The organism is Enterococcus silesiacus, assembly GCF_001886225.1.
GTDB lineage: Bacteria > Bacillota > Bacilli > Lactobacillales > Enterococcaceae > Enterococcus_L > Enterococcus_L silesiacus.
This window is the reverse complement of sequence record NZ_JXLC01000034.1, coordinates 1-42877: the sequence shown is the minus strand read 5'-3', so window position 1 is coordinate 42877 and position 42877 is coordinate 1. Positions and strand designations below refer to the sequence as shown.

General features: G+C 37.1%; 37 protein-coding genes. 25 read left to right on the top strand and 12 right to left on the bottom strand.

Going from position 1 to position 42877, the window contains the following annotated elements:
* Window positions 1-173: 173 nt before the first annotated feature.
* Together RV15_RS16975 and trhA are read right to left on the bottom strand one after the other, a co-directional pair.
* Window positions 174-374 carry a hypothetical protein gene (locus RV15_RS16975; protein WP_025868924.1) on the bottom strand — a complete coding sequence of 67 codons (201 nt, stop codon included), beginning with the start codon at window positions 372-374 and terminating at the stop codon, window positions 174-176.
* A gap of 160 nt (window positions 375-534) precedes the next feature.
* Complete coding sequence (gene trhA, locus RV15_RS16970; RefSeq protein ID WP_071879186.1) at window positions 535-1188, bottom strand: PAQR family membrane homeostasis protein TrhA; 654 nt, start codon at window positions 1186-1188, stop codon at window positions 535-537.
* A 130-nt stretch (window positions 1189-1318) separates the two neighbouring features.
* On the opposite strand from trhA, the gene RV15_RS16965 reads away from it, so the two are divergent.
* The 17 genes from RV15_RS16965 (at window position 1319) to RV15_RS16885 (ending at window position 18291) form a co-directional block, all read left to right on the top strand.
* Complete coding sequence (locus tag RV15_RS16965) at window positions 1319-2161, top strand: DegV family protein (RefSeq protein ID WP_071879185.1); 843 nt, start codon at window positions 1319-1321, stop codon at window positions 2159-2161.
* A gap of 247 nt (window positions 2162-2408) precedes the next feature.
* Window positions 2409-3296: an SGNH/GDSL hydrolase family protein gene (locus RV15_RS16960; RefSeq protein WP_071879184.1), complete on the top strand. Its 888-nt coding sequence runs from the start codon at window positions 2409-2411 to the stop codon at window positions 3294-3296.
* 5 nt (window positions 3297-3301) lie between these two features.
* On the top strand, window positions 3302-4000 hold the full coding sequence (locus RV15_RS16955; RefSeq protein WP_083429230.1) for a YpmS family protein: 699 nt from the start codon (window positions 3302-3304) through the stop codon (window positions 3998-4000).
* A complete protein-coding gene (msrA, locus tag RV15_RS16950; RefSeq protein ID WP_071879183.1) occupies window positions 3997-4506 on the top strand; it encodes a peptide-methionine (S)-S-oxide reductase MsrA in 510 nt (169 codons plus the stop codon). Before RV15_RS16955 ends, msrA begins: the two co-directional genes overlap by 4 nt.
* Before the next feature lie 5 nt (window positions 4507-4511).
* Window positions 4512-4730 (top strand): YozE family protein, encoded by a 219-nt coding sequence (locus RV15_RS16945; RefSeq protein WP_035010730.1) that lies wholly within the window; start codon window positions 4512-4514, stop codon window positions 4728-4730.
* 95 nt (window positions 4731-4825) lie between these two features.
* Window positions 4826-6280 (top strand): S41 family peptidase, encoded by a 1455-nt coding sequence (locus RV15_RS16940; protein WP_071879182.1) that lies wholly within the window; start codon window positions 4826-4828, stop codon window positions 6278-6280.
* A gap of 153 nt (window positions 6281-6433) precedes the next feature.
* Window positions 6434-6988 carry a signal peptidase I gene (lepB, locus tag RV15_RS16935; protein ID WP_071879181.1) on the top strand — a complete coding sequence of 185 codons (555 nt, stop codon included), beginning with the start codon at window positions 6434-6436 and terminating at the stop codon, window positions 6986-6988.
* A gap of 8 nt (window positions 6989-6996) precedes the next feature.
* Complete coding sequence (gene ylqF, locus RV15_RS16930) at window positions 6997-7860, top strand: ribosome biogenesis GTPase YlqF (protein WP_071879180.1); 864 nt, start codon at window positions 6997-6999, stop codon at window positions 7858-7860.
* A complete protein-coding gene (locus RV15_RS16925; RefSeq protein ID WP_071879179.1) occupies window positions 7850-8617 on the top strand; it encodes a ribonuclease HII in 768 nt (255 codons plus the stop codon). The genes ylqF and RV15_RS16925 overlap by 11 nt, the downstream gene beginning before the upstream one ends.
* 67 nt (window positions 8618-8684) lie before the next feature.
* Complete coding sequence (dprA, locus tag RV15_RS16920; RefSeq protein WP_071879178.1) at window positions 8685-9566, top strand: DNA-processing protein DprA; 882 nt, start codon at window positions 8685-8687, stop codon at window positions 9564-9566.
* Between the two features lie 120 nt (window positions 9567-9686).
* Window positions 9687-11765, top strand: coding sequence for a type I DNA topoisomerase (topA, locus tag RV15_RS16915; protein WP_071879177.1), 2079 nt, complete (start codon window positions 9687-9689; stop codon window positions 11763-11765).
* A 67-nt stretch (window positions 11766-11832) separates the two neighbouring features.
* The gene (gene trmFO / locus RV15_RS16910; protein ID WP_071879176.1) at window positions 11833-13158 is read left to right on the top strand and encodes an FADH(2)-oxidizing methylenetetrahydrofolate--tRNA-(uracil(54)-C(5))-methyltransferase TrmFO; all 1326 of its coding nucleotides are present in this window, start codon (window positions 11833-11835) and stop codon (window positions 13156-13158) included.
* A 256-nt stretch (window positions 13159-13414) separates the two neighbouring features.
* The gene (gene xerC / locus RV15_RS16905; RefSeq protein ID WP_071879175.1) at window positions 13415-14314 is read left to right on the top strand and encodes a tyrosine recombinase XerC; all 900 of its coding nucleotides are present in this window, start codon (window positions 13415-13417) and stop codon (window positions 14312-14314) included.
* A 146-nt stretch (window positions 14315-14460) separates the two neighbouring features.
* The gene (gene hslV / locus RV15_RS16900; protein ID WP_071879174.1) at window positions 14461-15009 is read left to right on the top strand and encodes an HslVU peptidase proteolytic subunit; all 549 of its coding nucleotides are present in this window, start codon (window positions 14461-14463) and stop codon (window positions 15007-15009) included.
* Between the two features lie 15 nt (window positions 15010-15024).
* Window positions 15025-16428, top strand: coding sequence for an ATP-dependent protease ATPase subunit HslU (hslU, locus tag RV15_RS16895; RefSeq protein WP_071879173.1), 1404 nt, complete (start codon window positions 15025-15027; stop codon window positions 16426-16428).
* A gap of 183 nt (window positions 16429-16611) precedes the next feature.
* The gene (gene codY / locus RV15_RS16890; RefSeq protein ID WP_071879172.1) at window positions 16612-17403 is read left to right on the top strand and encodes a GTP-sensing pleiotropic transcriptional regulator CodY; all 792 of its coding nucleotides are present in this window, start codon (window positions 16612-16614) and stop codon (window positions 17401-17403) included.
* A gap of 12 nt (window positions 17404-17415) precedes the next feature.
* Window positions 17416-18291, top strand: coding sequence for an aldose 1-epimerase family protein (locus tag RV15_RS16885; RefSeq protein ID WP_071879171.1), 876 nt, complete (start codon window positions 17416-17418; stop codon window positions 18289-18291).
* A 42-nt stretch (window positions 18292-18333) separates the two neighbouring features.
* On the opposite strand, the gene plsY is transcribed toward RV15_RS16885, so the two are convergent.
* A complete protein-coding gene (gene plsY / locus RV15_RS16880) occupies window positions 18334-18966 on the bottom strand; it encodes a glycerol-3-phosphate 1-O-acyltransferase PlsY (protein WP_071879170.1) in 633 nt (210 codons plus the stop codon).
* A 116-nt stretch (window positions 18967-19082) separates the two neighbouring features.
* On the opposite strand from plsY, the gene RV15_RS16875 reads away from it, so the two are divergent.
* The 7 genes from RV15_RS16875 (at window position 19083) to RV15_RS16845 (ending at window position 29620) form a co-directional block, all read left to right on the top strand.
* Window positions 19083-19508: a CoA-binding protein gene (locus RV15_RS16875; RefSeq protein WP_071879169.1), complete on the top strand. Its 426-nt coding sequence runs from the start codon at window positions 19083-19085 to the stop codon at window positions 19506-19508.
* Between the two features lie 122 nt (window positions 19509-19630).
* Window positions 19631-21709: a DNA topoisomerase IV subunit B gene (gene parE, locus RV15_RS16870; RefSeq protein ID WP_071879168.1), complete on the top strand. Its 2079-nt coding sequence runs from the start codon at window positions 19631-19633 to the stop codon at window positions 21707-21709.
* A gap of 12 nt (window positions 21710-21721) precedes the next feature.
* Window positions 21722-24187 carry a DNA topoisomerase IV subunit A gene (parC, locus tag RV15_RS16865; protein WP_071879167.1) on the top strand — a complete coding sequence of 822 codons (2466 nt, stop codon included), beginning with the start codon at window positions 21722-21724 and terminating at the stop codon, window positions 24185-24187.
* Between the two features lie 293 nt (window positions 24188-24480).
* A complete protein-coding gene (gene pflB / locus RV15_RS16860; RefSeq protein WP_010764931.1) occupies window positions 24481-26727 on the top strand; it encodes a formate C-acetyltransferase in 2247 nt (748 codons plus the stop codon).
* A gap of 65 nt (window positions 26728-26792) precedes the next feature.
* The gene (pflA, locus tag RV15_RS16855; protein WP_071879166.1) at window positions 26793-27557 is read left to right on the top strand and encodes a pyruvate formate-lyase-activating protein; all 765 of its coding nucleotides are present in this window, start codon (window positions 26793-26795) and stop codon (window positions 27555-27557) included.
* A 96-nt stretch (window positions 27558-27653) separates the two neighbouring features.
* Window positions 27654-28580: a manganese-dependent inorganic pyrophosphatase gene (locus RV15_RS16850; RefSeq protein ID WP_071879165.1), complete on the top strand. Its 927-nt coding sequence runs from the start codon at window positions 27654-27656 to the stop codon at window positions 28578-28580.
* 104 nt (window positions 28581-28684) lie between these two features.
* Window positions 28685-29620: a DUF1803 domain-containing protein gene (locus tag RV15_RS16845; RefSeq protein ID WP_071879164.1), complete on the top strand. Its 936-nt coding sequence runs from the start codon at window positions 28685-28687 to the stop codon at window positions 29618-29620.
* 122 nt (window positions 29621-29742) lie between these two features.
* Here the strand turns inward: RV15_RS16845 and RV15_RS16840 are convergent, their stop codons facing one another.
* Entirely contained in the window at window positions 29743-30276 is a 534-nt protein-coding gene (locus RV15_RS16840; RefSeq protein ID WP_025868944.1) for a DUF2179 domain-containing protein, read from the bottom strand.
* 210 nt (window positions 30277-30486) lie between these two features.
* Here RV15_RS16840 and cls point away from each other — a divergent pair, with 210 nt between their 5' ends.
* Window positions 30487-31947 (top strand): cardiolipin synthase, encoded by a 1461-nt coding sequence (gene cls, locus RV15_RS16835; protein ID WP_071879163.1) that lies wholly within the window; start codon window positions 30487-30489, stop codon window positions 31945-31947.
* A 402-nt stretch (window positions 31948-32349) separates the two neighbouring features.
* Here the strand turns inward: cls and RV15_RS16830 are convergent, their stop codons facing one another.
* The 8 genes from RV15_RS16830 to RV15_RS16795 all read right to left on the bottom strand — a co-directional run.
* Window positions 32350-33144, bottom strand: a complete 795-nt coding sequence (locus tag RV15_RS16830; RefSeq protein WP_071879162.1) for an alpha/beta fold hydrolase — start codon at window positions 33142-33144, stop codon at window positions 32350-32352.
* 51 nt (window positions 33145-33195) lie between these two features.
* Window positions 33196-33648: a nucleoside deaminase gene (locus tag RV15_RS16825; RefSeq protein WP_245791425.1), complete on the bottom strand. Its 453-nt coding sequence runs from the start codon at window positions 33646-33648 to the stop codon at window positions 33196-33198.
* Window positions 33649-33676: 28 nt separating this feature from the next.
* Window positions 33677-34153 carry a GNAT family N-acetyltransferase gene (locus RV15_RS16820; RefSeq protein ID WP_083429229.1) on the bottom strand — a complete coding sequence of 159 codons (477 nt, stop codon included), beginning with the start codon at window positions 34151-34153 and terminating at the stop codon, window positions 33677-33679.
* Between the two features lie 100 nt (window positions 34154-34253).
* Window positions 34254-35597 carry an FAD-dependent oxidoreductase gene (locus RV15_RS16815; RefSeq protein WP_071879161.1) on the bottom strand — a complete coding sequence of 448 codons (1344 nt, stop codon included), beginning with the start codon at window positions 35595-35597 and terminating at the stop codon, window positions 34254-34256.
* A 221-nt stretch (window positions 35598-35818) separates the two neighbouring features.
* On the bottom strand, window positions 35819-37042 hold the full coding sequence (locus RV15_RS16810; RefSeq protein WP_071879160.1) for an amidohydrolase family protein: 1224 nt from the start codon (window positions 37040-37042) through the stop codon (window positions 35819-35821).
* Between the two features lie 23 nt (window positions 37043-37065).
* A complete protein-coding gene (locus tag RV15_RS16805) occupies window positions 37066-38421 on the bottom strand; it encodes a citrate transporter (RefSeq protein ID WP_071879159.1) in 1356 nt (451 codons plus the stop codon).
* Between the two features lie 283 nt (window positions 38422-38704).
* Entirely contained in the window at window positions 38705-39634 is a 930-nt protein-coding gene (gene metA, locus RV15_RS16800; protein WP_071879158.1) for a homoserine O-acetyltransferase MetA, read from the bottom strand.
* A gap of 190 nt (window positions 39635-39824) precedes the next feature.
* Window positions 39825-42877 (bottom strand): Ig-like domain-containing protein (locus RV15_RS16795; RefSeq protein WP_245791423.1); only part of this gene is annotated, 3053 nt, incomplete at its 5' end.

The window sequence follows — 42877 nt, the reverse complement described above, 5'->3', positions numbered from 1 at the left end:
TTCTCACCAACATCAGAAAGTATAGAGCCAATTTAAAAGCCTGTAGCTCCAGAAATCCAAGGAACTACAGGCTTTTTATCGTTTTTTTCGTTTAGAATAAGGGTGTGCAGTAAAGCTGAACTTCAATTTTATTGCACATCTATTTTGTTGCTATAAATCAATCACACTTTAATCTACGGATATTTACGGTAAATATAGTGTTGATGTTCATTCTTTTTTCTTGTATGAGAATACCGTTTCTCATCCCATAACATAAACCATATAATAAACAGAGGGCTAACAATAAGCAAAGCTGAGCGTAACCCTAATGTACCTAAGAAAATACCAATAATCAATACTACAAATAATAACCCGCCACGACGAACTGCTTTCATTCTTAATCACCTCATAATTTTTATCGAACAAACGTTTGTATAGTTATTATACGAATGTTTGTTCGCTTTGTAAAGAGATAAATACAAAAAAAGGCATTTCTTTTTTTGATTAATCAAAAAGAAATGCCATAAACCTTTTAAACAAAGGAATCTATAAAATTTAAGTATAAAGTAAAATCGAAAAGAACATGAAACCGGCACCTAACATAACGAACAAGTGCCAAACTACGTGCATGAAACGAACACTTTTTAAGCTATAAAATGCAGCACCTAATGTATAAGAGACACCGCCGGCTACCAGCAGCGCAACCCCTGTGAAGCCCAAAGAATCATACAATGGTTTGGCAGCAACAACGCAAAGCCAGCCCATAATAATATAGATTACAGTAGAAATATTTTTTACCGTCTCTTGTTTATGCAAGGTTAAAGATTTATAGACAACACCACTAAGGGCCATGAGCCAAATAAGAACGAACAATAGCCAACCCAGCCAACCATCAATACTCAATAAACAAAATGGCGTATAGCTACCGGCTATCAATAAAAAGATCGAACTATGGTCAAAAACTTGAAATACTTTTTTAGCTTTAGTAAAAATTAAGCTATGAAATAGGGTGGAAGATAAAAATAAAAGTATCAGCGTAGAACCATAAATGGCGTAAGAAACTATATGAACAGGAGAACCCATCCGTGTCCCTTTGACTAACAAGATGATCAATCCTACAATACTCAAGCCAACCCCAATCCCATGAGTGACGGCATTAAGTACTTCATTTAAAATCATATATTTTCTGGAGAATTTTACTTTTTCCAAGAAATCAACTTCCTTCATTTTAATTTGGTGAAAAATAATTCTTTGTCTGTTATAATAAAAACAGACATTCAAGCCTCAAAAGTATTTTACCACGAATTGAGGTTTTTTTTAAAGAAAGAGTGATAAAATTATGACAAATGTTAAAATTGTGACGGATTCTTCTTGTACTATGCTTAAAAGTGTACGCGACGAGTTAGCTATTCACATGATTCCTTTATCAGTGATGATCGATGGTGTAGTATATGCCGATGATGACCATTTAGAAGGTGAACACTTTATGGAACTAATGAGCACCTCAAAAGCATTGCCTAAAACAAGTCAACCGCCGATTGGTGAGTTTGTCGAGTTGTATGATCGTTTAGGTGCTGACGGCAGTGAGGTTGTTTCAATCCATATGACAAAAGGGCTAAGCGGTACAGTAGAAGCGGCTAGACAAGCTGGGAATCTTAGTTCTGCGAATGTAACTGTGATTGATAGTGATTTTACAGATCAAGGCTTATCCTTTCAAGTAATTCAAGCTGCTAAACTTGCTAAAAATGGAGCAAGTGTTCCAGAAATTTTAGCAGAAATCAATCATGTTAAAGAAAATACGAAGCTTTTCATTGGAATCTCTACATTGGATAATTTAGTTAAAGGCGGCCGTATCAGTCGCGCGACAGGGCTTTTATCCAGTATTTTTAATATGAAAGTAGTAATGGATTTTGATCATACCGAACTGATTCCAGTTGCCAAAGGTAGGGGATTAAAAACATTCAATAAATGGTTTGAAGAGCTTAAAACTGAGTTGAGCACTTTGTCAAATGTACGACAAATCGGAATTTCTTATGCAGATGGATTAGAGCTTGCGAACGGTTTTAAAGAAGGATTACAAGCGTTGTTTCCAGACATGGATATTCCTGTATTGCATACAAATCCTGTAATTGCTACGCATACAGGCAAAGGTGCATTTGCAATTATGTACTACACAGACTAAGTTTTGACTATTGGAAGAGACATGTTTGATTCCAAAGCAGTTACTTCTGATCTTACCGTTTATACGGATTTTTCAAGAGTGGGATATGACTCGTAGAGTTATGACCCCACTCTATTTTTATAAATTTCACTGTACAAATCGACCAAAAATAGAGATAATTTAATGTGTAAGACTAAAAAATATAATTATCGTAAATTAGTAAAATCACCATGTTTTTTTTACGATTTACAGCAAAGAAAGGGATAGAATGAAGAATTTTTTCAAAAATAATTGGGCAAGTTTTGCACTTTTTTTTACGACGATCATCAGTATTTTTTTACTTTTGATTCTAATTGCACCAAAAGCAAAACCAATTTTAGGAACCGGAGCGCAACAAATAGCCAAAAGCGAAACAAAAGAAGTTATCCACTACGTTGCAATTGGCGACTCTTTAACAGAAGGAATCGGCGATTTAACAAACTCAGGAGGTTTTGTACCGCTAGTTGCCAAAGATTTACAAGAGCAGTATCAGTTAAACGGTGTTCAAACTGATAATTTTGGGAAAAATGGCGATCGTAGCGACCAAATCCTTAAACGGATCAAAAAAAATGAAGCGATTCAAGATGGTCTAGCCACAGCAGATGTCATCACCTTGACTGTAGGCGGAAATGATTTAATGAAAGTCATAAAAGGCGATATTTTCCGCTTAACAAAAGAGTCATTCAAAAGGCCACTGAAAAATTATCAAAAAGAAGTAGATAAGCTACTGACAGAAATTCGCAAATACAATACCGATGCACCAATTTATGTCTTAGGAATATATAATCCGTTTTATTTGTATTTTCCTGATATCACTGAAATGCAGGAAATTGTTGATAATTGGAATGCTGGGACAGAGGAAATCGTCCAAGCAGAAAAAAATGCCTATTTTATTCCTATTAATGACTTGCTTTATAAAGGTGTTGGGGATGAAGTCGGAATCGTTAGCAGTGAAAATACAATGACCTCAAGTGGAGAGGTCGATATCAAAAATAATGCACTGTACGAAGAAGACCATTTCCATCCTAATAATCTAGGGTATCAAATCATGGCAAGTACTGTTCGTGATAAAATGGTAAAAACACAAGATAAATGGCTCAAAAAGGGAAGTGAGTGATACAAATGTCAAATGAACCAGAAGATAAGAAAGTTGCACCAAAAACATCTAAACGAAGAAAAAACATGCCGCAAGTCAAAAAGACGATCAATCGCTGGAAAGTAGCTTTTATAATTTTGATTGGTATTATCATTGGGAGTCTTGCTTTTATTTTTGTAAGAGTTACCCAAGTTCGGGAGCCTAATTATAAGCCTGTTCCTGAATTAGTAGAAAAAGACGGCACACCCGTTATTGCGATTCAATCAAATAAAAAACAAGTAAATGCGTTGATCGATTTTTATCTGAAAGATTTCCAAAAAGGCTCTGATATTACCTATAAATTTTATTTAGAGAATGAAGCAATGTTGAATGGTACATTTGAAGTGTTGGGACACCCAATCCAGTTTTACCTTTATTTTGATCCTTACGTGATGGATAATGGTAACGTTCAATTAAAAGCAAAAAGTTTATCTATCGGAACACTGGGATTACCAATGAAAGAAATTTTGAAATTTGTGCAAAGAGATTATAAATTGCCAAATTGGGTAGAAGTAAACCCAGAAGATAGTACAGTGTTATTACGTTTGGATCAATTCAGAATGCAAAATGGCTTGTTTATCCGTGCAGAAAAAATAAACTTAGTGGATGATGATATTCGCATGAATATTTACTTGCCAAAAGATAGTGCTGATACAACTAAAGAGGAGAAGGAGGGAACCAATTGAGTGAAAAAGCCATTTTTGCCGGAGGCTGTTTTTGGTGTATGATCCAGCCTTTTGATACCCAACCTGGCATCCATTCTGTAACGTCTGGATATACGGGAGGGCACGTTGAAAACCCAACATATGAACAAGTGTTGAGCCATACCACGGGCCATACTGAAGCAGTTGAGATTGAATTTGATCCGACCATCATGCCTTATGAAAAATTAGTAGAAATTTACTGGCAACAAACCGATCCAACAGATGTTTTAGGTCAGTTTGAAGATCGTGGAGATAACTATCGTCCGGTCATTTTTTATACAAGCGAACACCAAAAAGGAATCGCTGAAAAAAGCCGACAAGCTTTACAAGAAAGTGGTCGTTTTAGTGAACCAATCGTCACAACAATCGAGCCTGCAGTCACTTTTTATCCCGCTGAAGATTATCATCAGGATTTTTATCAAAAAGAGCCTGAACGTTATGAAAATGCCCATATGAATCGAGCAAATTTTATAGAAGAGAATTGGTGAATTATATGAGAAGAAGCTTCTATCATTATTTAATGACATTGAGAGCACCGAAAAAAACTGAAGAAAGTCAATTTGCAAACGATGCTGCAAAAGATATTCAGTTTCCAAAACAATCTGAGGATTATCATGAATTATCAAGTTATTTAGAGATGGATGCCGATTACTTGACTAATATGCATATTTTTGATGAGCTATGGGAAAAATACGTAGAAAACAATAAATAAAAAAGGTAGGAAAGGCAAAGAAAGCTTTTCCTTCCTTTTTTTTCATGGTAAACTGGAAAACATGCAATGATAATTTTACGGAAAGAGATGACTATATGAAAAATAAACAACAAGTGCCTTTTCATCAATACATTATTTCGCTTGCCTGTGTTGCTTTTTTGGCTGGCGGTGGCGGTTATATCTATTTCGATTCTCAATATAAAAAACAACTTGCCAACAGTCCAGCTCAAAGTGGCGAGCTAAAAAAAGTGGATGATCTATATAACGAAATCGTCAATAATTATGTAGGGAAAGTTGATGAAAAAAAGTTGGTTGATGGTGCTTTAAAAGGCATGACAGAGGCTTTAGATGATCCGTATTCTAGCTATTTAAATGAACCAGAAGCAGATGAATTAGACCAAAGTCTTGCCGGTAGTTTTGAAGGGATTGGTGCGACCATGACCATGACAGACGAGTTGCCTACCGTTGCTCAAGCTCCTATCGAAGGCTCACCCGCAGCTAAAGCAGGGATGAAGACAAATGATACGATTTTAAAAGTCGATGATGAAAACACACAAGGCAAGACACTTTCTCAAGTCGTCAGTAAAATTCGTGGAAAAAAAGGCACGGAAGTCCGTTTAACAATTAAGCGTGGCGAGGAAACCTTTGAATTGAAATTAAAGAGAGACACGATTCCAATCGAAACAGTCAAAGGCGAATTAGATAAAAAGGACGATTCAGTTGGCTCAATCAAAATCATTTCATTTGGGGAAAATACGTATAAAGAGCTTCAAGAAAGCATCAAGACGTTAAGAAAAGCCGGAGCCACATCTTTTGTGATTGATTTACGTCAAAATCCAGGTGGACTGCTTGATCAAGTAGAAAAAATGGCCAGCATGTTCCTCAAAGACGGTAAAACGATTCTTAAATTTGAAGATAAGGCTGGTAACACCAGTGAAGAAGTTGCTTCTAGCCAATTAGATGGTGGCTTTAAAGTGACAGAACCGACTGTTGTTTTAGTTGATGAAGGCAGCGCTAGCGCATCTGAGATTTTTGCAGCAGCCTTAAAAGAATCCGGCAACAAAGAGATCATCGGAACAAAAACTTTTGGGAAGGGAACCGTTCAAACGGTTAAAAATCTGAATGATAAGAGCGAAATCAAGTTAACTGTCTTAAAATGGTTGACACCAAAAGGGGAGTGGATCCATGAAAAAGGATTAGAACCCACGATTAAGGCTGATTATCCTGATTATGCTTACCTTTCACCAATCTCTAGAGATAAAACACTCAAATTAGGTGATTCTTCTCCAGTTGTCAAAAATATCAATGCCCTATTAAAAGCACTTGGCCACGATGTCAATGCGGAAGCTAGTGATTTTTCTGAGCAAACGAAAACCGCTGTCAGTGCTATACAGGCTGATAATAATCTTCCAGTTACCGGAGAAGTGGATAATGAAACAGCAGCTCAAATTGAAACTGAGGTAGGGAAGAAAATCAAAGAAAATGATCAAGCATATGATACTGGCATCAAAGAACTTCAAAAAAAAGTAAGAAAGAATAAAGGAGAATAGGTGGGGAAAACTGGCTGTATGTGAAAAAAAGCCCTTTTTCGCACCTATTCCATCTTTTATTTAATTATGCCACAATTTTTACTTTAAATTAGTCGCTTTTTCTAGTGTTTTTCCTTTATAATAGAACCAGCAAGCAAAAGGGAGAGAGTAATAGTGGAAAAACGAAAATCGTATATTGGCTCCTTTATTTTTTTCATGAAACTGCTCATTCCTTCTTTACTGTTGTTATTTATACTAAGAGGTTTTATTCTAATCCCTGTTCCTGTAGACGGAAATTCCATGGAAAAAACGTTGAGTCAAGGGGACATGATTGCCATGGAAAAATTTACGTCGATTAAGCGCTTTGACGTAGTCGTATTCAAGTTGCCAAACGGAGCAATTTATATTAAACGCGTGATTGGACTACCTGGAGATGCTGTTCGCTACGAGGATGATCAACTATATATTAATGAGAAACCTGTTGAAGAACCATTCTTAGAAAAAAATATCAAAAAAGATCATGAGACGGCTCCTTACACAACTAATTTTAATTTAAGTGATCTTATCACAACAGATGTATTACCCAAAGATAGTTATTTTGTATTAGGAGATAACCGGAGAATGTCAAAAGACAGTCGTTCTTTTGGTGCAGTCGAGAGTAAGTATATTTTAGGAAAAGCTCAGTTTGTGTATTACCCCATAACACATATGAAATTCATACCAAGATAGGTGATAAAATGACAATACAATGGTTTCCAGGACACATGGCAAAAGCCAGAAGAGAAGTATCTGAAAAAATAAAATATGTGGATATTGTTTTTGAATTGATTGATGCTAGACTTCCGCTCTCATCAAGAAATCCGATGATGGATCAAATCGTCCAACAAAAGCCACGATTGATTTTATTGAATAAAGGGGATTTAGCTGATAAGGAGCAGAATCAAAAGTGGCAGCATTATTTTCAAGAAAAAGGCTATCATACTTTGATCATCAATGCGCAACAAAACAAAGGCATCAATAAGATTGTACCAGAAGCAAAAAAAGCGTTGAAAGAAAAACTGGATCGAGAACGATCAAAAGGAGTAAAACCGCGAGCAATTCGTGCCATGTGTATCGGTATTCCTAACGTTGGCAAATCAACTCTGATGAATCGCTTAGTTGGAAAGAAAATCGCACAGACAGGAAATAAACCGGGTGTGACAAAAGGGCAGCAGTGGCTGCGTTCCGGTACAGATTTAGAGCTACTTGATACACCAGGGATCTTGTGGCCTAGGTTTGAAGACCAAGAAATCGGAAAAAAACTGGCACTGACAGGTGCTATCAAAGATCAATTACTACATTTAGATGATCTTGCGATATATGGATTATCATTTTTTTCACGATTTTACCCTCAGCGTTTGGTTGAACGCTATAATTTAACAGAAGCAGATACGTTGTTACCCGCTGCCGAACTTTTGATGTTGATCAGTCAAAAACGCGGCTATCGTGATGATTATGATCGAGCAAGTGAAATGATCATTCAGGAAATCCGCAGCAGCAAATTAGGACCATATACTTTAGATCGTTGGGAAGAATTAGGAGCACTAAAAGATGAAAACTGAATCAATTCAGCAAATTAAAGCAGCCTTAGCTACGATTGAGACAAGAGATGACGAACGAATCGACCAATGGAAAAAGGATGAACGTAGCGGTGTTCAACAGGCTTTGGCTCAGTGGGATCGACGAATCCAACGCCATGAAAAGGAATTGGCGCTATTTGCAGAAATGCAAGAGTTTGAAAACAAAGCTCACGCTCAAGGTCATCGTTTAATTGTTGGGATCGATGAAGTAGGCCGTGGACCTTTAGCAGGTCCTGTTGTTGCCGCAGCAGTAATCCTTCCAGAAGGATTCAACTTGCTTGGAGTAAATGATTCTAAAAAGTTATCTGCGAAAAAAAGAGATGAACTTTATAATGAGATTCAAAATCAAGCCATTTCAATTGGAATCGGCATGGTGGACCATAATAAGATTGATGAAATTAACATCTACCAGGCTTCAAAACTAGCGATGGGGATAGCCCTTGAAGATTTGTGTTTTATTCCAGATTATTTATTAATTGATGCAATGAAGTTAGATGTTAACATTCCACAAGAAAGTATTATTAAAGGGGATGCTCGTTCTATATCGATCGCTTCTGCAAGTATTGTAGCTAAAGTTGTTCGTGATCGCTTGATGGAAGACTATGCTAAGATGTATCCAGGATATGGCTTTGAACATAATGCAGGCTACGGAACAAAAGAACATTTACTAGGAATCCAACAGCAAGGAATCTGTGCGATTCACAGAAAAACCTTTGCTCCAATTAAAAACCTGTGTTAAAAAAATGAAAAGCGCCTTTTTTTGCGGATACTTACTATAACAAGTATTTGTGAAAGAAGGTTTTTTTATGGAAGACACACAACGAAATTTATTATTTAAACTAGCAGTTTGTAATGGTATTGGCAATTTAGGAATACTAAAAGTATTAGACTTCTCAATGAAATATAATAACTGTACCAATTTTTCAAAGGAAGAAATCATCCAAATCGCTGGTATCACAACGTATCAGAAATTATTTTCAGAGTCATGGGATCATTGGACAAAAGAATCTGATAAGTTAACTAAGTACCAATTAGAACACACATTTATCACTATTTTAGACCCGTTTTATCCTTATTACTTAAAACAAATCTATAACTGTCCGGTTCTATTATTTTATAAAGGAAACATAGAACTTTTAAAAAATAATTGTCTGTCTTTTATTGGAGCAAGAGCAGCTTCAGTTTATGGAATAAATGTTGTCCGCGAGTTGATTCCTGATATGATCAGAAATGATTTTACAATCGTCAGTGGATTGGCCAAAGGAATTGATAGTGTTAGTCATCAAGTCTCAATGCAACATGGTGGAAATACGATTGGTATTATCGGAACAGGTTTAGATATTTGCTACCCAAAAGAAACTGCCCATATTCAACGAAAAATGATGACAGACCAGTTAGTCATCAGTGAATATCCGAACGGTACAGGTCCTAGAAAATATCATTTCCCCATGCGCAACCGAATTATCGCTGGTATAAGTTTAGGAACTTGCGTGATCGAAGCACGAAAAAAAAGCGGTTCTTTGATTACAGCACAAGCGGCTTTAGAGTATGGTCGTGAAGTTTTTGCTGTACCAGGTAATCTATTTGAAGCCCAATCTGACGGCTGTCATGGCTTGATTCAAGAGGGGGCAAAATGCACTACTTGCTCTCAAGACATCCTAGAAGAAATTCACCTTTTTTCAATTTAACTGCATCAATCCTTGACAAACCTTTAACGAATAGATATGATGAAGTACGATTTGTGAGTTCTCTACATTTTGATATATATAATAGAAGAAACACAAAAACCGAAAGGAGCCACACGTTGAATGGCGTATAAATATCTAGTTATTGTAGAATCACCAGCTAAAGCCAAAACGATTGAAAAATATTTAGGAAAAAACTATAAGGTTGTGGCCAGTGTTGGGCATATTCGAGATTTACCAAAAAGCAAAATGGGTGTTGATACTGAAAATAATTATGAACCGCACTATATCTCGATCCGAGGTAAAGGCGATGTCATCAAAAGTTTAAAAGCTGCTGCTAAAAAAGCTGAAAAAGTTTATCTCGCAGCCGATCCAGACCGAGAAGGAGAGGCCATTGCTTGGCATTTGTCTTTCCTTCTTGGCTTAGATTTGAAAGATAAAAACCGTGTCGTATTTAACGAAATTACTAAAGAAGCTGTAAAATCTGCTTTTAAAGAGCCACGTACGATAGATTTAGATTTGGTTGATGCTCAGCAAGCGCGTCGTATTTTAGACCGTTTAGTTGGTTATTCACTGAGCCCAATTCTTTGGCGTAAAGTCAAAAAAGGCTTGAGTGCCGGCCGAGTTCAATCTGTTGCACTTAAAATCATCATCGATCGTGAGAATGATATTCGCAAATTTATTCCTGAAGAATATTGGAGTATTGATGGTAATTTTCAAAAAGCTAAGAAGAAGTTTAAAGCAAATTTCTGGGGCCTAGATGGCAAAAAGAAAAAATTACCAAATGCTGAAGCAGTAAAAGAAGTGACTACTCGAATCAAAGGTAAAGAGTATGATGTAACAAAAGTTGAGAAAAAAGAACGTAAGCGTAATCCGGCGTTGCCTTTTACAACTAGTAGTTTACAACAAGAAGCAGCCAGAAAATTAAATTTCAGAACACGAAAAACCATGATGGTCGCACAACAGTTGTATGAAGGAATTGCCTTAGGAAAACAAGGCACTGTAGGATTGATTACTTATATGCGTACCGATTCTACGCGGATAGCTGATTCAGCAAAGGGAGAAGCCGCAGAATATATTGAAAAAACATATGGCAGTGAATTCTCTGCTCACGGTGGACGTAAAGCCAAAAATGCTCAAGGTGCTCAAGATGCCCACGAAGCAATTCGTCCGTCAAGCGTATTACGAGCTCCAAATGAAATAAAACAATATTTAGATAAAGATCAATTAAAGCTTTATACATTGATTTGGTCACGTTTTGTTGCTAGCCAAATGACCCCAGCTGTATTGGACACGATGAAAGTCACTTTAGAGCAAAATAGCGTTATTTTTATCGCAAATGGTGCTAAAGTGAAATTCAAAGGATTTATGCAAGTCTATGTTGAAGGCCGTGATGATGGGAAAGAAGATAAAGAAAATATTCTACCTGATTTAATCGAAGGGGACAAAGTTAATGCTCTTGATATCGAGCCTAAACAGCATTTCACACAGCCACCAGCAAGATTCAGTGAAGCAACCTTGATTCGTGCATTAGAAGAAAACGGTGTAGGACGTCCATCGACCTATGCGCCAACCTTGGAAACAATCCAAAGACGTTACTATGTTAAACTAACAAATAAACGTTTTGAACCGACTGAATTAGGTGAAATCGTTAATTCATTAATCGTTGAATTCTTCCCGCAAATCGTCGATGTTCACTTTACGGCCTCAATGGAAGGCGATTTAGATAAAATTGGTGTAGGTAAAGAAAAATGGGTCGAAGTTGTTGATCGTTTCTATCGTCCATTTGAAAAAGAATTGACCAATGCAGAAGAAAAAATCGAAAAAATCCAAATTAAAGATGAACCAGCTGGATTTGATTGTGACCTTTGTGGCCATCCAATGGTAATCAAATTAGGTCGCTACGGTAAATTTTTCGCTTGTAGCAATTTCCCAGAATGTCGAAATACTAAAGCAATCGTCAAAGAAATCGGTGTGACTTGTCCTGTTTGTAATGAAGGTCAAGTGATCGAGCGTAAATCTAAAAAGAATCGATTATTCTATGGCTGTAGTCGATATCCAGATTGTGAGTTTACTTCTTGGGACAAACCAATCGGACGACCATGTCCAAAATGTGGACAGTATCTCGTCGAGAAAAAAGTCAAAGGCGGCAAGCAAGTCGTATGTATTAATGGCGATTACGAGGAAAACGTTCAAAAATAAATACTGAAAAAAAGAAGCTTAAAAACCAGCATAATTTTGTTGGTTTTTTAAAGAAAAGAGGAAATATATGACTACTGCTGTAACAGTTATCGGCGCAGGTCTAGCTGGCAGTGAAGCCGCTTGGCAAGTTGCGCAAGCCGGAGTACCTGTAACACTCTATGAAATGCGTCCTGTAAAAAATACTCCCGCTCATCAGACAGAAAATTTTGCTGAGTTAGTGTGCTCAAACTCACTTAGAGGCAACAATTTAACCAATGCTGTCGGGGTATTAAAAGAAGAGATGCGTCGCTTAGATTCCATCATTATCACTAGTGCGGATAAAACTGCAGTACCTGCTGGTGGAGCTTTAGCAGTGGATCGTGATACTTTTTCACAAGAGATCACTGATAGAATCAAAAACCATCCGTTAATTACAGTAAAAAATGAAGAAATCACGGCAATACCAGAAGGCATCGTCATTATCGCAACAGGTCCATTAACATCAGAAGCTTTGGCTGATCAAATCAAAGAGTTTAACGGCTCAGACGGTTTTTACTTCTATGATGCTGCGGCACCAATCGTGGATAAAGCGACTATCGATATGGATAAAGTTTATTTGAAATCGCGATACAATAAAGGTGAAGCGGCGTACTTAAATTGTCCTATGACAGAGGAAGAGTTTAAAGCATTTTATGAAGCGTTGATTTCTGCAGAAGTTGCACCGTTAAAGTCGTTTGAAAAGGAGAAATTCTTTGAAGGCTGTATGCCGATTGAGGTAATGGCCAAACGCGGAATCAAGACGATGCTATTTGGTCCTTTGAAACCTGTGGGCTTAGAAGATCCGAAGACCGGCAAACGTCCGTATGCGGTGATTCAATTGCGTCAAGATAATGCCGCAGCTTCATTATACAATCTTGTTGGCTTCCAAACGCATTTAAAATGGGGCGAGCAAAAACGCGTTTTCCAAATGATTCCAGGTTTAGAAAATGCTGAGTTTGTCCGTTATGGTGTTATGCACCGGAATAGTTTTATGAATTCACCAGAACTATTAAAACCAACCTATCAAGCTCAAAAAAGAGAGGATCTATTCTTCGCCGGACAGATGACGGGTGTTGAGGGGTATGTAGAAAGTGCGGCTAGTGGCTTGTTGGCCGGTATGAATGCTGCCCGTTTAGCCAAAGGTGAAGAACCAGTTGTCTTTCCAAGAGAAACTACATTAGGAAGCATGGCTTATTATATCACTCACGCAGAAGGCAAACATTTTCAACCAATGAATGCTAATTTCGGTCTATTCCCTGAATTGCCTGAAAGAATTCGCGATAAAAAGGAACGCTATGAAGCGATTGCTGATAGAGCGTTAACAACATTAGCAAAAGTGACAGAAGAAATGAACCTTGTAGAACAAACAAAATAAAATAACAAGAAGACCAAAACAGAGGCGCCAACTTCAAAAACTTAGAATTTTTGGAGTTAGCATATGTTTCGGTCTTTTTATTTGTCTACGACAAGCGAACACTAAATTAAATTATGCTTATAATTTATGAGTAATTAAAGTCAAATATGAATAAATTGTTACCAAATTTGAAAATATTGATTAAATTCTGACAATTCGTTTGTTTTTTCAAAATGGTTATGCTAAAGTTACTTTGTAATTTAATGGAGGAAGGTATATGCAAGAGAAAAACTGGTCAGAGCTGTTTTTAAATTATTTGATTGTTGAACGCGGTTATTCTGAAAAAACCAAGATTGCTTATGAAGAAGATATGCTCAATTTTTTTGATTTTTTGAAGAGTTCTGGAGAAGCTGATTATTTAAGTGTTGATCATTTGGATATTCGTACCTATCTCAGTGTTCTTTATGACAAAGAATATAGTCGAAATTCTATCAGCAGAAAAATTGCCAGCTTACGCTCATTTTATCAGTTCTTACTTAAAAATGAAGTCATCAAAGAAAATCCTTTTTCATATGTACACATGAAGAAAAAGCAATTACGACTTCCTCGCTTCTTCTATGAAAAAGAGATGGATGCTTTATTTGAGAGTGCTAGGGGGGCAAAACCTTTAGACTTAAGGAACCAAGCATTATTAGAAATTCTTTATGGTACTGGCATCCGAGTGAGTGAATGTACTAACCTAACCTTGCAGGCAATTGATTTTTCTGCAAACGTCTTATTGATTCACGGAAAAGGTAACAAGGATCGATATGTGTCTTTTGGTTCTTTTGCCGAAGATGCCTTAAAGGAGTATTTGGAAAACGGGCGCGCTATTTTGATGGAAAAATATCATCAAGAACATGCGTTTGTCTTTGTTAACCATCATGGTGAACAAATCACGCCAACAGGAATTGAATATGTTTTGAATCAGCTGATCAAAAAAAGTACTTTAAATAGCGATATTCATCCTCATATGTTGCGTCATACGTTTGCAACGCATTTGTTGAATAATGGAGCTGATATGCGGACTGTCCAAGAATTATTGGGGCACTCTGATTTATCAACGACACAAATTTATGCTCATGTAACAAAAGAAAGCTTACAACAAAATTATCGAACATTTCATCCGCGTGCATAACGGGTGGTATTTTGACTAGCTTCGCAGGCTAATCGCCCGAAAAAAAGATAAAATATGATTGTGGTAAAAAGCGCCACCTCATATTTCCCTATTTTTCTGTCGAGGCTGAACGAGCCTGCTACGCTTTTAAATTAGGAGGAACTATAATGGTTGAATCACAATTTCATTCAACAACGATTTGTGCTGTTGAAAAAGACGGAAAATTTGCAATGGCCGGTGATGGTCAAGTAACAATGGGCGAATCAGTTGTCATGAAAGGAACTGCAAAAAAAGTTCGTAGAATCTATAACGATGAAGTAGTTGTCGGTTTTGCTGGAAGTGTTGCAGATGCTTTTACATTAGAAGAAAAATTTGAAGGTAAACTAAATGAATATAATGGTAATTTAACTAGAGCAGCAGTGGAATTAGCACAAGAATGGCGTACGCAACAATCAATGCAAAAATTAGAAGCCATGTTGATCGTGATGAATGAGAAAGAGATGCTGCTGGTTTCTGGTACAGGTGAGGTCATTACCCCAGATGATGGTATCTTAGCAATCGGATCTGGTGGTAACTTTGCACTATCTGCAGCTCGTGCTATGAAACACTACGGCGATAAAGAAATGTCTGCCAAAGAAATCGCTAAAAACGCACTGAATATCGCAGCAGATATTTGCGTGTTTACAAATCACAATATCATTGTAGAAGAAATATAATGGGGGACAACGACCATGAACGAATTAAATAAAACACCAAGAGAAATCGTAACAGAACTAGATGAATATATCATTGGACAAGAAACAGCTAAAAAATCCGTTGCAGTTGCTTTAAGAAATAGATACCGCCGTTTACAACTTGAAGAGAAAATGCAGCAAGATGTAACACCTAAAAATATGTTGATGATCGGACCTACAGGTGTCGGAAAAACAGAAATTGCTAGACGCTTGGCGAAAATTGTCAATGCACCTTTTATCAAAGTAGAAGCGACTAAATTTACAGAAGTTGGCTACGTTGGGCGAGATGTCGAATCAATGGTTCGTGATCTAGTTGAAAATGCGATTCAAATCGTTGAAAAACAACAATATAGCAGAGTGTACTCTCAGGCCCTAAAAAAAGCGAATAATCGTTTAGTCAAAGTTCTAGTACCTGGAATCAAAAAAGAGCAAAAGCAAACATCAAATAATCAGTTTGAACAAATGATGCAAATGTTCAATAGTGCGCAACAACCCCAAGAATCTCAAGAAGAAGTAACCGAAGAGATCAAAGTGAATCGCAAAACGATTTTGGAACAACTAGAAAAAGGATTACTGAACAATCGTGAAGTAACTATCGAGATCGAGGAACCTAAAAAAACGATGCCTGCAATGAATAACGGGATGGAACAAATGGGGATCGACCTAAACGAAACCTTAGGAGCTTTATCACCTAAGAAAAAAGTGGAACGCACTGTCACTGTGAAAGAAGCACAAGAATTATTAGTAAAAGAGGAATCTGCTAAAATCGTCAAAGAAGCCGATATTCATAGTGAAGCGATTCGTTTAGCTGAAAGTAGCGGCATCATTTTTATTGATGAATTTGATAAAATCACTTCAAAAAGCCAACAAAACTCAGGTGAAGTATCCCGAGAAGGCGTGCAACGCGATATTTTACCCATTGTTGAAGGTTCACAAGTCAACACAAAATACGGTGCGATCCAGACAGACCACATTTTATTTATTGCTTCTGGCGCATTTCATTTGTCTAAGCCAAGTGATTTAATCCCTGAATTACAAGGTCGTTTCCCAATTCGAGTTGAATTAGATGACCTTAGTGCTGAGGACTTCGTCCGAATCTTAACAGAGCCGAATAACGCTTTGATTAAACAATATATTGCCTTAATTGGTACTGAAAATGTCACAGTGATCTTTACAAAGGAAGCTATTGAGCGAATCGCTAATATTGCTTTTAACGTAAATCGTGACACCGATAATATCGGAGCTCGCCGTCTGCATACGATTCTGGAGCGCTTATTGGAAGACCTATTATTCGAAGCGCCAGATATGCAAATGGGTGAGATTACAATAACAGAAGCTTATGTAAATGAAAAATTGAACAGTATTGTTCAAAATGAAGATCTAAGCCGTTACATTCTGTAGGATTGTCTGGATTTATGGCTGAACGAGCTCTTTCAGCTTTTAAATTTAGCTAGCTATATGGGCTAGTCTCTCGGAAAAAAGATAAATTATGACTGAGGCAAAAAACACCTCAGTCATAATTTCCTATTTTTCAGTCGAGAAATGGCCAAGCCCAGTTCGCTTTTAAAATTAGGAGGAGTAAAAATGACTACTTTATTAGAGAAAACCCGTCAGATCAACAAGCTTTTACAACAGAAAAACACTTTTGATCAAAAAGCCGATTTGCCTTATGACAAGATGGCGGTAATTTTAGGTGATGTGCTGGAAAGTAATGCCTACATTATAAGTAACGAAGGCGTTTTGTTAGGGTACAACGAAAAACTAGATGTGAATAATGCACGAGTGAAGCATATGTTTGAAGAAAAACGGTTTCCGCAAAGCTATACAGATGCTGCTGACAACTTAATCAAAACAGAAGCGAACATTTCAATCACAAGTGACTTAACCGCATTTCCGGTTGAACTTCGTGAAAAATATCCTTTTGGGCTAACAACGATTGTACCCATGTTTGGTGCGGGTGAACGTTTAGGAACAATTATTTTAGCTAGAGTAGAACAATCATTTGATGATGAAGATCTAGTCTTAGCTGAATATAGTGCAACAGTTGTTGGGATGCAGATCCTTTACCAACAATCAAGAAACATCGAAGCCAATGTCCGTAGCGCAACTGCTGTACAAATGGCAATCAATACGTTATCTTACAGTGAATTAAAAGCTGTCCAAGCGATTTTCAAAGCTTTAGATGGTGAAGAGGGTAGACTGACAGCGTCTAGTATTGCTGATGAAATCGGAATCACACGTTCAGTGATTGTCAACGCCTTACGAAAATTGGAGTCTGCAGGAATCATCGAATCAAGATCTCTAGGAATGAAAGGGACTTATCTGAAAGTATTAAACAAACAGTTTATCAAAGAACTGGAAAAAGATAACAAATAGGAGGCAATGGACATGACTGTACAAATTGAAAATGAATTTTTAATCGCAACCATTGCAGAAGATGGGGCAGAATTAATCAGTTTAAAGTCAAAGAAAAATAATATCGAGTATATTTGGCAGGGTGATCCAACTTTTTGGGGGCGTCATGCTCCGGTCTTATTTCCAGTAGTTGGGCGTTTAAAAGACGATCGATATACTTATGACAATAAAACATATCCTATGAGTCAGCACGGATTTGCTAGAGATAGCCTTTTTGAAGTTATCGAGCATGGAGCTGAACTTGTTTCATTATCGCTAAGAAGTAGTAAAAAAACGAAGGAAGTCTATCCTTTTGATTTTGAATTGATTCTTTCTTATACACTAGAAGCCGATAACTTAGTGGTTAATTACCAAGTTGAAAATACAGGAAATGCCGATATGTATTTTTCAATAGGTGGTCACCCTGCGTTCAATGTTCCTTTAGAACAAGGCTTAACATTTGATGATTACTATTTAAGTTTTTCTCCTAAGAAATCTCGCACTCAAATTCCTTTAGTAGGACCTTTTGCAGATTTTGAACATAAAACATTGGGACAAACGAATACTAGTCTTGATATTCGCAGAGAACTATTCAAAGATGATGCGATTATTTTTGAAACCAAGGGCGCTAACACTTTTACGATCGAATCAGATGAAGGCCCGCATAGCATTAGTTTAAGTTACACAGATATGCCTTATGTGGGAATTTGGTCTCCTTATCCACAAGAAGCGCCATTCGTTTGTATTGAACCATGGTGCGGTATAGCTGACGAAATAAATGCAACTGGAAAACTTGTTGACAAAAAAGGAATCAACAAATTACCTGCATCAGATGTCTTTAAGACACAATACACACTTACTGCTAAATGAAAAACTAGGACATGAAGTATCCTAAACTTCATGTCCTAGTTTTTAGTTTTCTTTTTTTACGCCTAATCCAAAAGGGACACGACTTTCAGTGCCGTCTTTGATTCGCTTTATGTTATCCTTGTGACGGATGAAAATAAAAATCGTTAAAGCTAGTGCAATTAATGTCAATAACCAGTCAAACCGAGGCAATATGGCCGGAATCGCAAATGGGAGAATCACTGTTGAAAGAGTAATCAATACAGCGCTGATCATACTAGTTAAACTCACCATGCTGGTAATATATAACATAATAATAAAAATTAAAGCAGAATAGACAAAAAATGCTGGATTGTAAGCCAAAAGCATCCCTGCGCTTGTTGCAACAGCTTTTCCTCCTTTAAAATTTGCAAAAACTGGAAACGTATGACCCAGAACTGCCGCAACCCCAAACACTAAAGGATTAACGTTTAAAGAAAACAGCAGTGGTAAACTAGTGGCTAATGTTCCTTTTAAAATATCCATTAGCAAAACCGCTATGCCAGCTTTTTTACCTAACACTCTAAAGGTATTTGTCGTTCCTGTATTGCCACTGCCAAATTGACGAAGGTCCTTTTTAAAAAAGAGTTTTCCCACCCAAACACCAGAAGGAATAGAACCGAGTAGATAAGCTATAATCAATAGCACGAAAAATTTCATTGAGCAACCTCTTTCTGTTCAAACTAGCATTTATTTTATCATGAATAGAAACAGCTAACAATAATTAAATATTCGTTGTATAATGAAATTGAGAGAAATGAGAAAGGATGACTAAAATGTCTGTCGAAAACCCATCACAAGAACAAATAATCCAATACCTACAAGAAGCTAAGCGGATTGCAATTGTTGGATTAAGTGCAAAAGAGGAACGAACAAGTTATAAAATAGCAAAATTACTGCAAGAATATGGCTATGAGATCATTCCGGTAAACCCAATACTTGCAGGACAAGAAATTCTTGGTGCAAAAGTTTACGAAAAATTGCAAGATGTTCCTGGGCAAATCGATATCGTTGACATCTTTCGCCGCAGCGAATTTTTACCAGACGTTGCGAAAGAGTTCATTGAGACAGATGCAAAAGTCTTTTGGGCCCAATTAGGTCTGGAAAGTGAAGAAGCTGCTGAAATGTTGAAAAAAGCAGGAAGAAGTGCTATTATAATGAATCGCTGCATTAAAATTGAATTAGCTGAAATGCCGAAATAGATGTAAATAATCTTAAGAAAGAGTGGCCGTTTAGGAAAGCTCTTTTTTTTTGAGAGCTTTTAGAGTATTATTGTAATGATGTGGCCTTTGGCCCTATAATTCAAGAATAAGGAGTTTTTTCTTTGGCGAAAAAAGTAAACAATGAATACAATGACGCCTCCATCCAAGTTTTAGAAGGATTGGAAGCTGTACGAAAAAGACCAGGAATGTATATCGGCTCCACAGACAGCCGTGGATTACATCATTTAGTTTATGAAATCGTTGATAACGCAGTGGATGAAGCATTGTCCGGTTACGGAAATGAAATCAGCGTGACGATCCAAAAAGACAATAGTATCAAAATCACTGACTCTGGACGCGGCATGCCTGTCGGGATGCACGCATCTGGCATTCCAACTGTAGAAGTAATCTTTACAGTTCTGCATGCTGGTGGGAAATTTGGGCAAGGTGGTTACAAAACTTCCGGCGGATTACATGGTGTCGGTGCCAGTGTAGTGAATGCTCTATCTAGTTGGTTAGAAGTGCGCATTGTTCGTGACGGTGTTGAATACATGGAACGATTTGAAAACGGTGGAAAACCTGTTGGAACTTTAAAAAAAGTTGGAAAAACGAATAAAAAGAATGGAACTTCCGTGATTTTTCTTCCTGATGACACCATTTTTTCTACCATCCATTTTTCATACGATACATTAGCAGAGCGTTTAAGAGAATCTGCATTTCTATTAAAGGGTGTAAAAATCTCTCTAACAGATCTTAGAGGAGAAGAACCAAAAGAAGAAATCTTCCATTATGATGAAGGAATCAAAGAATTTGTGGCCTATCTTAACGAAGAAAAAGACACATTAACACCTGTCGTCTACTTTTCAGGTGAAAAAGATGGGATCGAAGTGGAGCTTTCTTATCAATATAATGATGGCTATTCAGAAAATGTTCTTTCATTTGTAAATAACGTACGGACAAAAGATGGTGGGACTCATGAAGTAGGGATGAAATCATCCATGACGAAAGCCTATAATGAATACGCAAGAAAAGTCGGTTTGCTAAAAGAAAAAGATAAAAATCTTGAAGGCAGTGACTTCCGCGAAGGATTGGCAGCAGTATTGTCGATCCGTGTTCCAGAAAACTTATTGCAATTTGAAGGGCAAACCAAAGAAAAACTCGGTACACCAACAGCACGTAATGCAGTTGATAACGTGGTCGGGGAGCAAATGGGCTTTTATCTACAAGAAAACAGTGAAATGAGCCAACAATTGATTCGTAAAGCAATCAAAGCTCGTGAAGCCCGTGAAGCAGCACGTAAAGCTCGTGAAGAAAGCCGAAATGGCAAAAAACGGAAAAAAGGGGAATCTCTTTTATCGGGTAAACTAACACCAGCACAATCACGTAATCCTAAGAGAAATGAATTGTATTTAGTCGAAGGAGACTCTGCCGGTGGCTCAGCAAAACAGGGGCGTGACAGAAAGTTCCAAGCGATTTTACCGTTGCGAGGGAAAGTGTTAAATACTGAAAAAGCGAAGATGCAGGATATTTTGAAAAATGAAGAAATCAATACAATGATCTACACGATCGGAGCAGGTGTTGGTCCAGAATTTTCAATAGAAGACTGTAATTACGATAAAGTTATCATCATGACCGATGCGGATACCGATGGTGCGCACATCCAAGTTTTACTGTTAACATTCTTTTATCGTTATATGAAACCGCTGATCGAAGCAGGTAAAATCTATATTGCATTACCGCCACTTTATAAAGTATCAAAAGGAATCGGCAAAAAAGCAGTAACAGAATATGCTTGGACAGATGAAGAATTATCTAACGTGACGGAACAAGTTGGCAAAGGCTATATGCTTCAGCGGTACAAAGGTTTAGGGGAAATGAACGCAGATCAGCTGTGGGAGACTACAATGGACCCTGAGACACGTACGTTGATTCGAGTTAGAATAGATGATGCTGCCCAAGCAGAACGCCGTGTAACGACGCTTATGGGTGATAAAGTGGAGCCAAGAAGAAAATGGATCGAACGCCACGTACAATTCACATTAGAAGAAGATGGCAGCATTTTAGATAGAAAAGATGGCGAAACGGAGATTTCTCCATCAATATCAAATGAAGTACTAGATGAAGAAAAAAAAGAAGAGACTGAACGTAAAAATGCAGAGACAGAAGCAGCAGATGAAATCAGTTTATTCGATTTAGAGTAGGGAGTGACGAATTTGGAAAAACGCCAAGATATTCAAGAATTAACTCTTGAAGAAGTAATGGGCGATCGTTTTGGAAGATATTCCAAATATATCATTCAAGAACGGGCCCTACCTGATATTCGTGATGGGCTAAAACCCGTACAACGTAGAATTTTGTTTTCTATGAACAAAGATGGCAATACCTTCGAGAAAAGTTTTAGAAAATCCGCAAAATCTGTCGGAAATATTATGGGGAATTACCATCCTCATGGTGATAGTAGTATTTACGAAGCAATGGTTCGGTTAAGCCAAGATTGGAAACTTCGCGAAGTTCTGATCGAAATGCACGGAAACAACGGGAGTATGGATGGGGATCCACCAGCGGCAATGCGATATACTGAGGCTCGGTTGTCTGAACTTAGTGGTGAACTGTTAAGAGATATCGAAAAAGAAACAGTCGATTTTGTTTGGAACTTTGATGATACCGAAAAAGAACCGACTGTTTTACCCGCAAAATACCCTAATTTATTAGTGAACGGTTCAACCGGGATTTCAGCAGGTTATGCAACAGAGATTCCTACGCACAATTTAGCTGAGATCATTGATGGTACAATTTATTTGATCGATCATCCAAATGCGACATTAGATAAATTGATGGAATTCATTCCAGGTCCTGATTTCCCAACTGGTGGAATTCTACAAGGAAAAGAAGAAATCAAAAAAGCCTACGAAACAGGACGCGGAAAAGTGATTCTTCGCTCTAAAACTAGAATTGAACCTTTAAAAGGTGGCAAACAGCAAATCATTGTTACCGAGATCCCTTATGAAGTCAACAAAGCAACACTAGTTAAGAAGATGGACGAAGTACGCTTAAATAAAAAAATCGACGGCATTGCCGAAGTTCGTGATGAAAGTGACCGAACGGGCTTGCAAATTGCGATCGAGCTAAAAAAAGATACAAATGCTGAAGGGATTTTAAACTACCTTTTCAAAAATACTGAATTACAAATCAACTATAACTTCAACATGGTCGCAATCGATAACATGACACCGCAACAAGTCGGTCTAAAACGCATTTTAGATAGTTATATTGCCCATCGTAAACAAGTCATCACCAATCGTAGTCAATTTGAACTGAATAAGGCTAAAAAGCGTCAACACATCGTTGCTGGTTTGATCAAAGCTTTATCGATCCTAGATAAAGTGATCGAAACCATCCGTGGCAGTAAAGATAAAAAAGATGCTAAGATGAATTTAGTCAAAGCCTATGCCTTTACTGAAGAACAAGCAGAAGCTATCGTTACTTTGCAATTATATCGTTTAACAAACACAGATATCACTCAGCTTGAAAAAGAAGCGGAAGAGTTAAATCAGCTTGTTACTGAATTGACGAAAATATTGAGTGATGAAAAAGAATTGTTTAACGTAATGAAAAAAGAATTACGCGAAGTCAAAAAACAATACGGCAATCCGCGTTTAACACAAATCGAAGACGAAATCCAAGAAATCAAGATCGATACAACTGTCTTGATTGCTCAAGAAGATGTAGTTGTGACGGTTACACATGAAGGTTATATCAAACGCAGTAGTGTACGCTCATACAGTGCATCAAAACCAGAAGAGGTAGGAATGAAAGATGGTGACTTCTTACTCTATACAGGTGAAGTCAATACGCTTGATCATATTTTACTAATTACAAACAAAGCAAATGTGATCTATCGACCCGTTCATGAACTGCCAGATTTACGCTGGAAAGAAATAGGTGAACATATTTCACAAGCTATTTTGAATCTTTCAGTCGACGAGTCGATCATTGCTGTTTATACCTATAAAGAGCTTTCCCCAACGAAAACTTTTGTTTTCATGACAAAAGAAGGGATGATCAAACAAAGTAAAATGACTGACTTCGAACCTTGGCGAACGTATAAGACTCGTCCGACAAACTGTATGAAGCTAAAATCTGAAACAGATGAAATCGTAAATGTCTATTTAACGAATGAACAAAAGATTTTAGATGTCTTTCTAGTTAGTCATCGAGGATTTGGTTTACGCTATCCGTTAGAAGAAGTCCCGGTTGTAGGAGCTAAAGCTGCTGGTGTTAAAGCCATGAACTTGAAAGAAGAAGACTATGTCGTTAACGGCTTGCTAGTTCATGAAGGTGGCGATACACCGGTTGTCTTATTAACACAACGAGGAAGCATTAAACGAATGCTTGCACAAGAATTACCGCAACTCGGCCGTGCTAAGCGAGGATTGATGGTTCTTAGAGAATTGAAAAAAAATCCTCACCGTGTAACATTTATGTCTGAAAGCAGTCCGTTAGAGCTGTTAGTAACCACGCAAAATGGTAAACAGTATACAATTGATTCTCAAAAGCATCCAATCAACGATCGAACTTCTAATGGTTCCTTTATGCTTGATGAGAAACAAGATGGAGAAATTTTAGAAGTACATGAAATGCACACAGCAGAGTTAGAGCCAAAAACGGAAACAGAATGACAAGAATAATTTCCTCTGTTCTATAGAATTAGCAAAAACAGTAATCTGTACTAGTACAGATTACTGTTTTTTTATAACAGATTTCTTACTTATTAAAGAAGATAGAAATAAGTTAGTTAAAATAATCACAAATTAAAAACGTTGATACTAAAGGATTACGATTGTATTTTAATCGAAAAAAAGATAATTCGTTCAAAATATAGTAAGGAAAGGCTTGCATAAAAAATGTGATGTGTTATACTAATCACATAAAGCTGTTACAATAGATTTCAGCATACTAAGGAGGCCCCAAAATGGAGCAATGGAAAGGCTTTAAAGGCGACAAATGGCAAACATCAGTAGACACACGTGACTTTATCCAAAGAAACTACACTGAATACACAGGTGATGATTCTTTCCTAGAGCCAATCGCACCAAGTACTGATAAACTATGGACGAAATTACAGGAACTATTTGAAGTACAGCATGAAAAAAATGGTGTATATGACATGGACACAAATATTCCTGCAACAGTTACTTCTCATGAACCTGGATACTTAATCAAAGAAGAAGAAACAATCGTTGGTTTACAAACTGATGTACCTTTGAAACAAGCATTCATGCCATTTGGTGGTATCAACATGGCGAATAATTCTTTAACTTCAAATGGCTATGAAGTAGATGCAGAAATGTCTAAAATCTTCACAGAATGGAGAAAAACTCATAACCAAGGTGTTTTCGATGCTTATACACCAGAAATGAGATCTGCTCGTAAAAATAAAATCATTACAGGTCTTCCTGATGCCTATGGCCGCGGTCGTATTATTGGTGACTATCGTCGTATTGCTTTATACGGTATGGACTTCTTGATTGCTGAGAAGAAAAAAGATTTAAGTAACACTGGTAACAAAGTCATGACAGATGACGTAATTCGTTTAAGAGAAGAAATTTCTGAACAAATCAGAGCAATGGCTGACCTTAAAGAAATGGCATCAACTTACGGTTTTGATATTTCTAAACCCGCAGCAAATGCTAAAGAAGCAATCCAATGGTTATACTTTGGTTACTTAGGTGCCATCAAATCACAAAATGGTGCAGCTATGTCTATCGGACGTATTTCTGCATTCTTAGATATCTATATTCAACGTGATTTAGAAGCTGGTGTGATCACTGAATTTGACGCACAAGAAATGATCGACCACTTGATCATGAAATTACGTATGGTTAAATTTGCTCGTACGCCTGAATATAACCAATTATTCTCTGGTTACCCAATCTGGGCAACATTATCAATCGCTGGTATGGGCTTAGATGGACGTTCATTAGTAACAAAGAGTGATTTCCGTATTTTACACACATTAACAAACATGGGACCATCACCTGAACCAAACCTAACTGTGTTATATTCTTCACATCTACCAGTTGGATTTAGAACTTTTGCTTCTAAAATTGCAAAACAAAGTTCATCTATCCAATTTGAAAATGATGACTTATTACGCGCTAACTGGGGATCTGACGACTGTGCGATCGCATGTTGTGTGTCTGCAACAGTGATGGGTAAAGATATGCAATTCTTCGGCGCTCGTGCGAACTTAGCAAAAGCTGTTCTTTATGCAATCAACGGCGGAGTAGACGAAAAAACTAAAATGCAAGTAGCTCCTAAATTCCGTCCAATGACTGGCGATACTTTAGACTACAATGAATTTATCGACCGTTACAAAGACATCATGGATTGGCTAGCTGAATTGTATGTAAATACTTTAAACGTTATTCATTACATGCATGATAAATATTCTTACGAAGCAGCTCAATTAGCCTTCATGGAAAGCAACTTACAACGTACATTCGCAACTGGTATTGCAGGGATTTCACATGCTGCTGACTCAGTAATGGCGATCAAACATGGTAATGTACAAGTAATCCGTGATGAAGATGGTTTAGCAATTGATTATGTTCCTCAAAATGAGTTCCCAACTTATGGTAACGATAATGAAGAAGCAGATGCAATGGCTAACTGGATTCTTGAGTATTTCATGACTCAAATCAGACGTCAACACACATACCGCAATGCGAAACCAACAACATCACTATTAACAATCACTTCAAACGTTGTTTATGGTAAAGCAACAGGTAATACACCTGACGGACGTCGTGCAGGTAAACCGTTAGCACCAGGTGCTAACCCAAGTTATCAAGACGGTAAATTCTTAGGTGAGAAAAATGGTCTTTTAGCATCACTTAACTCAACTGCTAGATTAGAGTATACAAGTGCGTTAGACGGAATCTCTAATACACAAACAATCAATCCTAATGGATTAGGTAAAGATGATGATACAAGAATTGACAACTTACGTAATGTAATGGACGGCTACTTTGATAAAGGTGGCTATCACTTGAACGTTAACGTGTTTACAAATGAATTATTATTAGACGCACAAGCTCATCCAGAAAAATACCCTAACTTAACAATCCGTGTTTCTGGATATGCCGTGAAATTCCGTGACTTAACGCCTGAACAACAAGCAGATGTTATCTCAAGAACTTCACACGATAGACTATAATAGACAAACAATTGAAGGGGTGGCCTCGTGTCATCCCTTTTTTTAAAAGAAATGGGGAACAAACAATGACAACTCCTGTTATCGGTAGAATTCACTCTACAGAAAATTTTGGCACCGTTGACGGACCCGGCGTTCGTTTCATCGTATTTACACAAGGTTGTCGCATGCGCTGCCAATTTTGTCATAATCCTGACACTTGGAAAATCGGGTCTGGTGGGCGTGAAGTCACTACTGATGAAGTTTTAGACGAAGCAATCAAATATCGTTCATATTGGGGCGAAAAAGGCGGAATCACTGTCAGTGGGGGCGAACCTTTACTTCAATTAGAATTTTTAACTGACTTGTTTAAAAAAGCCAAGGAAAAAGGAATACATACAACAATCGATACTTGTGGTAAACCATTCACAAGAGAAGAACCTTTTTTCAGTGAATTTCAAGAACTGATGAACTATACGGATCTGTTGTTATTCGATATCAAACATATTGATAACGAACAACATAAATTACTTACTTCATTAGGCAATGAAAATATTCTAGAAATGGCTCAATATCTTTCTGAGATTGGTAAACCTGTTTGGATTCGTCACGTTTTAGTTCCAGAACGTAGTGATTACGATGAATATTTAATTCGTTTAGATTCTTTTATTAAAACATTGAACAATGTGGATAAAGTTGAAGTATTACCGTATCACACGATGGGAAAATACAAATGGGATGAATTAGGTTTAGCGTATCCACTAGAGGGGATCGAACCACCTAAAGAAGACCGCGTAGCAAATGCTAAAAAGTTGCTGCATGTCAATGACTATCAAAGATACGCGACAAGATAGTTTATAAAAATAGAAAAGAGCGACATTTATTGTTGTTTCTTTTCTATTTTTTGTTATTATTAGTAATGAAGAATAAAGAAGGAGTGAATTATTTTTATGTCAAAAATACTCGTTTTTGGACACCAAAATCCTGATACAGATGCAATCGGAGCAGCAATTAGTTTTGCTTATTTACAAAAAGAATTAGGGAAAGATACAGAGCCTGTTGCGTTGGGTACACCCAGCGAAGAAACGCAATATGCTTTGGATTATTTTAATGTAGACGCACCCAGAGTTGTACAAAGCGCAGCAGGTGAAACAAATCAAGTGATGCTTGTCGATCATAATGAATTCCAACAAAGTATTTCTGATATTGCACAATTAAATATACTTGCCGTAGTTGATCATCACCGTATTGCGAATTTTGAAACACCAGATCCGTTATATTATCGTGCAGAACCTGTTGGCTGTACAAGTACGATTGTCCTAAAATTATTTAAAGAAAATAATGTGACTATTCCTAAGCAAATCGCAGGGATGATGGTATCAGCAATTATCTCAGATACATTGCTATTTAAATCACCAACATGCACACAAGAAGATATCGATGCAGCAAATGAATTAGCAGATATTGCTGAAATTAATTTAAATGGTTACGGTTTAGATATGTTAAAAGCCGGCACGAACCTTAGTGATAAAACAGCTGAAACTTTATTAGATTTGGATGCTAAAAGCTTCCCAATGGGGGATAAAAACGTTCGAATCGCTCAAGTCAATACAGTTGATCTAAATGAAGTACTAGATCGTCAAGAAGAGCTTGAAGCTGCAATGAAAAATGCAAACTCTACAAACAACTATGATTTATTCGTATTGATTATCACAAACATTTTAAATAGCGATTCTGAGCTCTTAGTCATTGGAGAATCACTGGATAAAGTAGAAGCAGCCTTTAATGTAAAATTAGACAATAACCGTGCTTTCTTAAACGGTGTTGTTTCTCGGAAAAAACAAGTTGTCCCTCAGTTAACTGAAGCATTTAGCTAAAATCACACATCTGATTGATCAACTTAATAAACTACAGGTGGCGTTTTAACTGCTCCAGCTGTAGTTTTTATTTTTATCTAGGTTAAAGAAAGAGTGATCACACTGTGGAAAATACAAGTTATTATTTTGCATCAAACAAAAACGAAAAAAAATTAGAAAACGTAATTTCTGATCCTTTGTTCAAAAAAGTAGTAAATTATCTTTCGGATTATAAAAACCAAGAAGTGATTTTACGTCAAATAAAAGCAACTATTTCAACAGATCATAATTTAGAATTATATTTGGATAAATTAATTAAGCATGGGCTAGTTGAACGGAAAAACAGAAGATATTCTTTAACTTTTCCCGTTTATTCCACTGAAGAAAAACTGCAGGTCCCTGACTCAGTAACAAATCTATTACAAAGTCTTATTCAAGTAAATTCTTCACAACTCAATTACTCCATAGTTGGGGAATGGCTATGGTCTTTATTTTTTGAAGAAGAACAAAGTAGCTATTTTTTTGGTGTTCAGTATTCTTCAAAAAAGCTACCGCTCTTTCGCAAAAAGGTAGCAGGGAATGACGCGTTACAGTTTGTATCTATTTATCAGGATGGAGTGATCCCTCTAGACTTAGCAAATTATTTCAACTTACTTTCAAAAAGGCAAGCATTGCCTGAACAGTTTAAATCGTTACAAACAGTCATTGGCGATGTTGATATCAATTATTTTATAGGACAAGTTCAAAAAGTACTTCGATCTGTCAAACGAAATACGTCGAGAGTCAAAAAACAAAATATTTTTGAAAAAGCTTTGTTAGCAACAAACGATCTGACAAGAAATACTGAAGGACAATTGTCCCTTGTAACAATGTGTTTAGACGATAGCGAACCATCCAGAGAAAGGAAAATGGCGTTGAATCAACTTAAAACCGAATTAGCGTCATTATGGGGAGCAATCGAAGACGATAATCAACGCGTATTCTTTAAAATGCAACTATACAGTGTTTTATTTACTAGCTATTTTCCAAACAAAAAATTTATTCATTATTTCAAGAGTTAAGTTACTATAATCATGTTATGTAAACTTTATTTTTTAAAAAAACGAGCGCGGGTCAAAACTAAAGATCAGTTTTGTTTCGCGCTCTAAATCTGAATATACACTCTTATCCAGATCTCATTTGCTCAATTATTTCTTTTACGAACCTTCTTAGTCCAAAAACCTCCGGATATAAACTTCGGTTCATAGGAAATGATAAACGCTCGAGGCTCTTGTTCATTGATTAGTTTATAGAGACTACGTTCATTTTTACGTGGCGATAAAATTTCTAAAATCATTCGTTCCCCTTCACGGCCAGCACCAAAACTTTGTGTAACGCCATAGCCATGATCTCTCAGTATTTCTGGTAGATTCAGCTGCTCGGTGGAAGAGGGGAGGATTGCCGTTACCATAATATAGCCTAATGCTAAATAATCCTCAATTTTGATTCCAACACTAATCCCTACTGCATAGCCCAGTGCATACACAACTAGGTTTAACGGATTGTCTAAGCGGTTTAGCACCATGCTGAGACCTAGCACATAAATCGTTATCTCCGCCATACTAACTAAGGGAGCGATCAAACGGTAGCCTTTCATTGTCAGCATAAAACGGATCGTATTCAATGTGATATAAGAAAAATTGACCACAAAGATTGTAAGTAGCATTTTGATGTCCATTTTTAATAATTCCTCTTTTCAATTAACGATATCAGCATATTATAGTACAACATTATGAGAATTAAAATAGGGAAGACACAAATATAAAAATAATTTTGTTTTAGGCGATATGGATAACTAATATTTTTTAAGCAGTGTTATTTCTTGGATGAATCTGTGGTTTTTGCTATAATCACTATATTACGTATTTTAAGGGAGAAATGAAATCGGATGAGAATTTTTATCATCATACTTGTTCTGTTAGTGTTATTAAATACAACAGCAGCACTTATTACTGTTTTTAGGAAGCCAAGGAGTATTTCAAGTGTTTTAGCTTGGATCATGACCTTAGTATTTTTACCAGGAATCGGGTTTATTATTTACCTCTTTTGCGGTAGAGGGATCAATGGTCAAAAAGTATTTAAGCTGACGACACATGATAAAGAAAAAATTACTAAGATCAAGCACAAGGTTGATGAGGATAATCTAAAATCAAATGAGAAATTAGATATCAATTTACTGACTGATGCACGTGTATTGAATAAATACTTTAGAAACATGGATTCTTCACCATTAAGCAAACGAAATAGTTTAAAAATCTACACAGACGGGAAAGAAAAATTTGAGGCCTTATTTGAGGACATCCGTCAGGCGAAAGAAACTGTCCATGTCGAATATTATTCTTTTTTTAACGATCGTATCGGAAATCAGTTTTTAGATTTACTAGGGGAGAAAGTAAAAGAAGGGGTCGAAGTCCATCTGATTTATGATCCTTGGGGATCTCCTGGAGCTAACAAAAAGTTTTTTGCAACATTTGTTGCTTTAGGAGGCAAGGTCGCGCCCTTCATTACTTCTAAAAATATGATCAGTAAAACTCGCTTAAACTATCACTTACATCGCAAAATTGTCGTAATTGATGGAAAAATAGGGTGGACTGGCGGATTTAATGTAGGCGATCAATATTTAGGTGAAAGTAAGAAGTTTGGTTACTGGAGAGATACCCATATTCGTATAATTGGAACGTCTGTTTTCTCATTACAAGAAATATTTATTATGGATTGGAATGCGTCGGTTCAGCAAGATGCCCATAAAATGGAATACTCAGAAAACTATTTTCAAATCGCTGAAGACAATGAGCTCGGTGATTTAGCATTACAAGTCGTTTCAGACGGACCTGATTCTGAAGAAGAAATCCTAAAAAGCGGTTTTATCAAAATGATTTTATCTGCAGAAAAATCTGTCTGGATCCAAACACCATATTTGATCCCAGATGACAGTATGATCAACGCTATTTTGATTGCGGTCAGATCTGGCATCGATGTTCGAATTATGATTCCTTGTATGCCGGACCATCCGTTTATTTATCGCGCTACTCAATACTACGCGAATTATTTGCATAAACGCGGTGTGAAGATCTACATGTATCAAAATGGCTTTTTACATGCGAAAACCATGATTATCGATAATGAAATCTGCATGGTCGGGACAACAAATCAAGACATTAGAAGCTATGCATTGAATTTTGAAGTTAGTACATTCATCTATGATACACGAATTTCATGGAAACTTACTCAAACCTTTGAATCTGATATGGATAGCAGTATCTTATTAACAGACGACATGATTAAAAAGCAATCCCACTGGTTGCGCTTTAAACAAAATTTTTCACGGTTACTATCACCAATATTATAACATTCAAAGAACTATCTAAGCGAAAGCAGCAAGTCCTTTTTTACGAAGGATTCGCTGTTTTCGCTTCTTGTTCCTCTAAAGGTTAGATTATTCCTTCTTGACCATCTTGACCATAGGGAGCCTTATAGCTTAAAATCTTTATAGAGGTTGTAGGAACTAAAAATATCTAGCTATTTCAAAATACACAATCTTATTGAGGAAGAATGAAGCTTTAAATATGTAGCAAAACGTTTATCCTGTAGAAAGAAGTGGCACGAAAGCCAAAAGAGGAGGCAGATTCTCTTTTAAACTTTTTATCCATATTTTAGTTAACATAATATACATTATACAAAGTAGATTGTGAGACTGTAGCAATCAAGCTGTTTTATTAACTCGTCTATATCTTCATGTGTTTAGGTTTAACTAGCTAAAAAAATGTTGGATTTCTGCAATCACTTTCTGACGTTCATCTAATTGTAAATTATGACCCGCGTTTTCAATTAAAATAAACTCACTGTTTAAAAATTGATGTTGATGTTCTAAAGTATCTTCATATCCAACAACAACATCTTGCTTACCTAAAAGAATCAAGCTGTCACACACGATCGGATTAACAAAAAGACTTTTTTCGAAATCGAATGCATAGCCAGTTTTTTGGAAAGTCTTTTGGAAAACTCGATCTCCTACAGAAAGTCCTGAAGAGATTTCTCTAATATAATGTTCATAACCATTTTTAGTGACATTCACGGCGGAAGCTTTATATTGTTTGAAAAGACTTTCTTCTTCAACTTCAAAAATCTCTACTTTTCGCTCGATTATTTTGGGTAATTTTCTTTGTTCGCTTGCTGTCTTTATAACTGGTGCCAATAAAACCAATTTTTTTATTCTTTCAGATATTAGTTTTACTATTCCTAAAGCTAAATAACCACCATAAGAGTATCCTAAAACGGAAAAAGTTTCTTTTCCAATAACAGCGTCTATAAATTTAAGCAGATTGTTTAATAGCCCGTTTGCGTTAACTGGATTACTCGGTGCTGGAGATTTTCCCATACCAGGTAGATCAATATAAATCCGTTTGTACATGCTAGATTGCAAAGACTCTTCAACTATCCCTTTTATACCTCTATGATCGATAGCAAAACCGTGAATAATAAGTAGCGGTTCCCCTTCCCCAGTAATATTATAGTAAATTTTTACATCTTCATTAGAATAATACAATGTTTTACCACTCCTTCCTTACTAAATTAGCTTATTAGCGAAAAAAACTTTTTATTTTTGGTGTCTAGTGAAGTAGTTTTTAATCTCGTTTAGCATAAAATTTTCAATCAGTTTTACTTGATGAATAGTAGCGCCTTGTTCCAGTACAGTCCTGCATTTAATGAAAGACCAGTCTGCTAGTGAACCCCTGAATCTTGGATCATTTGCATAAACAATTCCATCAATACCACTCCAAATAGCTGTTGATGAACACAATGGACAAGGTTCAAACGTTGAATATAACCAATAACCTGCCGGTAAAGTATCCGTTTGTAAGAGTTTGCATGCAGATCTGATTGCATTGACTTCAGCATGTGCCGTTGGATCATTGGTTTGGGAAACGGTTGTTCTGCCGACAGAAATGATCTCTGTTTTTTCATTTACAACTGCAGCGAAAATGGAATGTTCTGTCCATTGTTTTTGGATTAATTCTGTCATAATTTTTGAACTGGGATGTTGCTTCATATGGCCCTCCTTTTATGTTTAAATCTTTTCACTTTATTTGTTTTGACATACTAATATCTGTTGCTTTAAAACCTGTTTGTTCATATAAATGAATCGCACCTTTATTATGCGCAAATACATGCAAGTCAATCTGTGATACATTAATTCCTTTTGCATTTTCGGTAAGACAAGCAATTGTTTGCCTCCCATAACCTACATTTCTAAATTCTTCAAATATAATAAAATCATAAATAAACAGTTTGGAGTCATAAGGTGTTTTATTTAAATGAACCCATAAGAATCCGACACTTTTATCTAACAAATCTTCTTTAATTGAATAGAGATATTCATATTTTGTATCTTTGCCTTCTGGTAAAAGTTCGTTAAAACTTTTTGCTGCTAACTGGATCGCTTCGTCCTCATTCCAAGTTCCAGCCATAATTTTATCTTTAGCATAATCTTTGATTGCGAAGGAAAGATAATTATTGCAATCGGTTATTGTCATTTTTTCTAACGTAATTGTCATCGCTTTTTCCACCAATTCTAGTTATTTATTCAAATCATACCATTTTTACTGTATAAAAAAAAGACTACAGAAATGTTACTGTAGTCTTTTCACCTTCAGATTATTGTTCGTTCTTCATGGCCGCTAATGCTGCTGTATTGATAATATTCCAAGGCTTATCAAATGATGGTTGGAAGAAAAAGTCAGCATAAGCCAAATCTTCAATTGTCATTTTAGCCTTGATTGCTAGTGAAATAGCATTGATATTTGCTGTAAGATCTGCTTTAGACATCAACTGAGCGCCTAAAATTTGTGTCGTTTCAGGATCATAAACCAGTTTGAACCAAGCTTTTTGTTTATCAGGATTAAAGTCCATCAAGTAATCTTCAACAACTGTTGCTGATTTTGTTTCCTTATTCAACTTTTTAGCCATCTCTTCGTTGATACCAGTCGAGGCAAATTTATAATCGAAAACAGCTAAACCTGATGATCCTTGGATGCCAGGGAAAGGTTTTACTGGTCCATTCAAGTTTTTCACTGCAAAACGTCCTTGTTTTCTTGCATTTGTTGCAAGAGCAATATTTACTTCTGTTTCACCTGGATTATATTTGATTAAGGTAGCATCTCCGACAGCAAACACATCCTTAGCACTTGTCTGCATATATTCATCCGTCTTGATCAACCCATTAGGATGTAGTTCCAAGGTATCTTTTAACCACTCTGTATTCGGCCGAACTCCAACCGCTACTACCACTAAATCAGCAGCATATTCACCTTTATCAGTAACAATAGCTTGAACAACTCCGTCGCCTTTGTAGCTTTGAACCGTTTCGTTTGTTACGATGTTAATGTTATTATCTTGCATTTCTTCAGTCAAAACATCCGTAAATTCTTTATCTAAATACACAGCTAAAGGTCGATCTAAGATATCGATGACCGTTACATTTTTACCAGCTTTAGCAAATGATTCTGCAGCTTCAATTCCGATATAGCCGCTACCAATCACAACGACGTTATTAACGTCAGGATCAACTGTCTTTTGTTTTAATTTAATCGCCCATTTTCTACCACGCATTAAATAAATATTTTCAAGGTCTTTACCAGGAACATTTAATTCAAAAGGAACTGCTCCTGGACTAATGATTAGTTTGTCATACTCTTCCGTACGCTCTGTATCTGTCAATAAATCCTTAACAACCACTTTATGCTCTTCTGGCTTGATTGCAGTGATCTCTGTGTTGGAGAATACATTGACTCCTCTGCTCTCCATTTTTTCGCCCGTCATATATCTGACAGAATTAACGTCTTTTACTTTACCTTCCAGATATAGCTGCATGCCGCAAGAAAGAAAAGAAATAAAATCTCCTTTTTCGTACCATTGGATTTCTGCATCAGGATGAAGAATCAATAATTCCTCAATAGCTTCATAGCCTCCATGTGATGAACCTAAAACAATTACTTTCATTTCAGTTACCTCCAATATTATTTATTATATGATAAAGAGTATCATATAATCGCATGAAAAAACAAGTGTTTCACCACAACATTCTCAATTAAATTAATTAATTGAGAATGTTGTGGTGAAGTTTTTTATAAGATATATATAAAGTTTACATAATAATATTACGATCAACTTTATTCAACACATTAAAATAAACAGCCAGCAATTTACAGCTGGCTGCCTTCTTATTTAAAGATTGTCACTTCTTTTTTTACTTCAACTGTAATCTTCCCATTCTTAATCACATAGTTTCTTTCTGGAATGTCAATGATTGCGTTAGCTTTAACTTTAGTATCTAATAAAACTAAATCAGCATTACTTCCAATTTCAATGCCATAATGAGCTAATCCCAGCGCCTTAGCAGGGTTAGCTGTAATCATCGGCAAAACAGTGGGTAAATCATCTGCACCGCCCAAATGAGCAACAGGAATGGCTAGCATTGCAATCTGCATCAAGTCACCATTTCCATAAGGAGTAAAGGCATTTCTGATATTATTAGTTGCTAAGCAAACGTTAACACCAGCATCACGTAGTTTTCTGATTGGCGTTACGGCACGTCGAACATTATACACATCGTTTCTAGCCCCTAAATGAAGATCTGTTGCTGGTAACGCCATCACACTGATTTGTGCTTCAGCCATCAATCCCAAAATTTCATTTAAGCGTTCAGGTTCTAAGGCATGGAGAGCAGTTAAATGTCCCACAGAAACTCTTCCATGATAATTTTCTGCAATCGTCTTTTTACATAGATATTCTATTGAAATATCTGTTGCTTCATCGCTAAAATCTTGATGGAGATCAATATCCTTATCATATTTTTTAGCAATTTCAAAAACCAAATCGATATGCTTATCAGCTGGCGCATCATTATAAGGAATTCCGCCAACGACGTCAGCGCCCATGTCCATTGCTTCGTACATCATTTTTTCGGTTCCAGGTGCTTTAAAAATTCCTTCTTGTGGAAATGCTACAATTTGCATATCAATCAAGTCGCGATACTCATCTTTTAGCTTCATAATTGTATTAAAGCCAGAAAAACCTTGCGCTGGATCAAATTCTGCATGCGTTCTAACAGTTGTTACGCCGTGAGCAATAATCATTTCTAGTGCCTGTTTGGCTCTTTTGTAGATATCTTCTTCTGTAAATGTCGGTTTTAACTCAGCAGTCACTTTGATCGCTTCTTGTAACGTACCTGATTTATTTGGTTTTCTATCTGCAATCAAGGCCTTATCTAAATGAATATGACTTTCCACTAAACCTGGAATCAAGACCCGTCCTTGAGCTTCGATTACTGTTACAGCTTTATCGGTCAAATTTTCAGAAATTGCAACAATCTTCCCATCCTTAATACCTACGTCCTGCAATGCCTCATCATCATTTAATCGTGCTTGCTTAATTAATATATCCATTCTTTTCACCCTTTCTATTTAATCTAAATAAAGAAACCGATTGCAATCAATACTACAGAAGCTAGGCTGATCCACTTTACGTTTCCTTTTACAACATCCAAAATTGGAATTTGGAAACCAGACGACAAAGCTTGCATCGTGATATTAACGAAACTCATCTGACTACCCAAACCTACTCCGACTGCAACTAAACCTAGTTCAATTGAAGAAAAACCTAATGAGACAGCGACTGGTAAAACGAGAGTCAGGACAGAGCCTACATATGCACCAGCCGGTACTCCGATTAAAATACCAGTCAAAATCGCAACTGGAACCATGATCATAGTTGGTGCAGCACTAGCAATACCAGCGATAACAGCAAAAGTTCCTGTTTGAGCAATAATATTAATGAATGCTAGAAAAATCCCTACTTGGAATAATCGTGTCAAAATATATGTCGAACCATCGACCATCGCCTCAACAGATTGATTCAAAGTGAAGTCGGAACAAAGAAAAATCAAAGCTAATGTGAAGACCATGTAAACTAATGGTGTTAACAGCGGAAAACCAACAAGCTCATTTACTACTGGACCGAAAATGACAGCAAATAATAGAAAAATTGCTGGTAAAGTCAGCTTAAATAATGTCTTGTTGCTCATTTTTGCGTAGTCATCATCGTTATTTTCTTTAAAACCGATGTTCCGTCGTTTGGTTCCCCAAAAAGCTAATATAATAGCTAAAGCGCAAAAAAGTAACCAAATCGGACGCATATCCGAGACGTATTTAGCTACACTGAAATCGCCCAACTTAGAGACGATACTGGATTCTAATGAGGCTGGTGAGGTTGTAAACGAAACAGCTGCAGCGAGAGACATTGCGGCGATTAGTTCTGGAACTACACCCACTGCTACAAATGCTAATGGTGCAATAACCATTGCACTGCCACCGCCAATTCCAGACATATAGGTTGCCGCCGCCAACAAAATAACGATAAAAGCTGAAACATATTCAACTTTTCCTTTTGTTCCTCGTTTTGCCAACGTTAATGCTGCTGAATAACCACCTGATTTAAAAACAGCCATTGCCACGGCTGAGTTGATGATCGGAACAGTGATGCCGAGCATCATTGGTATGGTTTCAAGTAACTGTTTATTTGCTTGTTCCAATCCAATTCCGCCAATGATCATTGCCAAGACGCCACCGACAAATCCTGCAATGATCATATCTACTTTCATAAACAATAACACTAAAACTAAAATCAATGGAATGATCACGATGACAGCTTTTATTCCTGTAGGTGCAATAATTGCATCAATTTCTTGCGCAAAGGCTGGGACAAACGAAAAAAGAAATAGCAGTGAAAGTAACAGCCCACTTAAAAATCTTTTAGGTATTTTCATAATTATTCCTCCAACTATGGTTGATTTAAAAAAGCTAATTTGGGACCATTTCTAAGGTTTGACTACTTCGTACTATTTTCTATTCAAATAAATAACTGATTGAAAAAAATAATAATGCATTTGTGTTGTTTATCTCAGTCTATCTCAATTATTATAACTGTAATTGCCCTCCTTCCTTCTTCCTATAATACGTTGATTTTTATAAAAATGGAACAAGAATGCATCTGAAAAAAATAATAATATTATCGTAAAAGTAGTCCGTTTGTCTTAGCTTATTTTTCAACTATTTATCTGATTTCAGCAAATCAGATAAATCATAAGGTGTGTTTTGGTAAACCGCATAATTCAGCCAATTAGAAAATAACAACGATGCTGCCATATGCCAACGTAATTGCGGTATTTTATCTAGATTATCATCAGGAAAATAGTGCTGTGGCAGATTAGGCTGAATTCCTTTCGATTGATCTCGTTCAAACTCTCTTTGCAAGGTTTCTCGATCATATTCTAAGTGACCCATTGCGTAAAATGCCCGATTATTTTTATTCCCAACCAAAAAAAGACCCGCTTCTTTTGATTCAGCTAAAATTTCCAGCTCTTCGGTCTCATTTATATCTTTTCGATCAACACCTGTATAGCGGGAATGCGGTGCAAAAAAGACATCGTCAAATCCCTTTAGAATACTCCATGTTGGTTTCAATACGTCGTGATTATAGATACCTGTTAGTTTTTGATTCAATAGATGCTTATCAATTTTATAATGGTAGTACAGCCCAGCTTGTGCTCCCCAGCAAATATGAAAAGTTGAAAACACATGTGTTCGGCTCCATTTAAAAATGTTCTGTAACTCTTCCCAATAATCAACCTTTTCAAAAGGAAGATGTTCAATCGGTGCCCCTGTAATGATCAATCCATCATAAAATTTTTCTTTGAGTTCATTAAATTGGTGATAAAAACGTTTTAAATGATCACTTGAAGTGTTTTTTGCTTCGTGAGTACTCATATGTAAAAACTCAACATTGATTTGCAACGGTGTGTTGCTTAATAAGCGCAAAAGTTGAACTTCAGTTTCATCTTTTTTAGGCATTAAATTTAAGATCAAAATTTCTAAAGGGCGAATGTCTTGATGCATGGCGCGATCTTCGTCCATCACAAAAATTTTCTCTTTTTCTAGTACTTTAATCGCTGGAAGCTCTTTTGGAACACGAATCGGCATGTGTAAATCCTCCCTTTCTTTTTGTCTAATTTCATTTTACGATAAAAAGATCTAGAAAGAAAGTTTCTTTCAATGAAAATCTGTCATAATTCTTCAGTTATAGCTGTTATTATAAAAAAACATGAGATAGGACAAATGCCCCACCTCATGTTTTATCCCTTATAGAAAGTTCATGTGTTATTTTTTTACTTTATTCTTCTTCTTTTTTATTTGTACGTTTAAAGGTGAAGAATCCTAGGACACCTAGAAGTAACGCACCTACCAATCCCCAATTACTGATGATTTCACCATTGTTTGGAAGATTTTTTTGTGTAGCACTTAGGTTTTTCAAGCCAGAGCTTCCATTATTACCTAAGTTGCCAACATTACCAGTTCCATTACCGTTGCCAGCTCCATTGCCATCGCTGTCGCCTGGATCAGCAGGAAGCTTAAAGTTCGCTGGTTCACTTTGATTCCCATCACTATCTTTGGCGATTGCTGAAACTAGTTCTTTTGGCTCCGCAAAACCAATTGGGATTTCGATAACAAAGCCGCCAGTCTCACTTGCCGTTGCCGCACCTAGAATTTCTCCAGCAGTATTTTGAAGCTCTACATCATTTCCAGGTGTTGCAATTCCTTTGATTGTATAGCCTGTCATTGAATTGCCACTTACACTGCTAATAATTGGTGTTGCAACTTTGACTGTTGGATCGGCTGGTGTCATGAATGGAGTTGCCGTGCTGACCTCGCCAATATTATTTTCAGCTGTCGCTGTCAACGCTTCATTTTCAGTTGCTGAGCCTTTTGGTAAAGCAATGGCAAATTCACCATCTAGTGCAAGTGGGGCTCTGAATATAAATGTTCCATTCGAATCAGCTAGACCTAATCCGATGACTCTTCCAGCAACATTGCGAATTTTGACTTTGTTGCCTGCTGTCGCTTTACCGATTACGATATAGCCAGATTTCGACGTTCCTGTAACACTGCTGATCGTTGGAGCTTCAATAGTTGAAGATGGATCAGCTGGGATTGTAAATAGTGTTGGTAAACTAGTGTTAAGTGCATCATCAATTGCGACTGCATTTAATTGTTGTAACGGGTCTACATCTTGAGAATCTAATTCAATTGAGAACTTACCTGCACCATCAACTTCTCCGGCTCCTACTTCGTCACCAGAAAGGCTTCTAAGTGATATAGAGTCACTGGCAGTTGCTGTCCCTTTGACTGTGTATCCAGTTTGAGAATCGCCTACTACACTAGTTATGATTGGTTTTGCTACTACTACAGAATCCGCTGGTGTAGTAAACGGTGTTGCTGGACTTTGATTACCTGCACTATCAGAATCTATTGCTCTCAATTGTTCTAGCGGGCTAGCTGAACCTGATGGAAGGACTACTGAGTAATTGCCGCTACCATCTACTTGAGCTGAACCAATCATCGTTCCGTTTAATTTTTTGATTGACAAGGTATCCCCGGCAACCGCAGTACCAACTACTGTGTAACCAGTACCTGAATTTCCTGTTACGCTAGTAACAACTGGCGCTTGAATTGATACTGGATCAGCTGGTGTTGTAAAGACTGTTCCAGGACTTGTATTGCCATCTGCGTCCTTGGCTGTTGCAGTTAATTGTTCACTTGGTGTTGCAGATCCTGCTGGAATCGTAACCGTGTAATTACCGCTACCATCTGCTACACCTGTTCCAATTATTTCCCCACCTGTGTTTTTAATTTCTACAGTACTTCCTGCTGGTGCTGTTCCTGTTACTGTATAACCTGTTGAAGAATTACCTGTTACATTATCAACTGTTGGCGCTTGAACCACTACTGGATCAGCCGGTGTTGTAAATGGTGTTGCTGGGCTTTGATTATTATCTCCATCTACAGCTACAGCTGAAAGTTGTTGAAGGGGTTGCGCTAAGCCTACTGGAATTGTAATTGTGTAATTACCACTGCCATCTGCAATCGCACTTCCAAGGATTGTTCCACCTGTGTTTTTAATATCCACTCTGTTACCTGATGTTGCCGTTCCAGTTACTGTATAGCCTGTCGTTGATGTACCTGTTACAGTATCAACTGTTGGAGCCTGAACGACTACTGGATCTGCTGGCGTTGTGAATGGTGTCGCTGGACTTTGATTACCGTCTATGTCTTTCGCCACTGCCGTTAATTGTTGATTTGGAGTAGCTACTCCAGTTGGAATCACAACTGTATAGTTACCACTTGGATCAGCAGTCCCTGTTCCGATCACTGTGCCACCTGTATTTTTAATATCCACTGTGTTTCCAGCAGTTGCTGTTCCAGTCACTGTATAACCCGTTGCTCCTGTCCCGGTTACAGTATCAACTGTTGGGGCTGTGACTACCACTGGGTCAGCTGGTGTTGTAAATGGTGTTGCTGGACTTTGGTTACCATCTGCGTCTTTGGCTACTGCGGATAATTGTTGGTTTGGTGTTGCTAAACCAACTGGAATCGTAACTGTATAGTTGCCGCTTGAATCCGCAATCGTAGTTCCAATAATTGTTCCACCTGTATTTTTAATTTCTACTGTATTGCCGGTAGTTGCTGTTCCTGTTACTGTATAGCCAGTTGCTCCTGTTCCTGCCACAGTATCAACTGTTGGAGCACTTACCGCCACTGGATCCGCTGGTGTTGTAAACGTTGTTCCAGGACTTGTATTGCCATCTGCATCTTTAGCTGTTGCAGTTAATTGTTCACTTGGTGTTGCTGAACCGGCTGGAATCGTAATTGTGTAATTTCCGCTACCATCTGCTACACCTGTTCCAATTACTGTACCACCTGTGTTTTTAATTTCTACTGTACTTCCTGCCGGTGCTGTTCCTGTTACTGTATAACCCGTTGTTGAACTTCCGGTTACAGTATCAACTGTTGGTGCTTGAACAACCACTGGGTCAGCTGGTGTTATAAATGGTGTTGCCGAACTTTGATTATTATCGCCATCCACAGCTATAGCAGAAAGTTGTTGAAGCGGTTGTGCTAATCCTATTGGAATTGTGATTGTGTAATTACCACTGCCATCTGCCATAGCACTGCCAATAATTGTTCCGCCTGTGTTTTTAATATCCACTCTGTTACCTGCTGTTGCCGTTCCATTTACTGTATAGCCTGTCGTTGATGTACCTGTTACAGTTTCCACAGTTGGCGCTTGAACCACTACTGGGTCCGCTGGTGTTGTGAATGATGTTCCAGGACTTGTATTGCCGTCCGCGTCTTTGGCTGTTGCAGTTAATTGTTCACTCGGCGTTG

Coding starts and splice junctions, on each gene's coding strand:
- RV15_RS16960 (WP_071879184.1), top strand. CDS start 2,409: ATGAAGAATTTTTTCAAAAATAATTGGGCAAGTTTTGCACTTTTTTTT.
- metA (WP_071879158.1), bottom strand. CDS start 39,634: ATGCCGATTCGTGTTCCAAAAGAGCTTCCAGCGATTAAAGTACTAGAA.
- RV15_RS16965 (WP_071879185.1), top strand. CDS start 1,319: ATGACAAATGTTAAAATTGTGACGGATTCTTCTTGTACTATGCTTAAA.
- RV15_RS16955 (WP_083429230.1), top strand. CDS start 3,302: ATGTCAAATGAACCAGAAGATAAGAAAGTTGCACCAAAAACATCTAAA.
- hslV (WP_071879174.1), top strand. CDS start 14,461: ATGGTTGAATCACAATTTCATTCAACAACGATTTGTGCTGTTGAAAAA.
- pflA (WP_071879166.1), top strand. CDS start 26,793: ATGACAACTCCTGTTATCGGTAGAATTCACTCTACAGAAAATTTTGGC.
- codY (WP_071879172.1), top strand. CDS start 16,612: ATGACTACTTTATTAGAGAAAACCCGTCAGATCAACAAGCTTTTACAA.
- RV15_RS16885 (WP_071879171.1), top strand. CDS start 17,416: ATGACTGTACAAATTGAAAATGAATTTTTAATCGCAACCATTGCAGAA.
- RV15_RS16840 (WP_025868944.1), bottom strand. CDS start 30,276: ATGGACATCAAAATGCTACTTACAATCTTTGTGGTCAATTTTTCTTAT.
- topA (WP_071879177.1), top strand. CDS start 9,687: ATGGCGTATAAATATCTAGTTATTGTAGAATCACCAGCTAAAGCCAAA.
- pflB (WP_010764931.1), top strand. CDS start 24,481: ATGGAGCAATGGAAAGGCTTTAAAGGCGACAAATGGCAAACATCAGTA.
- RV15_RS16940 (WP_071879182.1), top strand. CDS start 4,826: ATGAAAAATAAACAACAAGTGCCTTTTCATCAATACATTATTTCGCTT.
- cls (WP_071879163.1), top strand. CDS start 30,487: ATGAGAATTTTTATCATCATACTTGTTCTGTTAGTGTTATTAAATACA.
- RV15_RS16815 (WP_071879161.1), bottom strand. CDS start 35,597: ATGAAAGTAATTGTTTTAGGTTCATCACATGGAGGCTATGAAGCTATT.
- dprA (WP_071879178.1), top strand. CDS start 8,685: ATGGAAGACACACAACGAAATTTATTATTTAAACTAGCAGTTTGTAAT.
- RV15_RS16820 (WP_083429229.1), bottom strand. CDS start 34,153: ATGACAATTACGTTAGAAAAAATGACAATAACCGATTGCAATAATTAT.
- ylqF (WP_071879180.1), top strand. CDS start 6,997: ATGACAATACAATGGTTTCCAGGACACATGGCAAAAGCCAGAAGAGAA.
- hslU (WP_071879173.1), top strand. CDS start 15,025: ATGAACGAATTAAATAAAACACCAAGAGAAATCGTAACAGAACTAGAT.
- RV15_RS16925 (WP_071879179.1), top strand. CDS start 7,850: ATGAAAACTGAATCAATTCAGCAAATTAAAGCAGCCTTAGCTACGATT.
- RV15_RS16875 (WP_071879169.1), top strand. CDS start 19,083: ATGTCTGTCGAAAACCCATCACAAGAACAAATAATCCAATACCTACAA.
- RV15_RS16805 (WP_071879159.1), bottom strand. CDS start 38,421: ATGAAAATACCTAAAAGATTTTTAAGTGGGCTGTTACTTTCACTGCTA.
- RV15_RS16825 (WP_245791425.1), bottom strand. CDS start 33,648: ATGAAGCAACATCCCAGTTCAAAAATTATGACAGAATTAATCCAAAAA.
- RV15_RS16850 (WP_071879165.1), top strand. CDS start 27,654: ATGTCAAAAATACTCGTTTTTGGACACCAAAATCCTGATACAGATGCA.
- plsY (WP_071879170.1), bottom strand. CDS start 18,966: ATGAAATTTTTCGTGCTATTGATTATAGCTTATCTACTCGGTTCTATT.
- RV15_RS16810 (WP_071879160.1), bottom strand. CDS start 37,042: ATGGATATATTAATTAAGCAAGCACGATTAAATGATGATGAGGCATTG.
- RV15_RS16975 (WP_025868924.1), bottom strand. CDS start 374: ATGAAAGCAGTTCGTCGTGGCGGGTTATTATTTGTAGTATTGATTATT.
- RV15_RS16945 (WP_035010730.1), top strand. CDS start 4,512: ATGAGAAGAAGCTTCTATCATTATTTAATGACATTGAGAGCACCGAAA.
- trmFO (WP_071879176.1), top strand. CDS start 11,833: ATGACTACTGCTGTAACAGTTATCGGCGCAGGTCTAGCTGGCAGTGAA.
- xerC (WP_071879175.1), top strand. CDS start 13,415: ATGCAAGAGAAAAACTGGTCAGAGCTGTTTTTAAATTATTTGATTGTT.